Annotated in this window: 49 protein-coding genes and 3 tRNA genes (1 of these 52 only partly in view); 15 read left to right on the top strand and 37 right to left on the bottom strand. The window is 67.1% G+C overall.

Annotated elements, in window-relative coordinates; genetic code table 11:
• Window positions 1–21, bottom strand: the 5' end (the start) of a protein-coding gene (locus tag ACGTN6_RS16225; protein ID WP_394593531.1) for a 5'-nucleotidase, lipoprotein e(P4) family. Its footprint begins 756 nt before the window's first position; 21 of the gene's 777 nt are visible here — the first part of the coding sequence; it begins with the start codon at window positions 19–21; its stop codon lies beyond the left edge, outside the window.
• A 485-nt stretch (window positions 22–506) separates the two neighbouring features.
• Between ACGTN6_RS16225 and ACGTN6_RS16220 the strand changes: the two genes are divergently transcribed.
• The 3 genes from ACGTN6_RS16220 to ACGTN6_RS16210 are packed head-to-tail and all read left to right on the top strand — an operon-like array spanning window position 507 to window position 2,774.
• Window positions 507–1,256 carry a class I SAM-dependent methyltransferase gene (locus ACGTN6_RS16220; RefSeq protein ID WP_394593528.1) on the top strand — a complete coding sequence of 250 codons (750 nt, stop codon included), beginning with the start codon at window positions 507–509 and terminating at the stop codon, window positions 1,254–1,256.
• Complete coding sequence (locus ACGTN6_RS16215; protein WP_394593525.1) at window positions 1,250–2,422, top strand: peptidogalycan biosysnthesis protein; 1,173 nt, start codon at window positions 1,250–1,252, stop codon at window positions 2,420–2,422. Before ACGTN6_RS16220 ends, ACGTN6_RS16215 begins: the two co-directional genes overlap by 7 nt.
• Window positions 2,423–2,438: 16 nt before the next feature.
• Window positions 2,439–2,774, top strand: coding sequence for a hypothetical protein (locus ACGTN6_RS16210; RefSeq protein ID WP_394593523.1), 336 nt, complete (start codon window positions 2,439–2,441; stop codon window positions 2,772–2,774).
• An 899-nt stretch (window positions 2,775–3,673) separates the two neighbouring features.
• Here the strand turns inward: ACGTN6_RS16210 and ACGTN6_RS16200 are convergent.
• The gene (locus ACGTN6_RS16200; RefSeq protein WP_394593518.1) at window positions 3,674–4,297 is read right to left on the bottom strand and encodes an L-threonylcarbamoyladenylate synthase; all 624 of its coding nucleotides are present in this window, start codon (window positions 4,295–4,297) and stop codon (window positions 3,674–3,676) included.
• Window positions 4,298–4,332: 35 nt separating this feature from the next.
• A complete protein-coding gene (locus ACGTN6_RS16195; RefSeq protein WP_394593594.1) occupies window positions 4,333–5,241 on the bottom strand; it encodes a PHP domain-containing protein in 909 nt (302 codons plus the stop codon).
• 238 nt (window positions 5,242–5,479) lie between these two features.
• Here ACGTN6_RS16195 and ACGTN6_RS16190 point away from each other — a divergent pair, with 238 nt between their 5' ends.
• On the top strand, window positions 5,480–5,779 hold the full coding sequence (locus ACGTN6_RS16190; protein WP_394593515.1) for a YciI family protein: 300 nt from the start codon (window positions 5,480–5,482) through the stop codon (window positions 5,777–5,779).
• Here the strand turns inward: ACGTN6_RS16190 and ACGTN6_RS16185 are convergent.
• Window positions 5,760–6,068, bottom strand: coding sequence for a hypothetical protein (locus tag ACGTN6_RS16185; RefSeq protein WP_394593513.1), 309 nt, complete (start codon window positions 6,066–6,068; stop codon window positions 5,760–5,762). The genes ACGTN6_RS16190 and ACGTN6_RS16185 overlap by 20 nt on opposite strands.
• Before the next feature lie 32 nt (window positions 6,069–6,100).
• Between ACGTN6_RS16185 and mnmC the strand changes: the two genes are divergently transcribed.
• From mnmC to ACGTN6_RS16165, 4 genes are all read left to right on the top strand, one after another.
• Window positions 6,101–8,179 (top strand): bifunctional tRNA (5-methylaminomethyl-2-thiouridine)(34)-methyltransferase MnmD/FAD-dependent 5-carboxymethylaminomethyl-2-thiouridine(34) oxidoreductase MnmC, encoded by a 2,079-nt coding sequence (mnmC, locus tag ACGTN6_RS16180; RefSeq protein ID WP_394593511.1) that lies wholly within the window; start codon window positions 6,101–6,103, stop codon window positions 8,177–8,179.
• An 89-nt stretch (window positions 8,180–8,268) separates the two neighbouring features.
• Window positions 8,269–9,267 carry an HlyD family secretion protein gene (locus ACGTN6_RS16175; protein WP_394593509.1) on the top strand — a complete coding sequence of 333 codons (999 nt, stop codon included), beginning with the start codon at window positions 8,269–8,271 and terminating at the stop codon, window positions 9,265–9,267.
• Window positions 9,251–10,195, top strand: a complete 945-nt coding sequence (locus ACGTN6_RS16170) for an ABC transporter ATP-binding protein (RefSeq protein ID WP_221195766.1) — start codon at window positions 9,251–9,253, stop codon at window positions 10,193–10,195. The genes ACGTN6_RS16175 and ACGTN6_RS16170 overlap by 17 nt, the downstream gene beginning before the upstream one ends.
• Window positions 10,192–11,283, top strand: a complete 1,092-nt coding sequence (locus ACGTN6_RS16165) for an ABC transporter permease (RefSeq protein ID WP_394593506.1) — start codon at window positions 10,192–10,194, stop codon at window positions 11,281–11,283. The genes ACGTN6_RS16170 and ACGTN6_RS16165 overlap by 4 nt, the downstream gene beginning before the upstream one ends.
• 59 nt (window positions 11,284–11,342) lie before the next feature.
• On the opposite strand, the gene ACGTN6_RS16160 is transcribed toward ACGTN6_RS16165, so the two are convergent.
• Entirely contained in the window at window positions 11,343–12,890 is a 1,548-nt protein-coding gene (locus ACGTN6_RS16160; RefSeq protein ID WP_394593503.1) for a DHA2 family efflux MFS transporter permease subunit, read from the bottom strand.
• The gene (locus ACGTN6_RS16155; protein WP_394593500.1) at window positions 12,887–14,038 is read right to left on the bottom strand and encodes an HlyD family secretion protein; all 1,152 of its coding nucleotides are present in this window, start codon (window positions 14,036–14,038) and stop codon (window positions 12,887–12,889) included. Before ACGTN6_RS16155 ends, ACGTN6_RS16160 begins: the two co-directional genes overlap by 4 nt.
• A gap of 154 nt (window positions 14,039–14,192) precedes the next feature.
• Here ACGTN6_RS16155 and ACGTN6_RS16150 point away from each other — a divergent pair, with 154 nt between their 5' ends.
• The gene (locus ACGTN6_RS16150; protein ID WP_394593497.1) at window positions 14,193–14,825 is read left to right on the top strand and encodes a TetR/AcrR family transcriptional regulator; all 633 of its coding nucleotides are present in this window, start codon (window positions 14,193–14,195) and stop codon (window positions 14,823–14,825) included.
• Window positions 14,826–14,858: 33 nt separating this feature from the next.
• Here the strand turns inward: ACGTN6_RS16150 and ACGTN6_RS16145 are convergent, their stop codons facing one another.
• Both ACGTN6_RS16145 and dcuS read right to left on the bottom strand, forming a co-directional pair.
• Window positions 14,859–15,578 (bottom strand): response regulator, encoded by a 720-nt coding sequence (locus ACGTN6_RS16145; RefSeq protein WP_394593495.1) that lies wholly within the window; start codon window positions 15,576–15,578, stop codon window positions 14,859–14,861.
• Complete coding sequence (gene dcuS, locus ACGTN6_RS16140; RefSeq protein ID WP_394593492.1) at window positions 15,575–17,200, bottom strand: DcuS/MalK family sensor histidine kinase; 1,626 nt, start codon at window positions 17,198–17,200, stop codon at window positions 15,575–15,577. The genes ACGTN6_RS16145 and dcuS overlap by 4 nt, the downstream gene beginning before the upstream one ends.
• Window positions 17,201–17,473: 273 nt before the next feature.
• On the opposite strand from dcuS, the gene ACGTN6_RS16135 reads away from it, so the two are divergent.
• A complete protein-coding gene (locus tag ACGTN6_RS16135; protein ID WP_183387521.1) occupies window positions 17,474–18,787 on the top strand; it encodes a 2-hydroxycarboxylate transporter family protein in 1,314 nt (437 codons plus the stop codon).
• A gap of 71 nt (window positions 18,788–18,858) precedes the next feature.
• Here ACGTN6_RS16135 and ACGTN6_RS16130 read toward each other — a convergent pair whose 3' ends face one another.
• The 13 genes from ACGTN6_RS16130 to ccmA all read right to left on the bottom strand — a co-directional run bounded on the left by ACGTN6_RS16130 (window position 18,859) and on the right by ccmA (window position 33,757).
• On the bottom strand, window positions 18,859–19,131 hold the full coding sequence (locus ACGTN6_RS16130; protein WP_183387522.1) for a YheU family protein: 273 nt from the start codon (window positions 19,129–19,131) through the stop codon (window positions 18,859–18,861).
• Window positions 19,128–21,227, bottom strand: a complete 2,100-nt coding sequence (gene ligA, locus ACGTN6_RS16125) for an NAD-dependent DNA ligase LigA (protein WP_394593489.1) — start codon at window positions 21,225–21,227, stop codon at window positions 19,128–19,130. Before ligA ends, ACGTN6_RS16130 begins: the two co-directional genes overlap by 4 nt.
• A 211-nt stretch (window positions 21,228–21,438) precedes the next feature.
• A complete protein-coding gene (gene zipA / locus ACGTN6_RS16120) occupies window positions 21,439–22,989 on the bottom strand; it encodes a cell division protein ZipA (protein WP_394593487.1) in 1,551 nt (516 codons plus the stop codon).
• A gap of 226 nt (window positions 22,990–23,215) precedes the next feature.
• Window positions 23,216–26,710: a chromosome segregation protein SMC gene (smc, locus tag ACGTN6_RS16115; protein WP_394593485.1), complete on the bottom strand. Its 3,495-nt coding sequence runs from the start codon at window positions 26,708–26,710 to the stop codon at window positions 23,216–23,218.
• Window positions 26,710–27,939 carry a c-type cytochrome biogenesis protein CcmI gene (gene ccmI, locus ACGTN6_RS16110; protein ID WP_394593482.1) on the bottom strand — a complete coding sequence of 410 codons (1,230 nt, stop codon included), beginning with the start codon at window positions 27,937–27,939 and terminating at the stop codon, window positions 26,710–26,712. The genes smc and ccmI overlap by 1 nt, the downstream gene beginning before the upstream one ends.
• On the bottom strand, window positions 27,936–28,403 hold the full coding sequence (locus ACGTN6_RS16105; RefSeq protein WP_183388357.1) for a cytochrome c-type biogenesis protein: 468 nt from the start codon (window positions 28,401–28,403) through the stop codon (window positions 27,936–27,938). Before ACGTN6_RS16105 ends, ccmI begins: the two co-directional genes overlap by 4 nt.
• Window positions 28,391–28,921, bottom strand: a complete 531-nt coding sequence (locus ACGTN6_RS16100; protein WP_394593479.1) for a DsbE family thiol:disulfide interchange protein — start codon at window positions 28,919–28,921, stop codon at window positions 28,391–28,393. Before ACGTN6_RS16100 ends, ACGTN6_RS16105 begins: the two co-directional genes overlap by 13 nt.
• Window positions 28,918–30,912, bottom strand: coding sequence for a heme lyase CcmF/NrfE family subunit (locus tag ACGTN6_RS16095; protein ID WP_394593477.1), 1,995 nt, complete (start codon window positions 30,910–30,912; stop codon window positions 28,918–28,920). The genes ACGTN6_RS16100 and ACGTN6_RS16095 overlap by 4 nt, the downstream gene beginning before the upstream one ends.
• Before the next feature lie 12 nt (window positions 30,913–30,924).
• The gene (gene ccmE / locus ACGTN6_RS16090; RefSeq protein ID WP_394593475.1) at window positions 30,925–31,413 is read right to left on the bottom strand and encodes a cytochrome c maturation protein CcmE; all 489 of its coding nucleotides are present in this window, start codon (window positions 31,411–31,413) and stop codon (window positions 30,925–30,927) included.
• Window positions 31,410–31,616, bottom strand: a complete 207-nt coding sequence (ccmD, locus tag ACGTN6_RS16085; RefSeq protein WP_394593473.1) for a heme exporter protein CcmD — start codon at window positions 31,614–31,616, stop codon at window positions 31,410–31,412. The genes ccmE and ccmD overlap by 4 nt, the downstream gene beginning before the upstream one ends.
• Entirely contained in the window at window positions 31,616–32,356 is a 741-nt protein-coding gene (locus tag ACGTN6_RS16080; protein ID WP_394593471.1) for a heme ABC transporter permease, read from the bottom strand. Before ACGTN6_RS16080 ends, ccmD begins: the two co-directional genes overlap by 1 nt.
• Before the next feature lie 17 nt (window positions 32,357–32,373).
• A complete protein-coding gene (ccmB, locus tag ACGTN6_RS16075; protein ID WP_394593593.1) occupies window positions 32,374–33,042 on the bottom strand; it encodes a heme exporter protein CcmB in 669 nt (222 codons plus the stop codon).
• Between the two features lie 55 nt (window positions 33,043–33,097).
• The gene (gene ccmA / locus ACGTN6_RS16070; RefSeq protein WP_394593469.1) at window positions 33,098–33,757 is read right to left on the bottom strand and encodes a cytochrome c biogenesis heme-transporting ATPase CcmA; all 660 of its coding nucleotides are present in this window, start codon (window positions 33,755–33,757) and stop codon (window positions 33,098–33,100) included.
• Window positions 33,758–33,961: 204 nt separating this feature from the next.
• Here ccmA and lexA point away from each other — a divergent pair, with 204 nt between their 5' ends.
• Window positions 33,962–34,432, top strand: a complete 471-nt coding sequence (lexA, locus tag ACGTN6_RS16065; RefSeq protein ID WP_394593466.1) for a transcriptional repressor LexA — start codon at window positions 33,962–33,964, stop codon at window positions 34,430–34,432.
• Window positions 34,432–35,058, top strand: coding sequence for an IMPACT family protein (locus tag ACGTN6_RS16060; protein ID WP_394593463.1), 627 nt, complete (start codon window positions 34,432–34,434; stop codon window positions 35,056–35,058). Before lexA ends, ACGTN6_RS16060 begins: the two co-directional genes overlap by 1 nt.
• Here the strand turns inward: ACGTN6_RS16060 and olsF are convergent.
• The 4 genes from olsF to ACGTN6_RS16040 form a co-directional block, all read right to left on the bottom strand.
• Entirely contained in the window at window positions 34,999–36,786 is a 1,788-nt protein-coding gene (gene olsF, locus ACGTN6_RS16055) for a bifunctional ornithine lipid synthase OlsF (protein ID WP_394593461.1), read from the bottom strand. The two genes, ACGTN6_RS16060 and olsF, sit on opposite strands and share 60 nt — an antisense overlap.
• A 136-nt stretch (window positions 36,787–36,922) precedes the next feature.
• Window positions 36,923–38,245 carry a sodium ion-translocating decarboxylase subunit beta gene (locus ACGTN6_RS16050; protein WP_394593590.1) on the bottom strand — a complete coding sequence of 441 codons (1,323 nt, stop codon included), beginning with the start codon at window positions 38,243–38,245 and terminating at the stop codon, window positions 36,923–36,925.
• Window positions 38,246–38,259: 14 nt separating this feature from the next.
• On the bottom strand, window positions 38,260–40,050 hold the full coding sequence (oadA, locus tag ACGTN6_RS16045; protein ID WP_394593458.1) for a sodium-extruding oxaloacetate decarboxylase subunit alpha: 1,791 nt from the start codon (window positions 40,048–40,050) through the stop codon (window positions 38,260–38,262).
• Between the two features lie 59 nt (window positions 40,051–40,109).
• On the bottom strand, window positions 40,110–40,361 hold the full coding sequence (locus ACGTN6_RS16040; RefSeq protein ID WP_394593455.1) for an OadG family protein: 252 nt from the start codon (window positions 40,359–40,361) through the stop codon (window positions 40,110–40,112).
• Between the two features lie 165 nt (window positions 40,362–40,526).
• Here ACGTN6_RS16040 and ACGTN6_RS16035 point away from each other — a divergent pair, with 165 nt between their 5' ends.
• On the top strand, window positions 40,527–41,483 hold the full coding sequence (locus ACGTN6_RS16035; RefSeq protein ID WP_394593587.1) for a tRNA dihydrouridine synthase: 957 nt from the start codon (window positions 40,527–40,529) through the stop codon (window positions 41,481–41,483).
• A 151-nt stretch (window positions 41,484–41,634) separates the two neighbouring features.
• Here the strand turns inward: ACGTN6_RS16035 and ACGTN6_RS16030 are convergent.
• The 9 genes from ACGTN6_RS16030 to ACGTN6_RS15990 form a co-directional block, all read right to left on the bottom strand.
• Window positions 41,635–41,711, bottom strand: a tRNA-Arg gene (locus ACGTN6_RS16030).
• A gap of 69 nt (window positions 41,712–41,780) precedes the next feature.
• Window positions 41,781–41,857 (bottom strand) — tRNA-Arg (locus ACGTN6_RS16025).
• A 22-nt stretch (window positions 41,858–41,879) separates the two neighbouring features.
• Window positions 41,880–41,972 (bottom strand) — tRNA-Ser (locus ACGTN6_RS16020).
• Window positions 41,973–42,058: 86 nt separating this feature from the next.
• Complete coding sequence (gene csrA / locus ACGTN6_RS16015) at window positions 42,059–42,262, bottom strand: carbon storage regulator CsrA (protein WP_394593453.1); 204 nt, start codon at window positions 42,260–42,262, stop codon at window positions 42,059–42,061.
• Window positions 42,263–42,454: 192 nt separating this feature from the next.
• Window positions 42,455–43,705: an aspartate kinase gene (locus tag ACGTN6_RS16010; RefSeq protein ID WP_183388343.1), complete on the bottom strand. Its 1,251-nt coding sequence runs from the start codon at window positions 43,703–43,705 to the stop codon at window positions 42,455–42,457.
• Window positions 43,706–43,812: 107 nt separating this feature from the next.
• Window positions 43,813–46,419 (bottom strand): alanine--tRNA ligase, encoded by a 2,607-nt coding sequence (alaS, locus tag ACGTN6_RS16005; protein WP_394593449.1) that lies wholly within the window; start codon window positions 46,417–46,419, stop codon window positions 43,813–43,815.
• Window positions 46,420–46,549: 130 nt separating this feature from the next.
• Window positions 46,550–47,023 (bottom strand): regulatory protein RecX, encoded by a 474-nt coding sequence (locus ACGTN6_RS16000; protein ID WP_394593446.1) that lies wholly within the window; start codon window positions 47,021–47,023, stop codon window positions 46,550–46,552.
• Window positions 47,024–47,026: 3 nt separating this feature from the next.
• Window positions 47,027–48,088 carry a recombinase RecA gene (recA, locus tag ACGTN6_RS15995; RefSeq protein WP_394593443.1) on the bottom strand — a complete coding sequence of 354 codons (1,062 nt, stop codon included), beginning with the start codon at window positions 48,086–48,088 and terminating at the stop codon, window positions 47,027–47,029.
• Window positions 48,089–48,248: 160 nt separating this feature from the next.
• The gene (locus ACGTN6_RS15990; RefSeq protein ID WP_394593441.1) at window positions 48,249–48,743 is read right to left on the bottom strand and encodes a CinA family protein; all 495 of its coding nucleotides are present in this window, start codon (window positions 48,741–48,743) and stop codon (window positions 48,249–48,251) included.
• Window positions 48,744–48,890: 147 nt separating this feature from the next.
• On the opposite strand from ACGTN6_RS15990, the gene mutS reads away from it, so the two are divergent.
• Window positions 48,891–51,473, top strand: a complete 2,583-nt coding sequence (gene mutS / locus ACGTN6_RS15985) for a DNA mismatch repair protein MutS (RefSeq protein ID WP_394593439.1) — start codon at window positions 48,891–48,893, stop codon at window positions 51,471–51,473.
• Window positions 51,474–51,745: 272 nt separating this feature from the next.
• A complete protein-coding gene (fdxA, locus tag ACGTN6_RS15980) occupies window positions 51,746–52,069 on the top strand; it encodes a ferredoxin FdxA (RefSeq protein ID WP_394593437.1) in 324 nt (107 codons plus the stop codon).
• A 510-nt stretch (window positions 52,070–52,579) separates the two neighbouring features.
• On the opposite strand, the gene eno is transcribed toward fdxA, so the two are convergent.
• The 3 genes from eno to ACGTN6_RS15965 form a co-directional block, all read right to left on the bottom strand.
• Window positions 52,580–53,872, bottom strand: a complete 1,293-nt coding sequence (eno, locus tag ACGTN6_RS15975; RefSeq protein ID WP_183388336.1) for a phosphopyruvate hydratase — start codon at window positions 53,870–53,872, stop codon at window positions 52,580–52,582.
• A gap of 93 nt (window positions 53,873–53,965) precedes the next feature.
• Window positions 53,966–54,817, bottom strand: coding sequence for a 3-deoxy-8-phosphooctulonate synthase (gene kdsA, locus ACGTN6_RS15970; RefSeq protein ID WP_394593434.1), 852 nt, complete (start codon window positions 54,815–54,817; stop codon window positions 53,966–53,968).
• A 5-nt stretch (window positions 54,818–54,822) separates the two neighbouring features.
• Complete coding sequence (locus tag ACGTN6_RS15965) at window positions 54,823–56,478, bottom strand: CTP synthase (protein WP_394593431.1); 1,656 nt, start codon at window positions 56,476–56,478, stop codon at window positions 54,823–54,825.
• Window positions 56,479–56,712 lie beyond the last annotated feature (234 nt).

Here is a 56,712-nt window from a genome sequence, read left to right as displayed (position 1 = left end):
GCGGAAACCAGACATCGGCATGGGAACTCTCCTTTGTCGTGGGTGCACTCGGCGGGCAGGGACACCCTTCGATTACACCGTATTATCGAAGAAACGCATTTGTATCATATTTTATTTTCATTGATCATTCAAACAAGATACGAAGAGAGCATCCATCATCACCGACCTTGCTGACTGGCAAAAAAGTACTGTCCACGGTGCTCGGCTACATGATCAGCATGGGCAATGCCCGAAAAGTGCCTGCACTCGACGATTTTTCAAACGACGACCAGGACAACGATGCGTGCCATGGAGCGTAATCCCTGAGACGAAGCCCACCCTAGGGGGGCATGAAAGGGCATTTCCCTACCCTCTTACCTAACGTGAGCATGCGAAACACCATATCCCCCCACTCAAAAGAAACGCAAAGTTACAAAAAGACAACCAAATACACAATATAATTTAAAGCCATTGCTACATTAATAACAATAAATATAAATCTGCAAAAACAAGCAGGGAGCAATGTCATGACACAACAATTCGATGAGCTCGCAGCATTGTACGAGGAAATGGCAAGCTGGCCTTTCCGAAAATATTGTGAAATACCATCTACCATAGAAAAAGCCGGGAGACTCGAGGGGCTGTCAGTCTTGGACTTCGGCTGCGGAAGCGGGTTCTATACTCGTCTTTTAAAACAGCATGGCGCCAAAAAGGTTGTCGGATATGACATCTCATCTGGAATGGTAGATTACGCGCGTCGACGTGAAGAAAAAGAACAATACGGCATCACATACACAGACAACAAGGATAGCATTCCATCAAACCATTTCGACTTGGTGATTTCCGTATACATTCTCCCATATGCCAGGAATCACAAAGAACTCGTTGACTTGTGCCAAGCCATGATATCCCCCCTCAAGACAGGAGGGCGATTAATCACACTCCCTCTACACCCGAATTACTCCTTGACTTCCTCTTATTATCGTCCGTACGGGTTTGATCTCATCAGCAGCAATTCAACACCTAGAACTGACGAAACGCCTCTTCAGCTACATCTTTGCCACCCTCCTTACGATGATTTCGTCACTGCCTATTACTGGCGAGAAAAAACACTGACGTCCGCGCTTCAACAGCAGGGATTAAACGACATAGAGTGGGAAAACTTCCAAGTAACACATGAAGGTCGAGAAATACTCGGTGATAGCTTCTGGGAAGCTTATCAGTCCTGCCCTCACTCACTCATCATATCAGGCTACAAGGGAAGGCCAACATGTTGACACTTCCCGTCGCCACTACCCCTCTACCACCATTCGGGACTGTGTGGGCTCGCTGGTTCGGCACAATTAGCTCCTTGGATCAGCACGAGTGGGACTCTCTGGTGGAAGACAGAAATTTCTATAATAGCTACAGATGGCTGAGATCTCTTGAGTATCTTAGCCATCCACGCTCCGTTCTGGGCATTTTCGGTCCCGGAGGTCTCTTGGCAGGTTGTCCACTATGGGAAGGGCAGCCACATGACCCTTTGTTCGATCCCTCCACCTGGTTTCGAGATCTTCCTGGGCCATGGCAAGAGAGGTTTCTTTGGGTGGGAGCATACCGTTCCACGCACAACGAGTTGGTATATGGGCATGGATCCCGTCGTCATGAAGCGCTGGCCCTACTACTCCATGAACTACAATGCAAAGCTAGCCACAATGGCATGACCGGTGTATTGCTACCCTATATGCCGTTGAAAAAGGCACTTCAAGTTTCCAGCCACCACCCTGATGCACAAGTTTTGCTACATGATGCCGAATCATTCCAGCCCATTACAGAAGGCGGACTGGAAGCTAATATCTCTTCATGGAAAAAGCATTACCGAACACGTACAAGAGCAGAAATGGAAGCCTTCCACCATCATGGAAACCAAATAGATTGGTCACCCATAACGCAAGATATTGAAAGCGACCTGATTGATCTGGTTTCGATGAATAGAGCCAAGCATGGCTCGGAACAAGGCAAATCATGGATGCAAAAAGTATTCTCCAGTCAGCGAAAATCCAAGGTGCTTGATCACGCCATCGCCGCTCTGTCTCGAAAACAAGGAAAGATCAACGCCGCGACGATATTCTACCGCTTCGGAAAATCACTCCATGCGCGCTATTTTGGCTCCGACTATGGAGAGCACGAAAACGAGTACCGATACTTCGTGCTTAGTTACTATGCACCTCTAGCATGGGCGTCACAGCATGGGATAAGGACATCACATCTCTCCATATCTGCTCTGGAAGCCAAGGCAAAACGAGGAGGGCATATCGAGCCACTGGCAACAGTATCAATACTCAGCAAAGGACGGCTTTCGGACAGCCTGGTGGAAAGGCACAATTTAACGATCACCGCCAACCACCAAAAGAAATTTCGCAAACATCTGAGCAACGACTGGTTCACGCCTGATATTATCTAGAAAAGGGATCCCCCTCATGCTGCATCTAGTCTACACGCTTCAGCTTACCGAACATGCGCGCACTCACAACAAGGAATTCTGGGAATGGTTGCATAGTCGACAATCTTGGTTTTACGACGGTCTTGATATGATCCAAGCGCCTCGTTGGTTCATGCATGTAATTGGCCAAAATGTTCATTGCCTGGAGCACTCGGTAGCTTTCGATGACGAAGCCGCATGGGGAGCCTACAGAAAAGCGATTTCTCAGCGTTCCAAGGATCCCGAGTGGGAAAAAAGACGCATCGAGCAGGAAAAATGGTGGGAAATTATCGATTCCCGCTTGATGAACGATATTCAAGTGGAGAGCTCCTGATGACGGAGAGACCCATCGCCTCACCGCAAGAACGCGCCAACCGGCTCCTGGATAGCGCGTCATTCCTTACTCTGGCTACCTTTAACGACACCATGACGCCTTGGGCATCTACCGTAAACTATGTGGTACTTCGCTCTCCGCTTCGTCTAGTCTGGTATTCCATGATCCAAGCGCAGCATTCGCTCAACATAGAGCGAGCGCCCCTTGTATCGGCATCGATCTTTCGTACCGACCTCGGAGACGAATCTCCCCCCGCAGGTCTGGATGGAATACAACTGCTGGGAGATGGACGCTCGCTCTCCGATGAAGAGGCGAGGGATATGCACCCTCTCTACTATCGATTGAATTTTCCCGACCCAGCCGTAAGACAAGCCTGGGAGCTGCCACTGGGGGAGTTCATTGGGCAAGGGCCGCGAAGGTTTTACGAAATCCGCCCCCGCTGTCTCTGGCTTCTCGACCTTGAACGGTGGCGAGCCGACAAGGTGGATCAGCGACTAGCTGTCGACATTGACTCACTGAATGCCTCTTGAGCCACTTCTGAACGAAGGGGCTCATCTTAGGGCACCCACTGTGTTGGCGGCGTCCAGCTCGGAAGCCGCCAATATTGGGCCGGCCAGGATGGCTAAAGATGGCGGCTCTGTAACAAGTGCACTCTGGCCTACCATCCTCTCCATGTTCAAACCGCGGCACGGCTTGAGGAAAATTCACAACCCTGAGGTCGCTGTCCTCCGGTCCGGCTGCGAAAGGACAATGGGCAATACTCACACTGAACGCTTGGATGTTCGACTCGAGGCCTGACGACCGAAACCGCCTCCAGCGATTGGCTGCATCGGCATGCCCCAGGACACCGGCCAGACATGCGAGTCGAGCCGGTGATTACATCCTCGAGCGTCGGCGCTTCAGGCTTGAAAGGGCGCGAGATCGCCGCGGCCCTCGCGGACCACCTTGGGCGGCAGTTCGCGCAGGTCCACCACGCTGGTCGGCTCCAGGTGGCAGGCGCCGCCGTCGATGACCAGCGCCAGGTGGGCGCCGAAGCGATCGCGAATCTCCTCGGCATCGGTCATCGGCAGTTCCTCGCCGTCGGGAATCAGTGTCACGCTCATCAGCGGCTCGCCCAGGGCATCGAGCAGCGCCCGAGTGATCTGATGATCGGGCACTCGTACACCGATGGAACGCCGCTTGGGGTGCAGCAGCAGGCGCGGCACCTCGGTGGTGGCCTGGAGAATGAAGGTGTAGGGCCCGGGGGTATGGGCCTTGAGCAGACGGAACACGGCGTTGTCGACCTTGGCATAGGTGCCGATCTCGGAGAGATCGGAGCACACCAGGGTGAAGTTGTGCTTGTCGTCCAGATCCCGCAGCCACTTGATGCGTTCGACCGCCTTCTTGTCGCCCAGATGACAGCCCAGGGCATAGCCGGAATCGGTGGGATAGGCGATCACACCGCCATCGCGGATGATCTGCACCGCCTGGTCGATGAGGCGTTTCTGGGGATTGTCCGGGTGAATCTGGAAGAACTGGCTCATGGGCACTCCATGTTCTCGTAGGTCGAAGACGCGGCTCAAGCCGCCGGGGCCAAGCCGCACCACCCCGCCAGCCGCGGATGGGCCCACACCGGGGCCACCGCGGTGCGGGGCACCGGGCTCATACTGCCCGGTGCCAGGTGGCCGCCGGGAAAATGGAAGTCGCTGCCCAGCGAGGCCCGAAGCTCTCGTTCCTGGAGCTGGCGGGCCAGGTCGCGGGTGGCATCGGGGTTCTGGAATCCGCTGATCAGCTCGACGGCCTGGCCGCCGGCCTCGCGGAAGTCGTCCAGCAGCAGCCCACGCTTGCGGCGCGTCAGCTTGTGACGCATCGGGTGCGCCAGCACCGCCACGCCGCCGGCGTCGAGAATCCAACCCACCGCCTCGCGAAGGTAAGGCCAATGGGCCTTGATGTCGCCGGCCTTGCCGTTGCCCAGATGCTTGGCGAAGGCCGCGCCCATATCGGATACCAGGCCCGCCGCGACCAGCGCCTTGGCGAAATCCGGACGGCCCAGCGGGCGATCGGAGCCGGCCTGCTCGCGGGCACGGGCCAGGGCGTCGTCGAGGCCGATCTTCTCCAGGCGCGCGGCAATCGTCAGCGCGCGCCGTTCTCGCGCCTCGGCCTGGCCGACGAGCCCTTCGGCAAGAGTGCCCCGGACACCCTCGGGCAACAGACCCACCACGTGCAGGTTGATTCCGCGCCACTGGGTGGAAAGTTCCGTGGCCGGCAGCACGCGCACCCCGGCGGTCTCTCCGGCCTGACACGCCTCGGCCACTCCGTCCACGGTATCATGGTCGGTCAGGGCGATATGGGTCAGACCCCGTTCAGCGCACAGCGCCACCAGATCGGTCGGCGACAGGGCGCCGTCCGAGGCGGTGGAATGCATGTGCAGATCGATGGTGAGGGCATCGTGACCCTCGAAGCGCACGGGAAGTGCTGGCATTGGCATGACGTAGGCAGGTGACTTTGTCAGAATAGCGACCATGGTGCTCGCCCGACCCACCCCGGTCAACCGAGCCACTCGCTCCCTGGCGCAAACCGCCGTCGCCCGGCAAGCAGGGAGGTCGGGCAAGTCGCGGCATGACACCGGCAGATTCCCGCCTCTGCGCCCGTGTGGCACGGGTGACGATCCAGGAGGTCAGGACGCCCCTTTGGATTGATACGTTAATAGCCGAGGACATCCCGAGATGCTCTACGCCATCATCAGTGAAGATGTGCACGACAGCCTGGAACGGCGCCTGGCCGCCCGTCCCGACCACCTGGCCCGCCTCGAGCAGCTGCGCGACGAGGGTCGCCTGGTGCTGGCAGGCCCGCATCCGGCCATCGACAGCGAGAACCCTGGCGAGGCCGGCTTCAGCGGCAGCCTGGTGATCGCCGAGTTCGACGATCTGGACAGCGCCCAAGCCTGGGCGGACGCCGATCCCTATATCATCGCCGGCGTCTACGCCAATGTGACGGTGAAGCCTTTCAAGAAAGCGCTCCCCTAGGCTCGTCGAACGCGACTCCGATCTGCTGAAGAACCGGCTCGAGCGTTGGGCTCGAGCCGTTATGCTCCGAGGCTCGCAGCATGCCGAACCTGGCCACTGCATGATGCCGGCCGGTGAGCCACACGCCTCCGGGAATGTCGACATCGCCACCCACGGCGAGGTCGATTTGTCCCCAGGCATGACTTATCAACACGTCGTTTTCCCACAGCTTCTGTGGATAACATTGTTGAAACGCCGCGGACCCATTGCGCCAGCCCAGTGGCGAAGGCACCGCGACGAGATCGATCAATTCTTGACCAGCCGCCTCTCCCGGAGCCGACCTTGACCGCCGCCCCCGATGACCTGCCGCCGCTGGCCGGCCTGGAAAACGCCCGCCTCGACTGGCGCCAGGATGCCAACGGCGAGACCGCTCCGCACTCCAGCGCCTTTGACGACGTCTACTTTTCGCGCCATGACGGCCGCGCCGAGACCGAGCACGTGTTCCTGGCCGCCAACCAACTACCCGAACGCTTCGCCAGCTGGCGCGCCACTCGCCCCTTCGTGGTCGGCGAAACCGGCTTCGGCACCGGGCTCAACATGCTGTGCGCCTGGGCCTGCTTCGATGCCCACGCCCCGGCCGAGGCTCGACTGCACCTGGTGTCCACCGAGAAATTTCCGCTCGAGCGCGACGACCTGGCACGGGCACTCTCAGCCTGGCCGGATCTCGCCGAACGCACCGCCGCGCTGGTCGCGCAGTGGCCAGAGCCGGTGGCCGGCGTGCATCGGCTGTGGCTCGACGAGCGAGTGACCCTGGACCTTCACTTCGGCGACACCACCGAGCGCCTGGAGCTGCTCGACGGCGCCGTGGATGCCTGGTTCCTGGACGGCTTCGCCCCCTCCAGGAACCCCGAGATGTGGCAACCCGAGCTGTTCGCCGCCCTGGCCTCGCGCTCACGGCCGGGCGCCACCTTCGCCACCTTCACCTGCGCCGGGGTGGTCAAGCGCGGCCTCAAGGCCGCCGGCTTCGCCTGGCGCAAGGTGCCCGGCTTCGGCCGCAAGCGCGAGATGCTGGCCGGTGAGATCGAGACGCCGCCGGAAGACGGACGACGCCGGACCGCGCCCTGGTTCACCCCGCCCGAGCCGCATCCGGCACGCCGGGTCGCGGTGATCGGCGCCGGGCTCGCCGGCGCCAGCGTGGCCTCCGCCCTGGCCCGTCGCGGCGTGGCGGTGACGCTGATCGACCGCGAAGGCCCCGGCGCCGGCGCCTCTGGCAATGCCCAGGGCGCGCTCTACGTGAAACTTGCCGCCGACACCAACCGGCAGAGCCGCACCTACCTGGCCGGGCTGCTGCATGCCCGGCGCTGGCTCGAAGTGTTGGATCCCGAGCACACGCTGTGGTCGCCCGGCGGCGTGCTGCAGCTCGCGCCCACCGAGCGCGAGACGCGCCGCCAGGCCCGCTTTCTCGCCAACCATCCGCTGCCGGAGAGCGTGGTACGCGCGGTCGACGCCGCCGAGGCCGGCCGGCTCGCCGGGCTGGCGCTGCCCCACGGCGGCCTCGGCCTGTCCCACGGGGGGCTCTATTATCCGCAGGCCGGCTGGGTGCGCCCGGATGCCCTGTGCCGCCGTCTGGCGGCAAGCGCCGGAGTGAGCGTTTACCGGGGCGAGGTCCGCGAGCTCTCGCCCATCGCGGGTCACGACGGCGAGAACAGCGCCGGCTGGCGGCTGACGCTGGCCGGCGACGACAGCGCCGCCCTCGCGGTCGACACTCTCGAGATCGACCAAGTGGTGATCGCCGCAGCCACTGCCTCCAACGGTTTCGCCCAGACCGCCGCCCTGCCCCTGCAGCCGGTGCGCGGCCAGATCTCGCGGCTCACGCTGCCGAGCGGCGCTCCCGCGCCGGCGCGGGTCATCTGCGCCGGCGGCTACGCCATGCCGCCGCTGGACGGCACATTGACCTTCGGCGCCAGCTTCGCCCCCAACGACGCCGACGCGGCGACCCGCGAGGCGGATCATGCCGCCAACCTCGAGGAGCTCGAGCGCACCCTGCCCGGCTATCCCGCCGCGCTGGCCGATGCCGGCGTCGATCTCTCGCCGGCGGCGCTGGACGGCCGCGCCGCGGTGCGCGCCGCCAGCCCCGACAAGTCGCCCTACGCCGGCCCGGTGCCCGACGCCGAGGCCTGGCGCCGCGACTATGCCGCCATGGCCAAGGACGCCACCCGCGCGCCGGAACGGCCCGGGCGCCATCATCCGGGGCTGTGGATCAGCGCCGCCCACGGCTCACGCGGTCTTTCCAGCGCGCCGCTGTGCGCCGAGCTGATCGCCTCGCGTATCTGCGACGAGCCGCTGCCACTCGAGGCACCGCTGGCCGATCACCTGCATCCCGGGCGGCGCGTCATCCGCGATCTGATTCGTGGACATTAGACAGACCCTCGCTGACTTGATCTGGCGCCGGGCCCATATGACGGCTTGCTGATAGGCTGTCAACAAGGGAGCCGGCGGGGAGACCGGGGATGCGAGGCAGGCCATGGCGGGAAAGGCAGCGGTGCCAGCGAGCCGGCGGGCTTGCCCTGCTGCTGATGCTTCCCCTGCTCGGCGGCTGCGGCGACACGCCCGCCGGCCTGCCGGGCAGCCTGGAGTGGGACCGCCTGGCGCTGCCCGCCGAGGCCTCCGAGCCGGTGCGCCGCTGGGCCGTCGACGAAGGGCAGCGCGTAGCGGCGGATCAGGTTCTGCTGGAGCTCGACGGCCGGCGGCTCGAGGCACAGCTGGCCGCCGCCGAAAGCGAGCTCGCCGAGGCCGAGGCCGGCCTTGCCGAGCTGCGCCATGGCCCACGCGCCGAAACGCTGGCCGCGGCCAGCGCCGAACTGGCGCGGGCACGGGCCGAGGCCGGGCTGGCCGAGCTCTCCTTCCGACGCCAGCAGGCGCTGTTCGAGCGGCGCGCGGTGTCCGAGGACGCCCTGGATGCCGCGCGGGCCGAGCGCGACCGGCGCCGCGCCGAGTCGGCAGAAGCCGAGGCGCGGCTGGCGGAGCTCGAGGCCGGCACCCGCCGGGAGCGCCTCGATCAGGCCGAGGCGGCGGCGGCCAGGGCCCGTCACCGCGTCGAGTCTCTGGCCGTGGATCGCGAGCGTCTGGTGGTGCGCGCGCCGCGCCCCGGCCGGGTCGACGCCCTGCCCTTCCTGCCCGGCGATCAGCCCCCCGCCGGTGCGACCCTGGTCAGCCTGCTGGTCGGCGAGGCGCCCTACGCACGCTTCTTCGTCCCCGCCGGGCAACGCGCCAACCTGGCCGTCGGCGATGCCCTGATCGTGCACGTCGAAGGCCTCGCCGAGCCCTTCGAGGCCACCCTGGAGCACATCCGCCGCGAGCCGGCCTTCACGCCCTTCTATGCGCTGAGCGGCGAGGACGCCAGCCGCCTGGTGTATCGCGCCGAAGCACGGCTCTCGGGCGAACGGGCCGGCACCCTGCCGGCCGGGCTACCGGTGCGCGTGGAGATCGTCGATGAACGCGACCGCTGAGTCGACGGTGATCCGCACCCGAGGGCTGAGCAAGCGCTTCGGCGAGACGCTCGCGGTCGAGGCCCTCGACCTGGCCGTGGCCCGCGGTGAGGTCTACGGCTTTCTCGGCCCCAACGGCTCGGGAAAATCGACCACCCTGCGCATGCTGTGCGGCCTGCTGCGCCCAAGCGCCGGCGACATCGAAGTGCTCGGCCACCGCCTGCCCGAAGAGGCCGAAGCGCTCAAGCGGCGGCTGGGCTACATGACCCAGAGCTTCTCGCTGTATCGCGACCTGAGCGTCGCCGAGAACCTGGCCTTCCTGGCCGCGGTGCACGAGCTGCCACGGCGCGAGGCCCGCAAGCGCCGCGAGGAACTGCTGGCGCGCTACCGGCTGGAGCGATTCCGCGACCGCCTGGCGGGCACCCTGAGCGGCGGCGAGCGCCAGCGCCTGGCGCTCGCCGGGGCCGTGCTGCATCGCCCCGACCTGCTGCTGCTGGACGAGCCCACCAGCGCCGTGGACCCGCAGTCGCGGCGCGACTTCTGGGAATCGCTCTTCGAACTCGCCGATGCCGGCACCAGCGTGCTGGTCTCCACCCACTACATGGACGAGGCGGAACGCTGCACCCGGCTGGCGATCCTCGACCGCGGCCGGCTGGTCGCCGACGACACCCCAAGGGCGCTGATGGCGGCGCTGCCGGGCCGGCCGCTGCGCGTCGAGGTCGAACGTCCGCGGGCGGCCCGTCGCCTGCTGGAATCGGCCCCCGGCGTGCGCGAGGTCGCCCAGATCGGCGCCGCGCTGCGCCTGCTGGTGGACGAACGCGCCACGCCGGAGGCGATCGCCGAACGCCTGAAGGAAGCCGGCGTCGAGGCCCGGGTCACCCCGGAGACGGCGACTCTCGAGGACGTCTTCGTGGCCGCCACCCGCCGCCAGCGGGAGCCCGCATCATGAAGGCGCAACGCCTGCTGGCCATCGTGCTCAAGGAACTGCGACAGCTGCGCCGCGACCGGCTGACCTTCGCCATGATCGTCGGCATCCCGGTGATGCAGCTGGTGCTGTTCGGCTACGCCATCAACCTGGACGTGCGCCACCTGCAGGCGGTCGTCGTCGACGAGGCCGATACGGCACGCTCGCGGGAGCTGGTCGCCCAGCTCGAGGCCACCCAGGTGATCGACGTGGCCGCGCGGGCGGCCTCGCCCGGCGAGGTGGAGACGCTGCTGCGCCGCGGCGAGGTGGACGTGGGGCTGGTGCTGCCCGACGACCTCGAGACGCGGCTCGAGCGCGGCGACCGCCCGGCCGTCCAACTGATCGTCGATGGCGCCGATCCGGCCGTGCAGGCCGCGGCCCGCCAGCTGGTTCGCTTTCCGGTGCCGGACGCCGCAGGCTGGACGGCGCGGGTCGAGCCCATCGAGACGGTAAACTTCTACAACCCCGAGCGACGTGCGCCGATCAATACCGTGCCGGGGCTGATCGGCGTGATCCTGACCATGACGCTGGTGCTGTTCACCGCCATCGCCCTGGTCCGCGAGCGCGAGAACGGCAACCTGGAGATGCTGATCGCCACGCCGGTGACGCCCTGGGAGCTGACGCTCGGCAAGGTACTGCCGTTCGTCGGCATCGGCCTGGTGCAGGTGACGGTGGTGCTGGGGCTCGGCCGTGGGCTGTTCGACGTGCCGGTGCGCGGCTCGCTGCTCGACCTCTACCTGGCCTCGCTGCTGTTCATCCTTGCCAGCCTGTCGCTGGGCATCTTCCTCTCGACCCTGGCACGCAGCCAGTTCCAGGCCATGCAGATGGCGATCTTCACCTTCCTGCCGCAGATCCTGCTCTCGGGCTTCATGTTTCCCTTCGCCGGCATGCCGCTGGCGGCCCGCTGGTTCGCCGAGCTGCTGCCGCTGACCCACTTCCTGCGCCTGGTGCGCGGCATCATGCTGCGCGACGCGGCGCTGCTCGAGCTATGGCCGGCGCTGGCCGCCCTGGCGGTGTTCACCGCCATCCTGCTGGTGATGGCGGTGGGGCGCATGCACAAGCGACTGGATTAGGCGCGACAAGGGAGACGAGCGCCGAGGGCAAGTCGTAGCGAGGGTTCTTTATTCACACATCAGGCCGAGAGCCGCCGCAGCAGGAACACCAGCGGCACGCTGACCAGGTAGATCATGCCCATCCACAGGAAGATGTCGTTGAAGGCCAGCACCTGGGCCTGTTGCATGACCCGCTGCACCAGCATGCCGATCGCCGCCTGGTGGGCGTCGGGCACCGAACCGGCGAGCATCGCCTCGTACTTGGCGATCTCGGTGCCCACCACCTCGCGGCCGGCGTCGATCGCCGGGATCAGCTGATTCCAGTGGAAGTCCTCGCGCACATCGCGCACCGTGTCGAGCAGCGCCAGGCCCATGGCGCCGCCGAGGTTGCGCATCACGTTGAACAGCCCGCTGGCGTTGCCCACCTCGTTGGCCGGCAGGGTGCCGAGCGCGATTCGCGAGGCCGGGATGATGCACATGATCAGCCCCATGCCGCGTACGATCTGCGGCAGGCAGAACTGCCAGAATCCCGACTCCACGGTGAGGTTGGCGTTCATCATGGTGCCGATGCCGACCAGTAAAAGGCCGAAGAACAGCAGCACCCGCAGGTCGAGGCGGTTGGACAGCTGGCCGACCAGCGGTGCGCAGCAGAACATGGTCAGCCCGGTGACGAACATCACCTGGCCGATCTGCAGGCTCGAATAGCCGCGCACGTAGCCGAAGAACAGCGGCATCAGGTAGACCAGCCCGTAGAGGGCGATGCCGATGATGAAGCCCATGCCGGCACCGATCGCGAAGTTGCGGTTGGCGAAGGCGTGCAGGTCGACGATCGGATGGTCATGGCGCAGCGTGCGGGCGAAGAACCAGATGCCGGCCAGCACGCAGACGAGGGTGGTGATCAGGATGAGATCGCTGGCGAACCAGTCGTCGCCGGGGCCTTCCTCGAGCACGAACTCCAGCGAGCCCAGGAACACCGCGATCAGCCCCAGGCCGATCAGGTCCAGTCGCTTGGCCAGGCCGTGATCGGCCTTGTCGATGTCGAGGAAGGTCCAGGCCGCCCAGCACACCAGCACGCCGGGGATCACGTTGGCCAGGAACAGCCAGTGCCAGCTCAGCGACTCGGTGACGAAGCCGCCCACCGTGGGCCCGACCGACGGCGCCATGGTCACCACCATGCCGATCACCGCCTGCACGCTGCCCATCACCCGGCGCGGGAAGATCGAGAAGCTCACCGCCTGGGTGATCGGAATCATCGCCCCGCCGGCGAAGCCCTGGATGGCGCGCAGCACGATCAGCTGCTCAATGGAGCCGGCCAGCGCGCAGCCCAGGCTCGCCAGGGTGAAGCCGGCGCAGGAGAGCGTGAAGGCGACCCGGGTCGAGAGGATGCGCATCAGCAGGCCCGACAGCGGAATCATCACGATCTCGGCGATCAGGTACGACGTCTGCACCCAGGAGATCTGGTCCTCGCTGGCCGAGAGGCCCGACTGGATCTCGTTGAGCGAGCTGGCGACGATCTGGATGTCGAGAATCGCCATGAACATGCCGAACACCGCGGCGATGAAGCCGATCCGCTGCGGCCAGGGCGGCATGTCATCGGGCCGGGCGCCGGCAGCGGCCGCGTCGCTCACGAGCCGCTCCCGGCCTCGGCCACCTCGCCGGCATCGGCGACCCGCTGCTCGCGCTCATGCTCGGGATCGAGGTCACGGGTATCGACCTCGGGCACCGCAGAGAGCCCGGCGCGCAGGCGCCCCAGCGCCTCTTCGGGGCTGGTGACACGGATCTTCACCGGCACCCGCTGGACGATCTTGTTGAAGTTGCCCGTAGCGTTGTCCTGGGGCAGCAGGCTGAACTCGGTGCCGGTCCCCGGGGACAAGCTGTCGACCACGCCGTGGTAGGTGATGTCCGGATAGGCGTCGAGGTGCACCTCGACCGGCTGGCCCACGCGCATGCGCTCGAGCTGGGTTTCCTTGAAGTTGGCCGCCACGTAAGCCGACTCGATGGGCACCAGCTGCAGCAGCGTCAGCGACGGCTGCGCCAGGGTGCCGGCCTCCACGGTGAGGTTGCCGACCACGCCGTCGCGCGGCGCCAGCAGCCGGGTCTTGTCGAGCTGGTGGCGGGCATAGGCCAGGTCGGCGGCCGCGGCGTCGCGATTGGCCTCGGCCTGGCCGACCTCGGATTCGGCCACCGCCAGCTGACGGCGCGCCGAGACCAGCGCCGCCTGGCTCTCGGCGAGGCTGGCCTCGGCGACGCGCAGCGCGGCCTGGTCGTCCTCGCGCTGCTGGCGCGAGGCGTAGTTGCGCGCCACCAGCGAATCGGAGCGTTCGAGATGCTGCCGGGCCTGTTCGACGTCCGCCTCGGCGGCCTGAACCTGGGCCTCGGCCTGGTCGATCGCCGCCCGCTGCAGGGCCACCTGCCGCTGGGCCTGAACGATGGCGGCCGCGGCCACCGCCTGCTGGGCTGCGGCCTGGCTGACCCGATCCTGGTAGCTCTCGTCGTCCAGACGCACCAGCAGGTCACCCTCTTGCACGCGCTGGTTGTCGTCCACCGCCACCTCGACGACCCGCGCCGAGAGCTCGGCTCGCACCGCCACGCTGTCGGTGCGCACGTAGGCATTGTCGGTCTCCTCGAGGAAACGCCCGACCTGCCACCAGCCGATGGCCCACCAGGCCAATGCCGCCAGCGCGACGAGCGCGCCCAGCCCGGCGATGATCCTGCCGCGCGACCGGCGTCCGCTGCCGGCTCCCGTTTTCGCGACCTTCTTGCCGTCCGATGCCATGAACTCTCCTCGCTGGTTGGCGACCCGGCGACGCTGGCCACCGGTGGTGAACCACAAGTGTAATGAATGCTACACTACATGACCACCGTGATCGCTCGCCGGATCCGCGAGCACGATACAATGGTGTCCCCCTTCACCGATCACAGGAGCCCCGATGCGCCGCCATGCCCCTGACGACGCTCCCCTCACGCCGCGCGGGGTGGCGCGTCGCGAACGCCTGCTCGACGCCGCCCGCGACGTTTTCCTCGAGCAGGGCTATGCCGCGGCCAGCGTCAACGAGGTAGTGGCCCGGGCCGGCGGCTCGCTGGCCACCCTGTACAAGCAATTCGGTAACAAGGAGGGGCTGTTCACGGCGGCCATGGAGCGCCATGTGGCCACCGCCTGGGAGGTCCTTGAAGCCGGGCAACGCGAGCATCAGGCCCCTGAGGAGGTGCTGTACGAGCTGGGCCGACGCATGCTGTCGCTGGTGTTCGAGCCGGGCGTGATCCGCCTGGTGCGCGGACTCGCCTTCGAAGCCGAGCGGGTGCCCGAGCTCGGCGAACTGTTCCTGTCCCGCGGCCCTGACCGCACCCGCCAGGCGCTGGCCGACTACCTGGCCGACCAGGTCGCCCGGGGCCGGCTGTCCCTGGAGGACCCGCGCGAGGCGGCAGGCATGTTCATGGGCATGCTGCTCGGCGAGTGGCACATCGACGCCCTGCTGGGACGCTGCCTGGATCTCGGCCCGGTGCAGTGCGAGGCTCGGGCGCGCCACTGCACGGCGGTGTTCCTGTCCGGCGCATCGGCCTGAGCCCTCGCCGTCGCCTTTGCCTTAGTCCTGGCGTCAGCCTTCGGCGGCCAGGGCCTCGAGCGCTTCAAGGTCGAGGCAACGGTAGGTGAAGGAGGGGCGACCCACCTGGCCATAATGGAAGGATTCGTCGAGCAGTGCGATCTCGGCCAGGTACTTGAGATACTTGCGCACCGAGACCCGCGACATGCCGGTGGCGGAGAGCAGCGCCTCGGTGGTGAAGGTCGCCTCGTCGAGGGCCAGAATGGCCTGCGCCACGCGAGCCAGGGTCGGCACGGTCAAGCCCTTGGGCAGGTCGCCGGCACGGCGCGGTACGCTCGGTGCGGCGGGCTGGAACAGCCGGTCGATATCGCGCTGGGCGATGCGTCCCGGCAGTTCGGCCAATGCCTCGCGTGCCTGGCGACAGGCCAGCACGGCGTCGCGGAAACGCTCGAAGGTGAACGGCTTGACCAGGTAATCGCTGACGCCCAGCCGCCGCGCAGTGCGCACCGTGGCCAGCTCCGATGCAGCGGTGATCAGCACCGTCTCGATGTCGCGGCCGCTGCGCTGCAGGTGACGGAGCACTTCCAGGCCACTGCGGCTGCCCAAGTAGACGTCGAGCAGCACCAGGTCGACCGCCTCGCGCTCGAGCACCTCGATGGCCGTCGGCACGCTCTCGCACTGGGCGACCAGCCGCAGATCGTCCAGCCGGTTGAGATACTCGACGTTGAGGCGCATGACCATGGGGTCGTCCTCGACGATCAGCACGCGCATCATCCTTCTCCCTCGTCGCTCACGGGGCCCTGGGGCCAGGGCAGCTCGACCTCGAACAGGGTGCCGCGCCCGGCCTCGCTGTAGACTGCCAGACGGCCGCCGCCGGCCTCGACCCGCTCGCGCACCGCGGCGAGCCCGAGACCGCGCCGCTGGCCCTTGGTCGACACGCCCGGCTCGAACAGTCGCGCGCGCACCGCCTCGTCGATGCCATCGCCGGTGTCCTGCACGTGCAAGGATACCAGTTCCTCGTCGACGTCCAGCGTCAGGGTCACCCGCCGCTCGTCGCGTCCCTCGACGGCCTCGAAGGCATTCTCCAGCAGGTTGCCGAGCACGCTGACCAGGGTATGCGCCAGCGTCGCCTCGTGCAGCTCGGGCAGCGGAGCATCGAGCAGCACTTCGAGTTCGATGCCGCGCTCGCGAGCCTCGCTGCGCTTGCCAAGCAGGAAGCCCGCCAGCACCGGGTCCTTGACGCCTTCCACCAGCGCCATGCCGGGCATGACCCGATGATCGGCCAGTTCGCCCAGATAGCCGCGCAGACGGGCGAGCTCGCCCATCTGCGCCAGTCCCAGCATGACATGACGCTGGTTCTTGAACTCGTGGGTGGCGGCGCGCAGCGCCTCGGCGTAGCGGCTGACCCCGGTGAGCTGCTCGGCCAGGGCATTGACCTCGCTCTTGTCACGGAAGGTGGCGATCGCGCCGATGACCCGGCCCCGATGGCGGATCGGCAGGCGATTGGCGAGCACCAGTTGGCCGTTGAGATCGAGTTCGCGATCCAGCACTTGTTCGTCGCCGGCGCCGCCATCGGCCAGCACCTCGGGCAGGCCGCTGTTTGGCAGGTAGTCGGCCACCGCCGCGCCCGGCGTCGGCGCCTCCAGCCCGGCCTCGGCCAGCAGCCGGCGGGCGGCCGGATTGACCAGGGTGATTCGCGCCTCGCGGTCGACCGCCAGGAGGCCCTCGTGTACCGAGGCCAGCATCGCCTGGCGCTCCTCGACCAGCCGTGCGATCTGGTGCGGCTCCAAGCCCAGCAGCACGCGCTTGATCGTGCGCGACAGGGCGCGCGCGCCCAGCCCGCCGACGACCATCAGCGCCAACACGCCGAGGATCACGTCGCGCCGGTTGTCAGCCAGCAGCGGCGCCAGCGACGTCAGGGTCACGCCCACCGACACCGCGCCGACCACCTCGCCGTCCGCTGCGCGTACCGGGGCGAAGCCACGGATGCTGGTGCCCAGGGTGCCCTGGGCCCGCGAGTGATAGGCCTCGCCGGCCAGCGCACGGCCCTCGTCGCCGCCCTGGAAGTGACGGCCGATACGCTCGCGATCCGGGTGCGTCAGGCGGATCGAGCCGCTATCCATCACCACGATGAAATCGACGCCAAGCGCCTGGCGCAGGCCGTCGATGCGCGCCTGCAGGTCACTGTCGGCGCCAGGCAGTTCCTCGATCAGCGCCGCCTGGACCTCCGGCTCCGCGGCCAGCGTCCGCGCCAGATCGGTGACGCGGGTGGCCTGGGCTTCCTCCAGGGTGTCGCGCAGCTGAGCGGTGAACAGCCACAGCGCCAGTCCCAGCGAGAGCACCACCATCACCGCGATCAGCAACGAGATCCAGGTGTTCAGGCGAAGACGAGGCATGGCGAGGGCTCCAGCGGAATCGAGCGAAAAGGATTGATGGCCGGAATTCGACCTTGGTGGCATTCCCTACACGGCGGCGGTGTGCCGTCAAGCGAGCCGCCGTTTTCATTAGTTTCGGAACGCTTTAATAAATTGCGCAATCTTGGCGCCAAGGATGGCGCGCCTATGCTCGATGCCAGCCCTTCGCCCGTGGCGATCAAGCCGCCAGGGCAAAGTTTCGAACAACGATGTCCCGCGCCCCCGCGCGGGATCGAATCCCCAAGGAGAGCTCCCGTGAGTCAATCTCTGACGGACACCGTCGCGACACCGTCCGCGACATCGAGCGGCTGGCTCGCCCAGCGCATCTTCGGCATGCCGCTGCCGTTCTTCGCCCTCGCCCTGACGGTGATGGTGGCGGCGATCGCCACCGACAGCCTGCCCACCGGCATGATCGGCGCCCTGCTGGTGATGATGCTGCTCGGCGAACTGCTGGGCTTCATCGGCGACCGCCTGCCGGTCGTCAAGACCTACCTCGGGGGCGGCGCCATCCTGGCGATCTTCGGCGCGGCCGCCTTCGTCTACCTCGGCTGGCTGCCGGCTCCGGTGGTCGACAACGTCACCACCTTCATGAAGGGCGGCGGTTTCCTCAACTTCTACATCGCCGCGCTGATCACCGGCAGCATCCTGGGCATGGATTCCAGGGTTCTGGTCAAGGTCGGCTCCCGCTATGCGCTGCCGCTGTGCTGCGCGGTGCTCGGCGCCTCGCTGTTCGCCGTGGCCATGGGAGCCCTGCTGGGCTTCTCGGCCCAGGACGCGGTGGTGGTGATCGCCATGCCGATCCTCGGCGGCGGCATGGGCGCCGGCGCGGTGCCGATGAGCCAGATCTACGAGCAGCTGCTGGGCCAGCCGGCCAGCTACTACATCTCGATCCTGGTGCCGGCCCTGGCGCTGGGCAATGTCTTCGCGATCATCATCGCCGGCCTGCTCAACGGCCTGGGCCAGCGTTTCCCGGGGCTGACCGGCAACGGCCAGATGATGCCCGGCGTCGACGTCGAGGAACCCGAGCACAGGCTCGACCTGGGCAAGCTGGGCGTGGGCGTGGTCGCCGCCCTGACGCTGTTCACCGCCGGCCAGATCCTCGGCACCTTCATTCCCCTGCATCCCTATGCGCTGATGATCGTGCTGGTCGCGGTCCTCAAGGTGTGCGACGTGCTGCCGGCATCGGTCACCGAGTCCGCCGCCCAGTGGTTCCAGTTCGTCGCCCGCAACTGGACCTTCGCCCTGCTATTCGGCATCGGCATCGCCTACACCGACCTCGGCCAGGTGATCGATGCCATCTCGCTGACTTACGTGATGATCGTCTTCGCCGTGGTCGCCGGCGCGGCCTTCGGCGCCGGCCTGGTCGGCAAGCTGGTGGGCTTCTACCCCATCGAGTCGGCGATCACCGCCGGGCTGTGCATGGCCAACATGGGCGGCACCGGTGACGTGGCGGTACTCTCCGCGGCGCGCCGCATGTCGCTGATGCCCTTCGCACAGATCTCCTCGCGCCTCGGCGGCGCCCTGATCCTGCTGATCTCCAGCGTGGTGGTACCGCTGCTGTTCGCCTGAGGCGAACCTCACGCCAACGACAACGGCGCCCCTCGGGGCGCCGTTTGCGTTCGAGCACTCGACTCGCGGGATCAACCTTCCTCTTCGTCGTCGGCCAGATCCCGTCCGAAGGCCCGCCACTGGGCCAGGGTCATCACCTCGGTGGTCTCGGTCTCGAGATCGTGAGCGATGAGCAGCTCGCCGCGCTCCAGCTGGCGCTTGAGCTCGCCGACCCAGCCGTCCATGCCCTCGCCAGTATCGGTGGTGTCGTAACCCTGACGGGTGACGAAGGCTTCCAGCAGGCCATCCAGGGTCTCTCCCGGCAGCATGCGGTAGGGCACCTCGATAAAGCGATCGCCAATCATGCGTTTTCCTCCTGCGTGTCCTGATCGGAACGGCCACTTTCCCATCCCGCCAGGCGCTCGATGAAGGTCGCCTCGTCGATCACCTCGACGCCGAGCTGCTCGGCCTTGGTCAGCTTGCTGCCGGCGGCCTCGCCGGCCACCAGGCAGGCGGTCTTCTTCGACACGCTGCCGGAGACCTTGGCGCCCAGCGCCTGGAGCCGCGCCTTGCCCTGGTCACGGGTCATGCTCTCCATGGTGCCGGTGAGCACCCAGGTCTGACCCTCGAGCGGCGTAGGCCCGACCTCTACCTCGGTTTCCTCCCAGCGCAGCCCAGCGTCGATCAGCGCCTGGATCGTCTCGCGGTTGTGCGGCTGCTGGAAGAAGGTATGTACGTGGGCAGCGACGATGGGCCCGACGTCATCCACCGCTTCCAGCGCCTCGCGGTCGGCCGCCATCAGCGCCTCGAGGGTGCCGAAGTGGCGCGCCAGGTTGGCGGCGGTGGCCTCGCCCACTTCACGGATGCCGAGCGCGTAGATGAAGCGCGAGAGCGTGGTCGCCTTGGCCTTCTCCAGCGCCGCCACCAGGTTCTCGGAGGATTTCTCGCCCATGCGCGGCAGCGTGGCCAGGCGCTCGGCCTCGAGGGCAAACAGGTCCGCCGGGGTCTTCACCCAGTCGCGCTCGACGAGCCCGTCGATCAGCTTCTCGCCCAGCCCCTCGATGTCCAACGCCCGGCGCGAGGCGAAGTGCTTGAGCGCCTCCTTGCGCTGGGCGGCGCAATAGAGCCCGCCCGAGCAGCGCGCCACGGCCTCGTCCTCGAGACGTTCGATCTGCGAGTCGCAGACCGGGCAGCGCTGGGGGAAGACGATCTCCCGGGCATCTTCCGGGCGCTCGTCGAGCTGGACGCGTACCACCTGGGGGATGACGTCGCCGGCCCGGCGCACGGCCACGGTGTCGCCGATCATCACCCCGAGCCGCGCGATCTCGTCGGCGTTGTGCAGGGTCGCGTTGGAGACCGTGACGCCGGCCACCGAGACCGGTTCGAGGCGCGCCACCGGGGTGATGGCGCCGGTGCGGCCGACCTGAAACTCGACGTCATTGAGCCGCGTGACCTGTTCCTGGGCGGGAAACTTGAAGGCGATCGCCCAGCGCGGCGCCCGGGCCACGAAGCCCAGCTCGCGCTGCAGGCGCAGGTCGTCGACCTTGATCACCGCGCCGTCGATGTCGTAACCGAGCCCGTCGCGCTTTTCGCCGAGCCGGCGGCAGTAGTCGATGATGCCTTCGGCACCGTGGACGACCTCGAACTCGGCATTGACCCGGAATCCCCACTCGCGAAGCAGCGCCATCTGCTCGCTGTGGGTCGAGGTATCGATATTGGCGAGACTCGCCATATCCTGGCTAACCAGCTGATAGGCGGTAAATTCCAGCGGTCGGGTGGCGGTGACTCGCGGGTCGAGCTGACGCAGGCTGCCGGCCGCGGCGTTGCGCGGATTGGCGAAGACCTTGGTGTCTTCCGCACGTGCCCGTTCGTTCATGGCCTCGAACTCGGCATGGCGCATGGTGACCTCGCCGCGAACCTCCAGCCGCTCGGGCCACTCCTTATCTTTCAACTTCTTTGGCAAGCCGCGCAGCTTCAGCGGTATCGACTTCAGGGTCCGCAGGTTGGAGGTGATGCCCTCGCCGGTGCGTCCATCGCCCCGGGTCACGCCGACGGCCAGCTCGCCGCGCTCGTAGACCAGCGACACGGCGGCGCCATCGAGCTTGGGCTCGCAGCAGAAGACCAACTCGTCGGCATTGGTCTCCAGCCGATCGGCGACCCGTTTGGCGAAAGCCGAAAGCTCCTCCTCGTCGAAGGCGTTGTTCAGCGACAGCATCGGCTCTGCGTGCTGGATCTCGGGAAAGCCTTCCGCGGGGGCTGCGCCGACCCGCTGGGTGGGCGAGTCGGGCGTCTCCAGCTCGGGATGCTCGGCCTCGATCTCCTGCAGCCGACGCAGCCGACGGTCATAGTCGGCGTCGGTCATGCGCGGCTCGTCGAGCACGTAGTAACGGTAGTTGGCGTCCTCGAGCTCGGCGCGCAGGCGCGCCGCCTCGTCCTCAATCGTGGGGTCGGGGTGGGTCATGTCATCCGTGTCTCGATCAATAGCGAAAGCTCGAAGCTCGAAGCTCGAAGCTCGAAGCTCGAAGCTCGAAGCTCGAAGCTCGAAGCTCGAAGCTCGAAGCTCGAAGCTCGAAGCTCGAAGCTCGAAGCCAGCATAATCCCCTAGCTTACCAAAGCAGCAACCCCCGTGGGGTGACCTCACGGGGGTTGCTCTTCTCTTCCAGCTTACGGCTTTAGTTGACCTGATAGCGATGCAGACGATGGCGCCGCTCGAACTCCTGCACGCGCTGGCGAGCAAACTCGACGGTCTGCGCGGTCATCACGCTCATGTTCTCGTCTTTCAGCTCGCCGCCCAGGTGACGGACGATGACCATCGCGGTCTCGACCATGGCCTCGAAGGCCGCCGACGTGTCGGAGGCCCCCGGCAGCGGCATCAGCAGGGTGATGCCCGGGGTGAGGAAATCGTCCATGGCCTCGATGGGGAAGGTCCCCGGCTTGACCACGTTGACCATCGAGAACTGCAGGGCACTGCCCGGATCCTCGGTCTCGAAGCGATGGAAGATACCCATGTCGCGACTGTAACGCAGGCCACAGGCCAGCATCAGGTCGAGCAGTGCGGTGCCGGAGAACCCCTCCTCACCGCGCGCCATGACGCTGATCACGATCAGCTCCTCGGCCTCGCCCAGGGTGTCACGGGCATGATCGGCGTCGACGTCGTGACGCAGCGCCTTCTCGAGCACCGGGTGAGCACGCACCACGTCGTCTTCTTGGGGCGGAGGGCTCGACGATTCGGCGGAGGCCTCGCGGCGGGGAGCGAACAGCGGATCGTTCTCCTCGAGCTCGGCCGCCTGGCGACGCTCGACCTCGTGCGCGCGGGCCTCGGCCTCACGCTGCTGACGAGCCACTTCCTCGGCTTGCTGCGCCTCGCGGGCGGCCTGTTCGCGCTTCACTTTCTCGGCCTGCCGCGCCTCGCGGGCAGCCTGTTCACGCTTCGCCTTCTCGGCTTTCTCCTGCTCACGGCGGGCACGCTTCTGATCGCGTCGTTCCGCGAGATTCTTCTGCAGGGAGGCCCCGAAGCGCTGCACCGAGGAGCCGACCCGCCGGGAGCCGCTCTTCAGGGAGTCGCCCATGCCTTCCAGGTCGACCAGCCGATAATGCTCCTCATCGTAGCCATCGTGATCGGCGGGGTCGGCTACCAGCGGTTCAGGCGCGTCTGCCTCGGGCCGTTCGGCGTCATCGCCGAGGGCGGGCTCGCGACGCGCCGCGTCGTTCGGGGGAGCCTCCGCCGGCGCAGGCCGGCCGGCATCGGCGGACGGGCGCGCCTCTGCCGCGTCCGCGACGCGCGCATGAGCGGACGCCACGTCCTGCTCTTCCCGGTGCCGGGCCGCGAACGGGCGCTCGCTCTCACGCAACGGCCTGTCTTCCGCCTGTCGCTGGACCTTGGGAGGCAGCGACTCGGCCGACTCCTGATCGCCCTGCTGCCGGCGGAATTCCGACAGTATGCGAGACGGGCCAGGGTGATCCTGGCGCTGGAGCTTGGGCTTGGGCTGTACGCCTCGCTCGTCCGCCGGCCTGACGACTCGCGCCCCTCCGTTGGGCAGCTCCCAGTTGATTTCGGCCTCGCGGGCCACTGCTTCGGGGTCCTCATCGGGGCCCTGGGCATCGTGTCCGGCCTGGTCGAGGCGCGGGACAAGACGCTGGCGCTGCAGGCGACGCACGCCGTCGATGACGATCAACGTCACCAGCGCCAGCCCCAGAATGATCAGCCACTCTCTTAGTTCCATGGGTCGTCATGCCTTTTTGCTAAGGCGCCATGCCTGATGGTTGTCCGTCAACAGCATAGCGCGATTGCCCGAAAAAGGACCAATTATTTTGGTTGTCAAGTCCGCTCTTTTTTAACGGAACTCGCACCGGTCCTCTGCAATCGCCCTGCGAAAATCCCTTCATATACGTGCAATGCAACATCGCTTTCTTCCTTGTTAACCCTTTTGCCGTTGGCGTTCAAGCCCATCAGGCCTCGGCCAGGGCCGCCGCCTCATCGACGCCCACCGCCACCAGACGCGACACCCCCGGCTCCTGCATGGTCACACCCATCAATCGTTCCGAGGCTTCCATCGCAATCTTGTTGTGGGTGATATAGATGAACTGTACCGAGTCCGACATCTCCTTCACCAGCTTCGCATAGCGTCCCACGTTGGCATCATCGAGCGGGGCATCCACCTCGTCGAGCATGCAGAAGGGAGCCGGATTGAGCTGGAAGATGGCGAATACCATGGACAACGCGGTGAGGGCCTTTTCTCCCCCCGAGAGCAAATGAATGGTGCTGTTCTTCTTGCCGGGGGGGCGAGCCATGATAGCCACCCCGGTCTCCAGCAAATCCTCGCCGGTCAGGGTCAACCATGCGGTCCCGCCACCGAAGACCTTGGGGAAAAGCGTCTGCAGACCGCTATTGACTCGCTCGAAGGTGTCGCGGAAGCGCGTGCGGGTTTCCTGGTCGATACGCCGAATCGCCCGGTCCAGGGTCTCCAGCGCCTCGCTGAGCTCGCGATGCTGCGCCTCCAGGTAGTCGCGCCGCTCGGCCTGCTGGTCGTACTCCTCGATGGCCGCCAGGTTGATGGCCCCCAGCCGGCGAATGCGTTCGCCGACCTCCTCCAGACGGGTCTGCCAGGCCGACTCGGTGGCATTGGGATCGAGGCCTTCGGTCAGGGCCGTCGCGTCGTGACCCAGCTCGCGCAGCTGCTCGTCCTGGGTCTCGGCCTTGAGCGCCAGCGCCTGGACCTGCATGCGCGACTCCTGCAGCCGCTCGCGAATGCCCTCGAGCTGGCGTTCGTGCCCCTGGCGAGCCTGCTCGTCCTCGCGCAGCCGCTCCACCAGACCGGCGGCCCGGGAGCGCGCCGCGTTGAGCTCGCGCTCCTCCCGCTCGCGCCGGTGCAGTAGCTCCTCGAGGCGCTCGCGGCGCTCCTCGTCGGGTTCGAAGAGCCCCTCTCGGGCCTCTTCGAGCTCGGCACAGCGCTGTTCGAGACGCTCGCGCGCCTCCCCGGAACGCCCCTGCTGCTCGGCCAGGCCGGCCCGTTCGGTGGTCAGCCGCTGGTGTTCCAGCGCCAGCCGCTGGGCCTGCTCGGCCAGCGGACGCTGCTGGGAGCGCAGCTGGGCCAGCCGCTCGCGGGCCTGCTGACGAGACCGCTCCAGGCGCTCGCGGGTCTCGGCGCCTTCCTCCAGACGGGCCATGGCCGCCTGCCAGTGCTCGCGGGTCTCCCCGATGGCCAGGCGCGTTTCCTCGGCGGACTCGGCCAGCCCCTCGAGCTCTTCGCCGAGTTCATCGGCGCGGCCCTGAAGATGCTCGAGCCGACTGGCCAGGCCGCTGTCCTGTACCGCCAGCTGCTGACGCTGCTGCTCGAGGTCACGCTCCTCGAGGCGCAGTGTCTCAAGCCCTTCCTCGGCCCGCTCGACGCGTTCGGCGGCCTCGGCGAGGCGCTCTTCCTGGGTTTCGAGACGCGCCTCCACCTCGGCGAGCTCCTCGCGGACCTCCGCCTCGCGGCGGCGGCTGACCAGCAGCGCATCGGGGCCCTCGTCCTGGCCGCGGTGGCGCGCCCAGCCGTCGCCCAGCCACAGCCCGCAGGCGGTGATCAGGCTCTCGCCGGGCGCCAGGCCGTCGCGCTCGGCCCAGGCCTGCTCGCGGCTCGGCGCGCAGCGCACCCCGGCCAGCCACTGGGCCGCCGCCCCGGCGCCTCGAACCCGGGCCGCCAGGCTGCCGGCCGGAGCCTCACGCTCCGCGGCCTCGAGCAGCCCCAGTTCGGGCGCCAGCGACGGCGTCAACAGGCTCGCGCCGTCGGCAAGCGGCGCGAGCCGGGCACGCAGCCAGGGCGCCAGCACCCAGGACACGACGTCCTCCCAGCCGGCCTCCACTTCGAGGCATTCGCCGAGCCGCGGCGCCTGAGCGAGCCCCTGGGCGGCCAGGTGGTCGTCTAGGGTCTCGTCGTGATCGGCCAGGGCCGCCTGGATCAGTGCTTCGAGCGAGGCCAGCTCGCCCTGCAGGGTGCTGCGCCGCTGGCGATCGGCCTCACGCCCCGCCTCGGCCTCGCGCACCGCCTCTCGAGCGGCATCGCGGTCGGCCTGGCCCTGCTCGCGGCGCGCTTCACGATCGGCCAGGCGCTCCTCGAGCTCGGCCAGGCGCTCGGCCACCTCGTCGCGCTGAGCTTCCAGCCCGGCGATGTCGGGAAGTTCCTCGCGCTGCTGGCGACGCTTGCGGACATCGGCGTCGATGCGTTCGAGACGCGACTCCTGCTCGCGAAGTCGATCCTGGGCGCGTTCGGCCTCGCGGCTGTCGGCCTGCCAGGTCTCGCCGAAGGTTTCCCAGTCGGCGTCCGCCTCTTCGGCCTGCGGCTCAGCGTCTTCCAGGGCCGCCTCCAGCTCGGCGAGCCGTTCGGCGACCTCCTCCTGCTCGGGCCCCAGCGTCTCGAGGCGCTCGTCGAGGCGCGCCAGGCGCTCGCCGTCGTCCTCGCCGAGCCGCATGAGATCCGACAGCTCCTGGCGGGCGGCTTCAAGGTCGCGAGCCAGCTGCTGGTCCCGGGCACGAGTGTGCTCGAGGTCCTGCTCGAGGCGGGCGATGGCGGTGGTGGTCTCGTGAAAGCGGGTCTGGTAGCCCTCGAGCTCGGTCGCCAACTGGTCGTGCTCGGCGCGGGCCTCCTCCAGGCGGGTCTCGCACTGGCGCAGTCCCAGCACCTCGCGCTCCACCGCGGTCTCGAGGTCGCGGACCCGGCTCTCCTCCTCGTCCTGGCTGGCGCGCAGGGCACGCCCCCGCAGCAGCGCCAGTTCGCCCTTGAGCCGATACTCTTCCTGCTTGAGGGTCTGATAGCGGCGCGCCGCGTCGGCCTGGCGCTTGAGCCGCTCGAGCTGCTTGTCGAGCTCTTCGCGGATGTCCTCCAGGCGCTCCAGGTTCTCCTGGGTACGGCGCATGCGGTTCTCGGTCTCGCGGCGTCGCTCCTTGTACTTGGAGATGCCGGCGGCTTCCTCGAGGGTGGAGCGCAGTTCCTCGGGGCGTGACTCGATCAATCGCGAGATCATGCCCTGGCCGATGATGGCGTAGGAGCGTGGCCCCAGGCCGGTGCCCAGAAACAGGTCCGAGATATCGCGGCGGCGACATTTCTGGCCGTTGAAGAAGTAGCTGGACTGTGCCTCGCGGGTGACCTGGCGCTTGACCGAGATCTCGGCGTACTGGGCATAGGGGCCGCCCATGGTGCCGTCGCGGTTGTCGAACAGCAGCTCGATGGAGGCCTGGCCCACCGGCTTGCGCCCGGTGGAGCCGTTGAAGATGACGTCGGTCATCGACTCGCCGCGCAGGGTCTTGGCGGACGACTCGCCCATGACCCAGCGCACCGCGTCGATGATGTTGGACTTGCCGCAGCCGTTGGGCCCGACGATGGCGGTCATGTTGCCGTCGAAGGGCACGGTGATAGGGTCGACGAAGGACTTGAAGCCCACCAGGCGAATCGACTTCAGGCGCATTATTCCACGACCCTGTCGATGACCAGCGGTTCGGGCTCGCCGTCGGCCTCGCCGACCGCCACCCCCTCGAGCCGTCCCATCAGGTCGCCGGGATGGGGCTCGGCCTGGCCGCTGGCCGAGGCCCGCACCACCAGGCGCACGTCCTCGACAGCGGACAGCCGGGCTCCGGGGGCCATGGCGTCGCCGTCATCGAGGGTCAGGGTGGTCGGCAACTCGCCCAGGGTGGTGCGCACCACCGCCAGGGGCGGCAGCTCGCCGGCCATGTCCCGGGCCACCACGAACACGGCGGTGTCGGCGTCCAGGCGTCCGACCAGCTCGGGGGCCAGGCTGACGCGCACGCGGACGCCCGGCGCCCCGCTCGCGTCCGGCGTCTGGCCCATACGTCGCTGGGCGGCACGGATGCCCTGACGCAGAGCCTCGGCGGCCTCGGGATTGTCCATGCCGGCGATGGCGCGACGCCAGCGGTCGATGGCCGTCTCGTAGTCGGCGCTCTCGAAGGCCTCGATGCCCAGCATGCCAAGCACGGTGGGCTGGCCCGGATCGGCCGCCAGGGCCTCGTCGACCAGCGCCTGAACGTCTGGCGTGAGCTCGCGGCCGGCAGCGAAATAGCGCAGCTGGGCCAGTTCGGCGAGCAGCCAGGGAGTGCGCCCCTCGAGGTCCAACAGCCGAGTCAGCGCGCGATCGGCCTCGCTGACGCGTCCGCTGTCGCGATAGAGCGGGAACAGCGAGCGCCAGACGTTGGGATTGTCGGGCTGGCGAGCGGCCTGGGTCTCCAGGCGGCCGATCAGTTCGGGCAAGCTGGCCTCGGGGTCGGCCATCACCTGCTGCTGGATGCGGTAGAGCGCCAGGTCACCCTCGGCGCCCTCCCAGCGATACCAGAGCACGCTGACCACCACCAGGGCGACCATCGCCAGCGGCACCAGCAGCTTGCCAGCACCGGCCGGCTTGAGCGGTGAACGGGTCGACGCCGAGGCATCGTCGAGCAGGCTGCGCTCGAGCTCGAGGCGATCCTCGTCGAAGCGCGCCGCATCGATCTCGCCGCGCTCGCGAGCGGCCTCCAGAGAGGCCAGCCGGCGACGGTAGACGGCGACGTTCTGCCGGGTAGTGCGATCGTCGGCCTCGTAGTCGGCCTGGGCCCGGGCCACGGCGCCGGCGCGCCGCAGCGGCAGCACCAGCAGCCACAGCGCCGGCACCAGCAGCAGAGCAAAAGCGAGCCACAGTGCGATCATCGCTGCTCCTCCCGGCCGATCAATGCGTCCAGCCGCGCCCGCTCATCGGCGGAGAGCCGCCGGGACGAGGCCCGGCGCCGTGCCCGCACCACCAGCACCACCAGCAGGGCGCCGCCCAGCAGCAGGGCGGCGGGCAGCCCCCACAGCAGCAGGGTGCGCCCTTCCAGGCGCGGGTTGTAGAGCACGTAGTCGCCGAAGCGGCGCACCATGAAGTCGAGGATCTCCTTGTCCGAGCGGCCGTCTTCGAGCAGCTGGTAGACCCGCTGGCGCATGTCGCCGGCGATCGGCGAATCCGAATCGCCGATGGACTGGTTCTGGCACTTGGGGCAACGCAAGGTCGCGGTCAGCGATGCGAAGCGCTCGCGCATCACCGGGTCGTCGAAGTCGCGCACCTCGATGGCGGCCTGGGCCAGCGCCGGCCCCAGCAGCGCCAGCATCAGCAACACGCGGATCAGTCGCGCCATTTTTCCACCTCCGGCAGGATCACTTCGGTCACGTCCTCCGGCGAGATATAGCCGGTGTGGTGATAGCGAATCACCCCGTCGGCATCGACCAGGAAGCTCTCCGGGGCGCCGTAGACGCCGAGGTCGAAGCCGAGGCTGCCCTCGGGATCGAACAGGTTGACCTCGAAGGGATTACCGAACTCGGCCAGGAACTGGCGGCCCTTCTCGCGGCTGTCCTTGTAGTCGACGCCGACCAGGCGCACGCCGCGATCGGCGAGTTCCAGCAGCTGCGGCATCTCCTGCTTGCAGGTCGGACACCACTCGCCCCAGACGTTGACCAGGGTGACCTCCCCCTGCAACAGCGAGGCGTCGACGGTCCGGCCGGGATCGTCCAGGGCGCTCAGCGCAAAGGCCGGGAAGGGCTTGGCGACCAGCGCCGAGTCGCGCTCGGCGGGATTGATCGAGAGTCCCTGGTAGAGGAAGCCGCCCAGCACCAGGAAGCCGACCAGCGGCAGCAGCAACAGCAGGCGACGCTTCATGCGGCCACCTCCCGCGGGACGCGTTCGGGATCCGGGGCGGTGGCCGCCCGCCGGTAGCGGCGATCGATTACCGCCAGGATGCCGCCGACGGCCATCAGCAGCGCGCCCAGCCACAGCCAGCGCACGAAGGGCTTGTACTGCAGGCGCAGCGCCCAGCTGCCATCGCCCAGGTCCTCGCCCATGGCCACGTAGAGGTCACGGAACAACCCCGGGCGCAGCGCCACGTCGGTCATCGGCATGCCACGGGCGATGTAGAGGCGCTTCTCCGGGGTCATCACGAAGCCGCGAGCATCGTCGCCGCGGCGCACCTGGATGCGCGCCGCGTCGGCGACGTAGTTGGGTCCGCGGCGGCTGCCAAGCTCGGTCATGGTGAAGGTGTAGCCGGCCACCTCGACGCTGTCGCCCACCGCCATGCGCACGTTGCGCTCCACGGCGTAGTTCGACACCACGGTGACGCCGACGATGGTCACCGCCAGGCCCAGGTGACCGAGCACCATGCCCCAGTGAGCCAGCGACAGGCGGCGCAGGCCGGCCAGGCGCCGCCCTTTGCTGTCGCGGCTCTTCTCCCACAGGTCGCGAACCAGCGGCAGCACCACCCACAGCGCCGCCACCAGCCCCAGGGTGACCTTGAGATTCCACTCACCGCCGTAGACCAGCGGCGCCAGCAGGCCGATGCCCAGCGCCGCGGCGCCGGCCAGCCAGACCCGCCGGATCAGGCTGCCGCCGGCGGTGCGCTTCCAGTGCGCCAGGGGGCCGAGCCCCATGAACACGCACAGGATCACCGTCAGCGGCACGAACAAGACATTGAAGTAGGGCGGGCCGACGCTGATCTTGCCCAGGTTCAGGGCATCGAGCAGCAGCGGGTAGACGGTGCCCAGCAGCACGGTGACCGTCATGATCACCAGCAGGATGTTGTTGACCAGCAACAGCGCATCCCGCGACAGCCAGGTGAAGCCGACCCGGTGGCTGACCCGGGGCGCACGCAGGGCGAACAGCAGCAGCGAGGCACCCACGGTGATGCCCAGCAGCACCAGGATGAACAGCCCCCGGGAGGGATCGTTGGCGAAAGCGTGCACCGATGTCAGCACCCCGGAGCGCACCAGGAAGGTGCCCATCAGTGACAGCGAGAAAGTGGAGATCGCCAGCAGCACCGTCCAGCTCTTGAAGGCGCCACGCTTCTCGGTCACCGCCAGCGAGTGGATCAGCGCGGTGCCGGCCAGCCAGGGCAGCAGCGAGGCGTTCTCGACCGGATCCCAGAACCACCAGCCGCCCCAGCCCAGTTCGTAGTAGGCCCACCAGCTGCCCAGCGCGATGCCCACCGAGAGGAAGGCCCAGGCGACGTTGGTCCAGGGCCGCGCCCAACGGGTCCAGGCGGCATCCAGGCGACCGCCGAGCAGCGCGGCGATGGCGAAGGCGAAGACCACCGAGAAGCCGACGTAGCCCATGTAGAGCATCGGCGGGTGAATGATCAGGCCGACATCCTGAAGCAGCGGGTTGAGGTCGGCGCCGTCGGCGGGCGGGTTGGGCAGCAGCCGCGCAAAGGGATTCGAGGTGATCAGCACGAAGGCCAGGAAGCCGGCCGAGACCAGGCCCATCACCCCCAGCACACGCGCCAGCATGTCGCGCGGCAGCTCGCGTGAGAAGCAGCTGACGGCGAAGGTCCAGGCGCCGAGGATCAGGCTCCACAGCAGCATCGAGCCCTCGTGATTGCCCCACACGGCGCTGGCCTTGTAGTACCAGGGCAGCAGCGAGTTGGAGTTGTTGGCCACGGTCGCCACGCTGAAGTCGTCGAGCAGGTAGCTGGCGGTCAGGCAGGCATAGGCGACGATCAGGAACAGGAACTGTCCGGCGGCCATGGGGCGCGCATAGGCCATCCACAGCGGCCGCCGGGTCGCCGCCCCGGCCAGCGGTACCACCGCCTGCAGCGCCGCCATCAGCAGCGCGATGATCAGCGCGAAGTGACCGATTTCGGGAATCAGCGGGGTCAACATGGCGTCTCCGGATCAGTCCTCGGCCTCGAGCCGCTTGGCCACGTCGGTGGCCTTGTCCTGGTAGTCCTCCGGCGAGTAGCCGGCGTCCTCCAGGGCCTGGGCCACCTCGGGGGGCATGTAGTTCTCGTCGTGCTTGGCCAGCACCTGGTCGGCCCGCAGCCAGCCATCGGGCTGCAGCCGACCCACTACCACCACGCCCTGCCCCTCGCGGAACAGATCGGGCAGGATGCCGCTGTAGCGGACCTCCAGGTCCTCGACGTAGTCGGTGACCGTGAAGGCGACGTCGAGGCTGTCCGGGTCGCGGGCCACCGAGTCCTCCTTGACCATGCCGCCGGCCCGGATCTGGCGCTCGAACGGGGCCTGACCCTCGGCGATCTGCACCGGGCTGAAGAACAGGTTGATGTTGCTGCGCAGGGCGTAGAGCGTCAGCCCGACGGCGATGGCCGCCAGGGTCACCAGCCCCAGGATCACGTAGAGTCGCTGCTTGCGCTTGGCTCTCATCGGTTCTGTCCCTCTCCGGTGGTGCCGGCCTGGCGCCGCTCGCGGCGCACCCGGCGGCGGAGGTCACGCAGCACTCGCCGACGCTCGGCTCGGGCATGCCAGGCCACGCCCAGCAGCAGCGCGGCGGTGGCGCCGTAGGCGGTCCAGACATAGGGCGCGTGGCCACCCATGGCGAAGAATTCGGACAGCGACGCGAAAGCCATCAGCTACCCTCCCCGACCAGCTCGCGCACCCAGCGCTTGGCCGACTCGCGGCGCAGGATCTCGCTGCGCGTGCGCATCAGGGTCACGGCGATGAAGAAGCAGTAGAAGCCGAGCACCATCAGCAGCAGCGGCCACCACATCGACGCGGGCATGGCCGGCTTCTCGATGATCGAGAAGCTCGCCGGCTGATGAAGGGTGTACCACCACTCCACCGAGTACTTGATGATCGGGATGTTGATCACGCCCACCATGGCCAGCACCGAGGCCGCCCGGGCGCCGCCGTCGCGGCTGGCGAAGGCACCGCGCAGGGCGATCACCCCGAGGTAGAGGAACAGCAGGATCAGCATCGAGGTCAGGCGCGCATCCCACTGCCACCAGGTGCCCCAGGTGGGCACCCCCCACACGGCACCGGAGAGCAGCGCCACGAAGGTCATGCCGGCGCCCAGCGGGGCCATCATCGCCGCCGCCATGTCGGCGAGCTTGATCTTCCAGACCATGAACACCAGGGCGGCCGCGGCCATGGCAACGAAGATCGACTGGGCCAGGAAGGCCGCCGGTACGTGGACGTAGATGATGCGGAAGCTGTTGCCCTGCTGGTAGTCGGCCGGGGCGAAGGCCAGCCCCCAGACGCCGCCGCCCAGGATCAGCGCCACCGCCGCCACCCAGAACGGCGGCAGCCAGCGTGCGCTGATGGCGTAGAACCCCTTGGGGGAACCGAGCTTGTGAATGAAGGCCCACATGATGCCGTGTCGTTACCTCAACCGTTGAGACTGATGCGCAGCGCCGCCGCGATCGCGAAGGGCGCGAAGATCAGCGCCGCGGCCAGCAAGGCGCCGAGAATCGCCAGATGGGCCGCCACACCACCGCCCTGGATCGCCGCCTGGACGGCCCCGGCGCCAAAGATCAGCACCGGAATATAGAGCGGCAGCACCAGCAGCGACAACAGCACGCCCCCACGGGACAGCCCCACGGTGAGCGCGGCGCCGATGGCGCCGATCAGGCTGAGGCTGGCGCTGCCCAGCGCCAGCGACAGCGCCAGCACCGCGTAGCTGCCCATCGGCAGCGACAGCATGATGCCCAGCACCGGCGCCATCAGCGCCAGCGGCAGGCCGGTGAGCAGCCAGTGCACCGCCACCTTGGCCAGCGCCAGCGCCGGCAGCGGCTGGGGCGAAAGCAGCAGCTGTTCCAGGCTGCCGTCCTCGAAATCGCCGCGGAACACCCCGTCCAGGGACAGCAGCGCCGCCAGCAGCGCCGCCACCCACAGCAGACCCGGCGCGATGGTCGCCAGCAGCGTCGGATCCGGCGAGATGCCGATCGGGAACAGGGTGATCACCAGGGCGAAGAACACCAGCGGGTTCCACACCTCACCGCGCCCGCGCAGCCGCAGCACCAGATCGCGGCGCAGGGTCGCCCGAACTGCGACCATCAGGCCGCCTTCCGGTTCCCCGGCCAGGGGCAGCGGCGGTGCTGCGGGCCGCGGATCAGCGCTCGACACCACGACCTCCCTCGCCCAACCGCAGACGGCGCAGGTTACCGGAAGCCTGCAGCTCGTGATGAGTGGTCACCAGCACGCTGCCGCCACGCTCGGCGTGCGCCGCCAGGCGCGCCTCCAGGGCGACGACGCCGTCCCGGTCGATGGCCGTGAAAGGCTCGTCGAGCACCCACAGCGGGCGCGGCGTCAGCTCCAGCCGGGCCAGGGCCACGCGGCGCTGCTGCCCCGCGGAGAGCTGGGCAACAGGCAGGTCCTCGAAGCCGGCCAGGCCTACCGCCTCGAGCGCTGCCAGCCGCGCGGCTTCGCCGCCGCCCTCTCCGTCACCCTCCTGGCCGGCCAGCGCCTGATACCAGGCGAGATTCTCCAGCGGCGTCAGCGCCGCCTTCACCCCCGGGGCATGTCCCAGATACAGCAGGTTGGCGAGGAAATCGCGGCGCACCCGACGCAGCGAAGCGCCGTTCCACAGCACCTCGCCCTCGTAGTCCGCCAGCTGGCCGGAAAGGATCTTGAGCAGGGTCGTCTTGCCGCTGCCGTTGGGGCCCTCGACGCGCAGGATCTCGCCGGCCCGGATCTCCAGATCGAGATCGTGGAACAGCCAGCGGTCGTCTCGCTCACAGGCCAGCCGTCGGGCTTGCAGGCGCAGGCTCAAGGCGCTCTCCGGGCATGGGAAATATGGCTCGGCACTGTACACGGAAAAGGTTTTCATCGCCAGTCGAGGGAGGCCGCAGAGCACGCGGCGCTTGCCCTGCGGCATGTTCGCCGGCAACGCGCCCCTTGCCAGATGCCCGTTGCCTGCTATGCTGGCCATGTACTGTATGTATCAACAGTCATTGCCGACGAGGGACACCGCGCCATGTCACGCCTTGAACCGCAGTACCTGTTCCGCCAGCCCAACCTGCCCATCGCCGAGGCCTGGGCACCGCTCGACGCCGACGACCTGGTCGAAGTTCCCCTGCTCGGCAGCGTCGCCGCGGGCATGCCCATCGATGCCTGCATCGACGCCGGTAGCGTCGAGGTGCCAAGCCGTATGGTCAAGCGCAACACCTACGCGCTGAGGGTCTGCGGCGACTCGATGATCGATTGCAACATCTTCGACGGAGATGTGATCATCATCGAACGTCGCGAGAGCGCCGAGAACGGCGAAACCGCGGTGGTGATGATCAATGACCAGGAGGTCACCCTGAAGAAGCTCTACATCGAGAAGTCCGGCGTGCGCCTGCAGCCGGCCAACGAGGCCATGCCGCCCATCTGCCTGAAGAACAGCGACATCCAGGTGCTCGGCCTGGTGATGGGCGTGGTGCGCCAACCGGACCTGGCCGCCTGATGCGCTACCCCATCCCCGACCTGCCTGCCGGGACATGGCACGAGAGCGAAATCGAAGTCGAGAAGAGCCGCTTCATCGCCTGGGTCTGTCACGCCCCGGACGTGGCCGCCTTCGAGGCCCTGCTGGCGGCCGCGCGTCACGCCCATCCGAACGCCAGTCACCACTGCAGCGCCTTCATCGCCGGCCCGCCCGGCGAACAGCGGGCCATCGGCTTCTCCGACGATGGCGAACCCGGCGGCACCGCCGGTCGACCCATGTATCAGGTACTGGAAGGCGCCGGCATCGGCCAGATCGGCTGCGTGGTGATCCGCTACTTCGGCGGCACCAAGCTCGGCACCGGCGGCCTGGCCCGCGCCTACGGCCAGGCCGTCAGCGAGGCGCTGGAAATCCTGCCAAGGAGCGAGGTCACCGAGCGTGATCCGCTGCGCCTGAAGGTCGACTTCGCCGGCGAGGCCCAGGCCCGTGCCTGGTGCGCCGAACACGACATTCCCGTGGACGCCGCCGACTATGGCGCCGACGGCGTGGTGCTGACCCTGGGCTGGCCGCGGGATCTCGACCGCGACCTGTCAGCGCTCACCAGCCGGCTCAAGGGGCGGCTCGAGCGCCTCGACTCCGACGCCGCCTGACCCGGCCGCCGCCGACGACGCACCTAGATAGCGAGCCCGCTTCTCGGGCTTCAGCCTAGCCAGGTCTACCGCCACCAGGCCATCGGTGCAGTAGCCGAAGGCGGTGTCCACGCCGAAAGCCAGGAAGCGCGTGCCACCGGGTTCGGTGACTTCCACGTACTGCTTGTACAGGGCCGGCACGCTAGCGCCCAGCGCCTGCAGGCCGTGTCGCAGGCGCTGGAAATCCTCCCGCGCATCGTCACCATGGAACAACCGCTCCGCCTCCAACTGCCCCGCCCGGGAGATCCGCCAGGGCGTGCGCGGCCGCACTTGGCTCTCGGCGTCCCCGTGGTAGTGGCGGTAGTAGCTGACCAGCAGCTCCTTGGCCAGCGGCGGCAGGTGATTGGGCAGCGTAACCGGCCCGAACAGCCAGCGCACCTCGGGATGGCGGCGCAGGTAGGCGCCCAGCCCGACCCACAGGTAATCCAGACTACGCCGCCCCCAGTAGCGCGGCTGGACGAAGCTGCGTCCCAGTTCGAGCCCGTGCCGCCAGTCCTCCCAGGGCGCCTGCTCGAGGTGAAAGATCGTGGCGCCGTAGAGCCCGGTCACGCCGTGCCGATCGAGGATCCGCCCCACCTCGCCGAGGCGATAGGCGCCGGCGATTTCCAGGTCGCGGTCGTCCCACAGCACAAGGTGGCGATAATAGTCGTCGAACGCGTCCAGATCGCGCTTGCCCCCGCTACCCTCGCCGACACGGCGGAAGGCGACTTCACGCAGCCGGCCGATCTCACGCATCACCGCCGAGTCCGGACGGCTGTCGAACAGCAGGATACGCTTACCGTCGGCGGTTTCGCCCAGAGACTCCGCCTCGCGTAGCTCCTCACGCAGGCGTTGGCGCGGCTCTGGCCGCGCGATGCCGGTCTCGCCGACGAACACGCCGCGACGCCCGCGTCCCAGCCGGTAGACGTGCTTGCGCAGCAGCTTGAGCTTGACCGAATTGGCCAGGTCTCCGCGGTCGAAGCGCGCCAGCGGGATCGGCCCGCCGACCCGCAAGGCGATGTGCCGACCACGCTGGCGAAACATCTCGCTGGGCAACAGCAGCGGCCCCAATTCACTGCGCAGCGAGGTCAGGGCATAGAAGCGCGGGGAGTTGCGCCCGCGGACGTGGACCGGCAGCAAGGGCGCATTGGTGCGCCGCGCGGCATGCAGGAAGCCGGAGTGCCACTTGCCGTCGCGCACCCCGGCCGGGCTAGCACGGGACACCTCTCCGGCAGGAAAGACGATCACCGCCCGCTCCGCCTCAAGGGCCTCGACCATCTGCGAGAGGCTGCGGCGCAGCCCGCGCCGTGACAGGTTATCCACCGGCAGCAGCACCTCCGACAGCGGCGCCAGCTGGAGCAGCAGGTCGTTGGCCAGGATACTCACGTCCGGGCGCACCTCGGCCACCATGCGCAGCAGCGCCAGGCCGTCCAGCGCCCCAAGCGGGTGGTTGGCGACCACGACCACACGTCCGGTATCGGGAATCTGCTCGCGATCCCTCGACGACAGGGTATAGCCGACATCGAGATGCTCGAACACCCGATCGATGAACTCGCACCAGCCGAGTTCGCCGTGGCGTTCCAGGAAATCATTGATCTCGCGCTCGTGCACCAGGTGGCGCAGCCCCGCCACCAGCGGCCCGAACAGCCACGGCGGCCGAGCCGCCAACCTTGGGGCCTTGTCACAAAGGGCCCGCTCGATATCGATCATGCCGCCTTCTCCTCGCCAGACGCCCCGGGGGCGCCGATGCGCTCAGGCTAGGGACGGCAGGTGACAGGAAGATGGCGGCCACAAAGACGAACGGCGCCCCGAAGGGCGCCGTTGCGCGTGACAGGGCGAGGCCGGCTCAGCCCAGGTACTTGATCATCACCCCGGCGGCCACCGCCGAGCCGATCACCCCGGCCACGTTGGGCCCCATGGCATGCATCAAGAGGAAGTTATGGGGATTGGACTCCAGCCCCACCTTGTTCGACACCCGTGCCGCCATGGGCACCGCCGAGACCCCGGCGGAGCCGATCAGCGGGTTGATCGGCATCTTGCTCACGGCGTTGAGCAGCTTGGCCATCAGGATCCCGCAGGCGGTGCCGATGGCGAAGGCCACCATGCCCAGCGCCAGGATCCCCAGGGTTTCCACGGCCAGGAAGCGATCGGCCATCAGCTTGGAGCCCACCGAGAGCCCGAGGAAGATGGTCACGGTATTGATCAGCGCATGCTGGGCGGTGTCGGAGAGCCGTTCCACCACGCCGCACTCGCGCATCAGATTGCCGAAGCAGAACATCCCCAGCAGCGGCGCGGCGTCCGGCAGGAACAGCACCACCAGGATCAGCAGGCTGATCGGGAAGACGATCTTCTCGCGCTTGGACACCGGGCGCAGCTGGGTCATGGCGATCCCGCGCTCGCGCTGCGTGGTCAGGGCGCGCATGATCGGCGGCTGGATAAGCGGTACCAGCGCCATGTAGGAGTAGGACGCCACGGCAATGGCCCCCAGCAGCTCCGGCGCCAGGATGCTCGACACGTAGATCGAGGTGGGGCCATCGGCCCCGCCGATGATGCCGATGGCGGCGGCCTGGTTGAGCGAGAAGTCCATCCAGCCAAGCGTGGTCATGCCCACCGCCCCGAGCAGGGTGGCGAAGATGCCGAACTGGGCGGCGGCGCCCAGGAACAGGGTCCGCGGGTTAGCCAGCAGCGGGCCGAAGTCGGTCATCGCCCCCACGCCCATGAAGATCACCAGCGGCGCGATGCCCGAGGCGATGGCCACGCTGTAGAACTGGTACAGCATGCCGTGAGCGAAGCCGGCGCCCAGCGCGACGTCATTGGCGGCGCGGATCAGTTCCGGGGCGGTGTCACCGTGCAGCGCCTCGCCGACGGCATGGCGCCAGGCCTCGACCCCGGCGCCGGGCGCCAGGTCCAGTTGCAGGGCGGCCGCCAGCGACCGAAGCATCTCCGCGCCGGCCAGGTGAGCGGCCTGCTCGGCAGCCGACAGCGCCAGCCCGGCCTCGGGAATGTTGGCCAGGATGCCGCCGAAGCCGATCGGCACCAGCAGCAGCGGCTCGAACTTCTTGGCAATGGCCAGCCACAGCAGCAGCAGGCCCACCGCCAGCATCACCGCCTGGCCGGGGCTCAGGTTGTAGAGTCCCGAGCCGGTCCACAGGGTCAGAATCTTGTCGATCATGGGCAACGTCCTCAGAGCACGATCAGGGCGTCGCCTACGGCCACGCTGTCACCTTCGCCGACCTTGACCGACGAGACGGTGCCGGAGCTCGCCGCGCGCACCTCGGTCTCCATCTTCATGGCCTCGAGGATGATCACCACGTCGCCCTCGACCACCCGGTCACCGGGCTTGACGCAGACTTTGAAGATGTTGCCGGCGAGCGGCGCGCTAATGGTATCGCCCGAGGATTCGGCCGGCGCCGCAGGCGCCGCTGAAGCGGCGGCACTGCCCTGCTCCTGGACACGCTCGATCTCGCCACCCTCGGCGACCTCGACCACGTAGGCCTTGCCGTTGACGGTGACGGTATAGGTCTCCGGGCCGCCGGCTGGCGCTACCGGGGCGGGGGCCTGGGCGTCCGGGGCCTGGGGCGCCGGCTCGAAGGCTTCAGGGTCGTCGCGATGCTTGAGGAACTTCAGACCGATCTGCGGGAACAGCGCATAGGTCAGGACATCGTCGATCTCGCGCTCGCCCTCGGCCAGGCGAATGCCCTCGGCCCGGGCCTTCTCGCGGAGCTCGGCGGACAACCGGTCCATCTCCGGGGCGAGATTGTCGGCGGGCCGGCAGGTGATCGGCTCGCCGCCCTCCAGCACGCGGGCCTGGAGTTCGGTGTTGTAGGCCGTCGGCGCGGCGCCGTACTCGCCCTTGAGCAGCGCCTGGACCTCCTTGGAGATCGACTGGTAGCGTTCGCCCATCATCACGTTCATCACCGCCTGGGTGCCGACGATCTGCGAGGTCGGCGTGACCAGCGGGATGTAGCCGAGGTCCTCGCGCACCCGCGGGATCTCCACCAGCACTTCGTCGAGGCGGTCGCCGGCGCCCTGCTCCTTGAGCTGGTTCTCCATGTTGGTGAGCATGCCGCCCGGCACCTGGGCCACCAGGATGCGCGAGTCGATGCCCTTGAGCGAGCCCTCGAAGGCGGCGTATTTCTTGCGCACCTCGCGGAAGTAGGCGGCGATGTCCTCCAGCGCCTCGAGGTCGAGCCCAGTGTCGCGTTCGGTGCCTTGAAGGATGGCCACCAAAGATTCGGTGGGGCTGTGGCCGTAGGTCATCGACATCGAGGAGATGGCGGTGTCGACGTTGTCGATGCCGGCCTCGGCGGCCTTGAGCGCGGTGGCGGTGGACATGCCGGTGGTGGCATGGCTCTGCATGTGGATGGGAATGTCCAGCGTGTCCTTCAGCCGGCTGACCAGCTCAAAGGCCGTGTAAGGCGTGAGCAGGCCAGCCATGTCCTTGATCGCCAGGGAGTCGGCGCCCATGTCGGCGATCTGGCGGCCAAGCTCGACCCAGCCGTCCAGGGTATGCACCGGGCTCACCGTGTAGGAGAGCGTGCCCTGGGCATGGCCCTCGACCCGGCGCACGGCCTGCAGGGCGCGCTCCAGGTTACGCGGATCGTTCATGGCGTCGAACACGCGGAAGACGTCGACGCCGTTGGTCCGGGCGCGCTCGACGAAGCGGTCGACCACGTCGTCGGCATAGTGGCGATAGCCGAGCAGGTTCTGGGCACGCAGCAGCATCTGCTGGCGGGTATTGGGCATGGCCGCCTTCAACGCCCGTATCCGCTCCCAGGGGTCCTCGCCCAAGTAGCGGATACAGGCGTCGAAGGTGGCCCCGCCCCAGGATTCCAGCGACCAGAAGCCGATCCGATCGAGCTTCTCGGCGATCGGCAGCATGTCGTCCAGGCGCAGCCGGGTGGCGAACAGGGACTGGTGAGCGTCGCGCAACACCACGTCGGTGATGCCGAGCGGGCGGGCAGTATCGTTCATGGTGAGTCCTTTATCGTTATTCAGGGATCAGGGGGAAAGCAGGCGTGCCGGTGACTGGCTCAGCGGCGGTGCTCGCGGCGATAGCGATGGATCGCCGCCCCGAGCACGGCCATCAGCTCATCGTCGCGGACCGCGTGGGCCGGCGCAGACGCCGCCGGAGCGGGATCGGCCGAGGGCTCGGGGAAGACCCGACCGATGAGCTTCGACATCAGAGTGGTGACGATGACCAGCACGGTCAGAAAGACGAATACGAACCCCATGCCGAGGCCCATCAGGGCGAAGCCCTCATTGAAAAGCTGCGTATCCTGCATGTGGTATCTCCTCGCTGGCATCCTGGCGACTCGTCCGCCTGGAGGACGAGTTGCGTCGCGATGACGATGATATAAGCTGCCACACTTCCCAAGAATCGCGATGATGCCATGGTGGAAGTCGACGTTGTTAATTTACTACATCCGGGGCGAATCGGCCTAGCCCCCATGGAAGGGGTGATCGACGCCATTACCCGCGACCTGCTGACCCGCACGCCAGGCTTCGACTGGACGGTCACCGAGTTCGTGCGGGTCGTCGACACCCGGCTGCCGCCGCGGGTCTTCCATCGGCACTGCCCCGAACTCACCGAGGCGCGCCCCGTCACGCCTGCCGGGGCGCCGGTGCACCTGCAGCTGCTGGGCTCGGATCCCGCGGCGCTGGCGGCCAATGCCCGTCAGGCCCTGCGCCTGGGCGCCACCAGCCTGGACCTCAACTTCGGCTGCCCGGCCAAGCTGGTCAATCGCCACGATGGAGGCGCCTCCATGCTGCGCGATCCCCGGCGAGTGCGCGCCGCCGTGGCCGCCGTGCACGACGCCGTGGGCGACACCATCCCGGTGACCGCCAAGGTCCGACTGGGCTTCGACGACAGGCGCCTGGCGCTGGCCTGCGCCCAGGCCGCCGAAGACGGCGGCGCCCGCCAGCTGGTGGTCCACGGTCGCACCCGCCGTGAAGGCTATCGCCCTCCGGCCCACTGGGAGTGGATCGGACGCATCCGCGCCCGGCTGTCGATCCCAGTGATCGCCAACGGCGACATCTGGTCGCTCGAGGACTACTGGAAGGCACGCACGCTCTCGGGCTGCTGCGACGTGATGCTGGGCCGCGGCGCCCTGGCGGATCCCGCCCTGGCGCCCCGGATCCGCCACTGGCAGGCCACCGGAGAGCACCTTCCGCCCACCACCTGGGACACGAGATCCCGTGTGCTGGCCGATTATGCTGCATTGCAGCGTAACATACTTCCAGACAAGATCGTGGTCTCGCTCCTTAAACAATGGTTGAACCATATGCGCAGCCGAGACGCCGAGGCGGCGCGGCGCTTCCAGGCCCTGCGCCGACTCACCGAGCTGGACGCCTTTCTCGACGGCCTGTGCGCCGACACCCGCCGAGACGTCGCCCTGCTCGCCTGAGACGACACAAAAAAAGGGCGCACGTCGCGATGCGACGGCGCCCGAACGATCGCGGAGTCGGGGCCCTCTATGGGCTTGACCGCTCCGGCTAGCGAGTAAAGAGGATAACAAAACAGAAGACCCGCTCTCACGAGGAGAGCGGGTCGATATCTGGCGCGCCCGGGAGGATTCGAACCTCCGACCACCTGATTCGTAGTCAGGTACTCTATCCAGCTGAGCTACGGGCGCTAGAAGACGGCGACAGTTCACCGTACGGGGATGATACGTACACGACGTGCAGTCATCACCCAAAGAAGATGGCGCGCCCGGGAGGATTCGAACCTCCGACCACCTGATTCGTAGTCAGGTACTCTATCCAGCTGAGCTACGGGCGCAGACCTTCTACTTCATTGACGATGGCGGAGAGGGAGGGATTCGAACCCTCGAAGAGGCTATAAACCCCTTACTCCCTTAGCAGGGGAGCGCCTTCAGCCACTCGGCCACCTCTCCCGCATCGACAGGTGCGTATCCTACCGATTTGGCAGGGCAATGTCCAGCGCCTTCGGGATTTTTTCTCGGGCGACGGACATTGCGATTCAGGCTCCGCTTTCGCCGTCGTCGGCATCCGCGTCGGTCTTCTCGCGCTGGATGCGCTGATAGATTTCTTCGCGGTGCACGGCAACGTCCTTGGGAGCGTTGACGCCGATACGGACCTGATTGCCCTTGACGCCCAGAACGGTAACGGTGATGTCATCACCGATCATCAGGGTTTCGCCGACTCGGCGGGTCAGAATGAGCATGACTGATCTCCTTCTCAGACTTCTGACTGCGGGATGCTCGTCTACGCCAAGGCCGGCGCCCGGGAATGGGCACCGGCCCCGACGACTGGCGTCGACCATGACACTCCATGGGCTCGTTGAAAGGAAGCCCGCCACACGGCGCAGCCATGGACCTCCCTACAAGCGTAGAAGCTGACGACGGGATACGACGCTTTATTCGCTTTCGATGTCGTCCTTGTCCAGCCCGAAGGCCTGATGCAAGGCACGCACGGCCAGCTCCATGTGCTTCTCGTCGACGACCACCGAGATCTTGATCTCGGAGGTGGAGACCATACGGATATTGATGTTCTCTTCAGACAGCACGCGGAACATCTTGGAGGCCACGCCAGCGTGAGAGCGCATGCCGACACCCACCAGGGAGACCTTGGCGATCTTGTCGTCGCCCTTGACCTCACCCTCACCCAGGGCGGGCAGCACTTGCTCCTCGAGGATGCGCAGGGTCTGCTTGTAGTCGCCCTTGGCAACGGTGAAGGTGAAGTCGGTGTAGTCGCCGGCCGGGGCCACGTTCTGCACGATCATGTCGATCTCGATGTTGGCATCGGCGATCGGGCCCAGAATCTTCGAGGCCACGCCCGGCACGTCCGGGGTGTTGAGCAGGGTCAGCTTGGCCTCGTTGGCGGTGAAGGCAATACCGGAGATCAGCGGTTCTTCCATGGAGTCCTCGTCTTTGTCGGAATCTGCAACGATCAGGGTGCCGGGGCCGTCCTGGAAACTGGACAGCACGCGCAGCGGGACGTTGTACTTGCCGGCGAATTCGACGGCGCGAATCTGCAGCACCTTGGAGCCGAGGCTGGCCAGTTCCAGCATCTCCTCCACGGTGATGGTGTCCAGGCGCTGGGCCCGAGAGCAGACGCGCGGGTCGGTGGTATAGACGCCATCGACGTCGGTGTAGATCTGACACTCGTCGGCATTGAGGGCCGCGGCCAGGGCCACCCCGGTGGTGTCGGAGCCGCCGCGACCGAGGGTAGTGATATTGCCCTCTTCGTCGACGCCCTGGAAACCGGCGACCACGGCCACCTGGCCTTCGTCCAGGTCCTGGCGCATGTCGTCGGTCTCGATACGCTGGATGCGCGCCTTGGTATGAGCGCTGTCGGTCATGATGCCGACCTGGGAGCCGGTATAGGAGGTGGCCGGCACACCCAGCTTGTGCAGGGCCATGGTCAGCAGTGAGATGGTCACCTGCTCGCCGGTGGAGACCAGCATGTCCATTTCGCGCGGCGTGGGTTCGTCGTTGATGTCGTTGGCCAGGCCGATCAGGCGGTTGGTTTCGCCGCTCATGGCCGAAACCACGACCACGACCTGATGGCCGGCGTCACGGAAGCCCTTGACCTTCTCGGCCACGGCCTTGATGCGCTCCACGGAGCCCACAGAGGTGCCGCCGAACTTCTGTACGTATAGTGCCATGCGTCGTTGTCCCTCGTGTCGGTTAGCGTTGGAAATGAGAAAAGCGTGATGGAAGCCGGATGGACCAGGGGCCGAAGGCATCGCTGCCTTCGGCCCCTGATCGTGAACTAGAGCGCCTCTTCGACCCAGGCCGGAACGCTCTCCAGCGCCGATGGCAAGGCCGCGACATCACTGCCGCCGGCCTGGGCCATATCGGGTCGACCACCGCCCTTGCCACCGACCTGGGCGGCGACGTGATTGACCAGTGCGCCGGCCTTGACCCGGTCGGTGAGATCGTCGGTCACGCCGGCGATCAGGCTGACCTTGCCGCCCGACTCGTCGGCCACGCCGAGCACCACGATCCCCGAGCCCAGTTTGTTCTTGAGCTGGTCGAGCATGCCGCGCAGCTCCTTGCCCGAGACGCCTTCCAGGCGCTTGGCCAGGACCTTGACGCCCTTGACGTCGCAGGCCTCTCCCAGCAGATCATTGCCGGCGGCGCTGGCCAGCTTGGCCTTGAGACGCTCAAGCTCCTTCTCCAGGCCGCGATTACGCTCGACCAGCGTCTCGACGCGCTCCTCGACCTGCTCGGGCTTGGCCTTGAGGCGCTCGCCGATCCGCGCCACCCGGGCTTCCTGCTCACGGAAGTAGGCGAGCGCACCCTCGCCGGTGATCGCCTCGATGCGACGCACGCCCGAGGCCACACCGGCCTCGCTGACGATATGGAAGCAGCCGATGTCGCCGCTGCGAGCGACGTGGGTGCCGCCGCACAGCTCGACCGAGAAGTCGTCGGCGCCGATGGTCAGCACCCGCACGCTGTCGGCGTACTTGGCCTCGAACAGCGCCGCGGCGCCCTTCTCCTTGGCCTGCTCCAGGGTCATTTGCTCGATGCGTGTCGCGGCGTTGGCCAGCACCTGCTCGTTGACCAGCCGCTCTACCTCGGCCAGCTGCTCGGCGGTCATCGGCTCGAAATGGCTGAAGTCAAAGCGCAGCCGCTCCGGCGTCACCAGCGAGCCCTTCTGCTCGACGTGCTCGCCGAGCACCATGCGTAGCGCCTGGTGCAACAGGTGAGTGGCCGAGTGATTGCGCACGGTGGCCGCGCGCAGGGCCGGATCGACGCCCGGACTCACCTCGGCGCCGACCGCCAGTTCGCCCTCGAGCAGCACCCCGTGGTGCAGGTGGTGACCGCCCTGCTTCTGGGTATCGGTGACCAGGAAGCGGCCGCCGTCGAACGCCAGGTAACCGGTATCCCCCACCTGACCGCCGGACTCGGCATAGAAGGGCGTGCGGTCGAGCACCACCAGGCCGCGCTGCTCCGGCACCAGCTTGGCCAGCGCGTTGCCCTCGCGGTCGACGATGGCGGTAACGGTGGCACGATCCTCTAGGCGCTCATAGCCGGTGAAGTCGGTCTCGCCCTCCAGCTCCAGGGCGGCGCCGTAGTCGGCACCGAACTGGCTGGCCGCCCGGGCCCGCTCGCGCTGGGCCTCCAGCTCGCGCTCGAAGCCGGCCTCGTCCAGCGACACGTTGCGCTCGCGGCAGACGTCGGCGGTCAGGTCATAGGGGAAGCCGTAAGTGTCGTAGAGCTTGAACACCGTCTCACCGGACAGGGTATCGCCCTCGAGGCCGGCCAGCGCCTCCTCCAGCAGCCCCATACCGTGATCGAGGGTGCGGGCGAACTGCTCCTCTTCCTTGAGCAGAACGCGCTCGATCTGGTGGCGCGCCTCGCGCAGCTCCGGATAGGCCTCGCCCATCTCGACGTCGAGTGCCCCCACCAGCTTGTGGAAGAAACTACCCTTGGCGCCCAGCTTGTGGCCGTGACGCACCGCGCGGCGAATGATCCGGCGCAGCACATAGCCACGACCTTCGTTGGAGGGCAGCACGCCGTCGGCGATCAGGAAGGCGCAGGAGCGAATGTGGTCGGCGATCACCCGCAGCGAAGGCGTGGCAGTGTCACCGTGGCCAGTGGCCCGGGCCGCCGCCTCGAGCAGGTTCTGGAACAGGTCGATCTCATAGTTGGAATGCACGCCCTGCATCACCGCGGCGATGCGTTCCAGGCCCATGCCGGTATCAATGGACGGCTTGGGCAGCGGATGCATCTCGCCGGCCGCGTCGCGATCGAACTGCATGAACACCAGATTCCAGATCTCGATGTAGCGGTCGCCGTCCTCTTCGGGGCTGCCGGGAGGACCGCCCCAGACTTCGGGACCGTGGTCGAAGAAGATCTCGGAGCTCGGCCCGCAGGGGCCGGTGTCGCCCATCTGCCAGAAGTTGTCCTCGTCGAGCTTGGAGAAGCGCTCGGGGTCGACGCCTATCTCTTCCTTCCAGATGCGCTCGGCCTCGTCATCGCTGACGTGCACCGTGACCCACAGCTTCTCTTTGGGCAGCCCCAGCGTCTCGGTGAGGAAGGTCCAGGCGAAGCGAATGGCATCGCGCTTGAAGTAGTCGCCGAAGCTGAAGTTGCCCAGCATCTCGAAGAAGGTGTGGTGGCGGGCGGTATAGCCGACGTTGTCCAGGTCGTTGTGCTTGCCGCCGGCACGCACGCAGCGCTGGGCAGAGGTGGCGCGAACGTAGGGACGCGGGTCACGGCCCAGGAAGACGTCCTTGAACGGCACCATCCCGGCGTTGGTGAACAGCAGGGTCGGGTCGTTGCCCGGCACCAGGGAGCTGGTCGGCACGATGGTATGCCCCTGCTCCTCGAAGTAACTCAGAAAGGCCTGTCTGATGTCTGCGCTTTTCATGGGGTATCCGTGGCGATAGGCGTGGCGGCCCGCAGGACGGTCGTTGCAGCCGTCGTCGGACTGCCACCCGGGGCGTTCGCAAAGGGACCCATTATAGCGCAGTCGTCAAGCGACTAAAGGGTGAGAGGAATCAGGCGTCGTCCCAGGCATGTGCCAGGGCGTGTTTGAGCTGGTCGAAATCGAAGCCGCGACCGGCCAGGAAGCGCTCGCGGCGGGCCCGCTCGCGGGGCCCCTCACCGGGGCCGGAGAAGCGCCGCGACAGGACCTCGGCGGCGAGATCGAACCAGTCGACCTCGCCGCCGGCCTCGATGAAGGCCGCCTTGGCGGTGGCGTCATCGATGCCGCGCCGCGAGAGCTCGGCGCGGATGCGCACCGGCCCTTGGCCGCGAGCCACGCGGGAGCGCAGGAAGCTTTCGGCGAAGCGCTCGTCGGACTGCAGGCCCTGCTCGGCGAGCTCCGCCAGGCAAGCCTCGACGGCCTCGGCGTCATGGCCTTTGGCGGCGAGCCGCTCGCGAAGCTCGGCCCGGGCATACTCGCGCCGGGCCAGCAGGCGAATGGCATCGTCGCGGGGCGTCGCGTCGGTCTCACGCGCAAAACCGGGCATGGCTTAGAGCAGGTCGTCGCCGCGCTCGCCCTGGTCCGCCTCGGCCGCGACCTCTTCCTCCTTGGGCTCCGACGAGGCCAGCAGCTGTGCGCGAATCCCGCTCTCGATCTCTTCCATGATCGCCGGGTTGTCCTCGAGGAACTGGGCGGCATTGGCCTTGCCCTGGCCGATCTTGTTGCCCTGGTAGCTGTACCAGGCGCCGGCCTTGTCGACCAGCTTGCACTGAACGCCCAGATCGATCACCTCGCCGGCATGGTAGATGCCCTTGCCATAGAGAATCTGGAACTCGGCCTGGCGGAACGGCGGCGATACCTTGTTCTTGACCACCTTGACCCGAGTCTCGTTGCCGGTGACCTCATCACCCTGCTTGACCGAGCCGGTGCGGCGGATGTCGAGGCGCACGCTGGAGTAGAACTTGAGCGCGTTGCCGCCGGTAGTGGTCTCAGGGCTGCCGAACATCACGCCGATCTTCATGCGGATCTGGTTGATGAACACCACCATGCAGTTGGCGTTCTTGATGTTGCCGGTGATCTTGCGCAGCGCCTGAGACATCAAGCGAGCCTGCAGGCCGACGTGGGAATCACCCATCTCGCCCTCGATCTCGGCGCGCGGCGTCAGTGCTGCCACCGAGTCGATGATGATCACGTCGACGCCACCAGAGCGCACCAGCATGTCGCAGATCTCGAGCGCCTGCTCGCCGGTATCCGGCTGGGAGACCAGCAGATCATCGAGGTCGACGCCAAGCTTCTCGGCATAGCTCGGGTCGAGGGCGTGCTCGGCGTCGATGAAGGCGCAGGTCTTGCCCTGCTTCTGGGCCTGGGCGATCACCGACAGGGTCAGGGTGGTCTTGCCCGAGGACTCCGGGCCGAAGATCTCCACCACGCGACCATAGGGCAGGCCGCCGATGCCGAGCGCGATGTCCAGCCCCAGGGAGCCGGTGGATACCGACGGCATCACCACGCGCGGGGTGTCGCCCAGGCGCATCACGGTGCCCTTGCCGAACTGGCGCTCGATCTGGGAAAGCGCGGCGTTGAGCGCCTTGGAACGATTGTCGTCCTGAGCCATGAGGGTCTCCTAAGCGGTCGCCGTGGGGCACGGCGGTGACGAAACGTGGGTCGTGTGAGCAGGCCGCCCGGCCCGCCGAAAGCACTGTATGACTGCACAGTAGTATGACGAAAAACGGCACGCTCGGCCAGCCCGAATACACTGGACGAGCGACGCCGGCCTAGCCTTGCTCCAGCCAGGCGATCAGGCCCGCCAGGGCGGCTTCCACCGCCTGCTCGCGCACCGCCGAGCGGTCGCCGGGGAAGCTCCGTCGCTCGGCGTTAATCCGCCCCGGTGCACCCCAGGCGAGCCACACCGTGCCCACCGGTTTCTCGGCGCTGCCGCCGCCGGGCCCGGCGACGCCGCTGACGGCCACTCCCAGGCCTGCCCCACTCGCGGCGCAGGCACCGGCCACCATGGCCTCGACCACCTCACGGCTGACCGCGCCTTGCTGAGCCAGCAGCGCCTCGGGCACGCCCAGCAAGCGCGTCTTGGCACCGTTGGCGTAGGTCACGTAGCCGGTTTCGAAGTAGTCCGAACTGCCGGCGATCTCGGTGATGGCACTGGCCACCCCTCCGCCGGTGCAGGACTCGGCCGTGACGACGTTCACGCCCTGCTCCCGGCACAGCGCGCCAAGGCGTTCGGCGAGACGGCGTGTCTCGAGCGATACGGACATCGACTTCCCTCCCTGGCGATCTCGATGGCCCTGACGACGGCCATCCTTGGGCGTAGAATACTGGCTTTGTCCGCGAGATGCATGGCGCCCTGACGCCATCTCGATGTCCAAGTTCTTCGCCGTCTCCACAGCCAGTCAAGGAAGCCCATGTCACAGGCCAGCGCCAAGCAGCACACGCCGATGATGGCCCAGTATCTGAAGATCAAGCGCGAACACCCCGAGGTATTGCTCTTCTATCGCATGGGGGACTTCTACGAACTGTTCTTCGACGATGCCAAGCGCGCCGCCGCCCTGCTCGACATCACCCTGACCCAGCGCGGCCAGTCGGCCGGCCAGCCGATCCCCATGGCCGGGGTGCCCTACCACAGCGCCGAAGGCTACCTGGCGCGCCTGGTCGCCGCCGGCGAGTCGGTGGCCATCTGCGAGCAGATGGGTGACCCGGCCGCCGCCAAGGGCCCGGTGGAGCGCAAGGTGGTACGCATCGTCACCCCCGGCACCCTCTACGACGAGGCTCTGCTCGACGCCCGGCGCGACAACCTGCTGGTGGCGATCCATCCGGCTGGGGAGCGCTGGGGTCTGGCCTGGCTGGAGCTTTCCAGCGGACGCTTCAGCGTGCTCGAGGTGGAAGGCGAGACCGAAATGCTGGCCGAGCTGACGCGCCTTGACCCGGCCGAGCTGCTGGTGCCGGACAGCTTCGCTCTGCCGCCCACCCTGGAAGGGCGCCGCGGACTGCGCCGGCAGAGCGACTGGCTGTTCGACCTCGAGTCGGCCACCCGCACCCTGTGCGACCAGTTCGCCGTGCAGGACCTCCGCGGCTTCGGCTGCGCCCACCTGGAAGCGGCCCTCACCGCCGCTGGCGTGCTGATCGACTATGCCCGCGACACCCAGCGCTCACAGCTGCCCCACGTCACCGCCATCGGCGTGGAAAGCCGCGACGACGCCGTGGTGATCGATGCCGCCAGCCGCCGCAATCTGGAGATCGACGTCAACCTGGGCGGTGGCAGCGACAACACCCTGGCCAGCGTGCTCGATACCACCGCCACGGCCATGGGCTCGCGACTGCTCAAGCGCTGGCTCAATCGTCCGCTGCGCGATCGCGACCAGGTAAGCGCCCGCCAGGCCGCCGTAGCCACCCTGCTCGATCGCGACGGTTTCATGCCACTAGAGGAGACCCTCAAGGCGATCGGCGACGTGGAACGCATCCTTGCCCGGGTGGCGCTTTACAGCGCCCGCCCTCGTGATCTGGCCCGGCTTCGCGATGCGCTGGCCGCGCTGCCCGAACTGCAAGCCGAGCTCGCCGACTACGAGGATGGCACCGCCCTGGACGAGCTCAAGCACCACATTCGCCCCTATCCGACGCTTGCCGACACCCTGAGCCGGGCGCTGGTGGAGAATCCGCCGGTGGTGATCCGCGATGGCGGAGTGATCGCCGAGGGTTTCGACGCCGAGCTCGACGAGCACCGCGGCCTGGCCGAGCACGCCGGCGACTACCTGGTGCAGTTGGAAGCCCGCGAACGTGAGCGCACCGGCCTGCCCGGCCTGAAGGTCGGCTACAACCGGGTCCACGGCTACTACATCGAGATCCCCCGTGCCCAGGCCCGAGAAGCCCCGGTGGACTATATTCGCCGCCAGACGCTGAAGAACGCCGAACGCTTCATCATTCCCGAGCTCAAGGAGTTCGAAGACAAGGCACTGTCGGCCAAGTCCCGCGCCCTGGCCCGCGAGAAGCTGCTCTACGAGAGCCTGCTCGACGACCTCAACGCCGAGCTCGCTCCGCTGCAGGCGACCGGGCGCGCGCTGGCCTCCCTGGATGTGCTGGCGACGCTGGCCGAGCGCGCCCGCGCCCTGGACCTGGTACGACCGACCCTGCCCTCGACCCCGGGCCTCGACATTCGCGGCGGCCGTCATCCGGTGGTCGAACGGGTCAGCGAGGCACCCTTCGTGCCCAACGACCTGATCATGGACGACGAGCGTCGCATGCTGGTGATCACCGGCCCCAACATGGGCGGCAAGTCCACCTACATGCGCCAGGCGGCCCTGATCACCCTGCTCGCCCACACCGGCAGTTTCGTGCCCGCCGACAGCGCGAGCATCGGTCCGGTGGACCGCATCTTCACCCGCATCGGCTCCTCCGACGACCTGGCCGGTGGGCGCTCCACCTTCATGGTCGAGATGACCGAGACCGCCAACATCCTGCACAACGCCACCGACCACAGCCTGGTGCTGATGGACGAGATCGGCCGCGGCACCAGCACCTTCGACGGCCTGTCGCTGGCCTGGGCCAGCGCCGAGCACCTGACGCGAACACGCGCCTTCACGCTGTTCGCCACCCACTACTTCGAGATGACCGCGCTCGCCGAGCAGGCCGCCGGCGTGGCCAACGTGCATCTCACCGCCGCCGAGCATCGCGATGGGATCGTCTTCATGCACCGAGTGGAGGATGGACCGGCCAGCCAGAGCTACGGGCTGCAGGTCGCCCAGCTCGCCGGCGTACCTCAAGGCGTGATCGCGAGGGCCCGGGAGAAGCTCGCGACGCTGGAACAGCAGGAGATCGACCAGGGCCAGCGTGCCGCACCCGCGCCACTCGACGGCACCACCACGCCGCAGCAGGCCGACCTGTTCGCCAGCGCACCGCACCCGGTCGTGGAAAGCCTGTCGGGACTGTCGCTGGACGAGCTGACGCCACGCCAGGCACTGGAGTGGCTGTACCAATGGCAGCAGAACCTATGATCAAGTCCTTACGAGAGTCCGCGAAGCCGGGCCACCCCTTGCGCGAGACGTCGCGACGGGCACCGAGCATACACGTGGAGAAGCGCTTGCACGGGCGACGGCGCCCCGAGCCTAGCTGCGATTGGCCTCATGGCTTGCGGGACACGGGACGGGCCGACTAGAATGGTTCGATCAAGTTCTACTTATTATAAAAGCTAAAGTTTTTATAACCCAATTCAACATTCAAGACCGATCGGCCGCGGCACACCCCGGCCCGAGGAAGGGAGACTGGCATGACATTCGTCGTCACCGAAAACTGCATCAAGTGCAAGTACACCGACTGTGTCGAGGTCTGCCCGGTGGACTGCTTCTATGAAGGCCCCAACTTCCTGGTCATCCACCCCGACGAGTGCATCGATTGCGCGCTTTGCGAGCCGGAGTGCCCGGCCGAGGCGATCTATTCCGAGGACGAGTTGCCCGAGGGCCAGGAACAGTTCATCGACATCAACGCCGAGCTGTCGGAGGTGTGGCCGAACATCACCGAGAAGAAGGATCCGCCGGCTGACGCCGAGGACTGGGACGGCAAGTCCGGCAAGCTGGAGCAACTCGAGCGCTGAGCCCCGCCGCCACACCCGGACACCATGCCTCGCCTGAGCACTATCCTTCGCCTAAAAACAACAATGCCGAATGTCTCACGACATTCGGCATTGTTATTTCACGCTACGATGAAGGAGAACACCGAGGCAAAGAAGGCGGCCCTCAGGCCGCCCGCTCCTAGCCGTCCTTGAGCGGCTCCCTCCGCTCGACCTCCCTGAGCTTTCCCTGCCCGGAAACGGCATCCTGCCGTACCGGGCTCGCTCGAGACTGCATCCCGTGGCTTCCTGCCGGGAGAGCTCCTCTCTCCCTTGTCCCGCTACCCATTCTGGCAGCCTTCCATAACTTCTCAACCGCCCCCTAAGCCACTTGCGACGTCTTCAATGTCTCACGGATTCAAAAAAATTCTTTAATTTCATATGGATAAAAAAATACCGACGCCAGAATGGCGTCGGTATCGGCCTCAAATAGTCAGGGATCTCGTCGCCCCCTTGTAGGCGATTTCCTACGATGAATCATCGTTTCCGGCGAGATTACTGACCCTTGATGGCGGACCGCCCCGGGTAGTCCACACGATCACCGAGCTCCTGCTCGATCACCAGCAGGCGGTTGTACTTGGCCACCCGGTCGCTGCGGCACAGCGAGCCGGTCTTGATCTGTCCGGCGGCGGTGCCCACGGCCAGGTCGGCGATGGTGGTGTCCTCGGTCTCGCCGCTGCGGTGGGAGATCACCGCGGTGAAACCGGCGTCCTGGGCCATGCGAATGGCGTCCAGGGTTTCGGACAGCGAGCCGATCTGGTTGAACTTGATCAGGATGGAGTTGCCGATCTGCTCGTCGATGCCACGCTTGAGGATGCGAGTATTGGTGACGAAGAGGTCGTCGCCGACCAGCTGCACCTTGTCGCCGATCTTGTCGGTCAGCGCCTTCCAGCCGTCCCAGTCGGACTCGTCCATACCGTCCTCGATGGAGACGATCGGGTACTGGTCGCAGAGATCGGCCAGATAGTCGGCGAAGCCAGCGGCGTCGTACTGCTTGCCCTCGCCGGAAAGATCGTATACGCCGTCCTTGTAGAACTCGGAGGAGGCGCAGTCCAGGGCCAGGGTGATGTCGCGACCCAGCTCGTAGCCGGCGTCAGACACCGCCTGCTTGATCACCGCCAGCGCCTCGGCGTTGGAGGCCAGGTTGGGCGCGAAGCCGCCCTCGTCGCCCACGGAGGTGGACAGGCCGCGGCCGGCCAGCACTTTCTTCAAGGCGTGGAAGATCTCGGCGCCCATGCGCAGCGCCTCACGGAAGTTGGGCGCGCCCACCGGCTGGATCATGAACTCCTGGATGTCGACGTTGTTGTCGGCATGCTCACCACCGTTGAGGATGTTCATCATCGGCACCGGCATGCGGAACTGGCTCGGCTGGCCGTAGAGCTCGGCGATATGCGCGTAGAGCGGCATGCCCTTGGCATTGGCGGCGGCCTTGGCGGCGGCCAGCGACACGGCAAGAATGGCGTTGGCGCCAAGCTTGGCCTTGTTGTCGGTACCGTCGAGCTCGAGCATGACCTCATCCAGGGCACGCTGGTCGCGAGCATCAAGGCCGACCAGGCGCTCACGGATGGCGCCGTTGATGGCCTCCACGGCTTTCAGCACGCCCTTGCCCAGATAGCGAGCCTTGTCGCCGTCACGCAGCTCGAGGGCCTCGCGTGAACCGGTGGAGGCACCGCTCGGGGCGCAGGCCGTCCCCACGGCACCGCTCTCCAGGCGCACTTCCGCCTGAACAGTAGGGTTACCGCGGGAATCGAGCACCTCGAGGGCGCGAATATCGACAATCTTGGTCATCTGAGTCGTCCTTTCAGTCAGTCAGCGTTGATTGAGTCAATAGGGAAACCGCATTTCTCTCTCGACTTGCAGGAGCTGTCCGGGTAAGCGGCCTTATTCTATTGTCAGTGCTGGCAGGCCCTTCACCAGATCATCCAGGGCCTTGAGCTGGGCCAGGAAAGGCTCGAGCCTATCGAGCGGCAGGGCACAGGGGCCATCGCACTTGGCGTTGTCCGGGTCCGGATGGGACTCCAGGAACACTCCGGCGAGCCCCACGGCCACGCCGGCGCGGGCCAGCTCGGCCACCTGGGCGCGACGCCCGTCGGCGCTGTCCGAGCGTCCACCGGGGCGCTGCAGGGCGTGGGTGACGTCGAACAGCAGCGGGTAGCCGGTCTCTTTCATCTCGCCGAAGCCGAGCATGTCGACCACCAGGTTGTTATAGCCGAAGCTGGTGCCGCGCTCGCAGAGGATCAGCCGGTCGTTGCCGGCCTCTTCGCACTTGCGCAGGATGTGGCGCATCTCGTGGGGCGCCAGGAACTGCGGCTTCTTGATGTTGATCACCGCGCCGGTCTCGGCCATGGCCACCACCAGATCGGTCTGACGAGCCAGGAAGGCCGGCAGCTGGATGACATCGGCCACCTCGGCGGCGGGCGACGCCTGCCAGGGCTCGTGAACGTCGGTGATCACCGGCACGCCGAAACGCTCCTTCACCTCGGCGAGGATCGCCAGGCCGCGATCGAGACCGGGGCCGCGGAAGGAATGGATCGAGCTGCGGTTGGCCTTATCGAAGCTGGCCTTGAACACGTAAGGCATGCCGAGTCGGCCGGTGACCTCGACATAGGCCTCGGCCACCTCGAGGGCCAGCTCACGGGATTCCAGCACGTTCATGCCGCCGAACAGCGTCAGCGGCCGGTCATTGCCGACCCGGAGGCCGGCGACATCGATCAGGCGTTCCGAGACGGACATGAGGCTCACTCCTGCGGGGCGCTCTGGGCACGCGTGCGGGCGGCCTTGTGTTCCAGCGCCGCGTTGACGAAGCCGGTGAACAGCGGGTGGCCATCACGCGGCGTTGAGGTGAACTCGGGGTGGAACTGGCAGGCCACGAACCAGGGATGATCGGGCAGCTCGACCATCTCCACCAGGGAGTTGTCGACGCTTCTGCCTGACACCACCAGGCCAGCCTTCTCCAGGTCGGCAACGAACTGGTCGTTGACCTCGTAGCGGTGGCGATGGCGCTCGACGATCTCCTCATTGCCATAGGCCTCGCGCGCCCTGGAGCCATCCGCCAGGCGGCAGACCTGGCCGCCCAGGCGCATGGTGCCGCCCAGGTCGGACGCCTCGTCGCGCAGCTCGATCTTGCCCTCGGGGCTCAGCCATTCGGTGATCAGGCCCACCACCGGATGCTGGGTGTCGTGGGTGAACTCGGTAGAGTTGGCGTCGTCCCAGCCGGCTTTGTTCCGGGCGAACTCGATCACCGCCACCTGCATGCCGAGGCAGATGCCGAGATACGGAATGCCGTTTTCGCGGGCGAAGCGGGCGGTGGCGATCTTGCCTTCCACGCCGCGCTCGCCGAAGCCGCCGGGCACCAGGATGGCATCCTTGCCGGCCAGGCGTTCCGGGCCGTGACGCTCGATGTCCTCGGAGTCGATGTAGTCGATATTGACCTTGATCCGCGTCTGGATGCCGGCGTGAATCAGCGCCTCGTTGAGCGACTTGTAGGCGTCGAGCAGCTCCATGTACTTGCCGACCATGGCGATGTTGATCGACTTGAGCGGATTGAGCTTGGCGTCGAGCACGCGGATCCACTCGGCCAGGTCGGCCTCGCTGGCCTCCAGGCGCAGCTTGTCGCAGACGAACTCGTCGAGGCCGTGCTCGTGCAGCATCAGCGGAATACGATAGATGGTGTCGGCGTCCTGCAGCGGGATCACCGCACGCTCTTCGACGTTGGTGAACAGCGCGATCTTGCGCCGCTCGCTCTCCTCCAGCTCGACCTCGCTGCGGCAGATCAGGATATCGGGCTGGATGCCGATGGAGCGCAGCTCCTTGACGCTGTGCTGGGTCGGCTTGGTCTTGGTCTCACCGGCGGTCTTGATGTAGGGCACCAGGGTCAGATGCATGAAGATCGCACGGCTTGCGCCCAGCTCACTTCTGATCTGGCGGATCGATTCGAGGAACGGCAGCGACTCGATGTCACCCACGGTGCCGCCGATCTCGACCAGCGCCACATCGGCGTCCTTGCCACCCTCATACACCCGACGCTTGATCTCGTCGGTGATGTGAGGAATCACCTGCACGGTGCCACCCAGGTAGTCGCCGCGGCGCTCCTTGCGCAGCACGTGTTCGTAGACACGACCGGTGGTGAAATTGTTGGCCTGGCTCATCTTCGTGCGGATGAAACGCTCGTAGTGGCCGAGATCCAGGTCGGTCTCGGCCCCATCCTCGGTGACGAACACCTCGCCGTGCTGGAAGGGACTCATGGTGCCCGGATCCACGTTGATGTAGGGATCGAGCTTGAGCATGGTGACCTTGAGGCCCCGTGCCTCGAGAATCGCCGCCAGCGAGGCCGACGCGATGCCCTTGCCGAGAGAGGACACAACGCCGCCGGTCACGAAGATATATCGTGTCATGGAGAACCTGTCGAAACGTGATCGGTAGGCCCGGCAGGAAGCCGCGCCAGGATGGGACGACAGCGTAGCAGAATACGACCAATGGCTCAATTTGAGCGACAAGCGCCGCTGCGGGCTGCGGGCTGCGGGCTGCGGGCTGCGGGCTGCGGGCTGCGGGCTGCGGGCTGCGGGCTGCGGGCTGCGGGCTGCGGGCTGCGGGCTGCGGGCTGCGGGCTGCGGGCTGCGGGCTGCGGG

Source organism: Halomonas sp. B23F22_20 (genome assembly GCF_043496985.1).
Taxonomy (GTDB): Bacteria; Pseudomonadota; Gammaproteobacteria; order Pseudomonadales; family Halomonadaceae; genus Halomonas.
The sequence above is the reverse complement of the archived record's forward strand: the minus strand, read 5'-3'. Positions and strand labels throughout refer to the sequence as shown.

Bases quoted from the DNA above. Each gene is read 5' to 3' on its own strand.
- ACGTN6_RS16220 (WP_394593528.1), top strand. From the start codon at position 507: ATGACACAACAATTCGATGAGCTCGCAGCATTGTACGAGGAAATGGCA.
- ACGTN6_RS16215 (WP_394593525.1), top strand. From the start codon at position 1,250: ATGTTGACACTTCCCGTCGCCACTACCCCTCTACCACCATTCGGGACT.
- ACGTN6_RS16210 (WP_394593523.1), top strand. From the start codon at position 2,439: ATGCTGCATCTAGTCTACACGCTTCAGCTTACCGAACATGCGCGCACT.
- ACGTN6_RS16200 (WP_394593518.1), bottom strand. From the start codon at position 4,297: ATGAGCCAGTTCTTCCAGATTCACCCGGACAATCCCCAGAAACGCCTC.
- ACGTN6_RS16195 (WP_394593594.1), bottom strand. From the start codon at position 5,241: ATGCCAATGCCAGCACTTCCCGTGCGCTTCGAGGGTCACGATGCCCTC.
- ACGTN6_RS16190 (WP_394593515.1), top strand. From the start codon at position 5,480: ATGCTCTACGCCATCATCAGTGAAGATGTGCACGACAGCCTGGAACGG.
- ACGTN6_RS16175 (WP_394593509.1), top strand. From the start codon at position 8,269: ATGCGAGGCAGGCCATGGCGGGAAAGGCAGCGGTGCCAGCGAGCCGGC.
- ACGTN6_RS16170 (WP_221195766.1), top strand. From the start codon at position 9,251: ATGAACGCGACCGCTGAGTCGACGGTGATCCGCACCCGAGGGCTGAGC.
- ACGTN6_RS16165 (WP_394593506.1), top strand. From the start codon at position 10,192: ATGAAGGCGCAACGCCTGCTGGCCATCGTGCTCAAGGAACTGCGACAG.
- ACGTN6_RS16155 (WP_394593500.1), bottom strand. From the start codon at position 14,038: ATGGCATCGGACGGCAAGAAGGTCGCGAAAACGGGAGCCGGCAGCGGA.
- ACGTN6_RS16150 (WP_394593497.1), top strand. From the start codon at position 14,193: ATGCGCCGCCATGCCCCTGACGACGCTCCCCTCACGCCGCGCGGGGTG.
- ACGTN6_RS16145 (WP_394593495.1), bottom strand. From the start codon at position 15,578: ATGATGCGCGTGCTGATCGTCGAGGACGACCCCATGGTCATGCGCCTC.
- dcuS (WP_394593492.1), bottom strand. From the start codon at position 17,200: ATGCCTCGTCTTCGCCTGAACACCTGGATCTCGTTGCTGATCGCGGTG.
- ACGTN6_RS16130 (WP_183387522.1), bottom strand. From the start codon at position 19,131: ATGATTGGCGATCGCTTTATCGAGGTGCCCTACCGCATGCTGCCGGGA.
- ligA (WP_394593489.1), bottom strand. From the start codon at position 21,227: ATGACCCACCCCGACCCCACGATTGAGGACGAGGCGGCGCGCCTGCGC.
- zipA (WP_394593487.1), bottom strand. From the start codon at position 22,989: ATGGAACTAAGAGAGTGGCTGATCATTCTGGGGCTGGCGCTGGTGACG.
- smc (WP_394593485.1), bottom strand. From the start codon at position 26,710: ATGCGCCTGAAGTCGATTCGCCTGGTGGGCTTCAAGTCCTTCGTCGAC.
- ccmI (WP_394593482.1), bottom strand. From the start codon at position 27,939: ATGATCGCACTGTGGCTCGCTTTTGCTCTGCTGCTGGTGCCGGCGCTG.
- ACGTN6_RS16105 (WP_183388357.1), bottom strand. From the start codon at position 28,403: ATGGCGCGACTGATCCGCGTGTTGCTGATGCTGGCGCTGCTGGGGCCG.
- ACGTN6_RS16100 (WP_394593479.1), bottom strand. From the start codon at position 28,921: ATGAAGCGTCGCCTGCTGTTGCTGCTGCCGCTGGTCGGCTTCCTGGTG.
- ACGTN6_RS16095 (WP_394593477.1), bottom strand. From the start codon at position 30,912: ATGTTGACCCCGCTGATTCCCGAAATCGGTCACTTCGCGCTGATCATC.
- ccmE (WP_394593475.1), bottom strand. From the start codon at position 31,413: ATGAGAGCCAAGCGCAAGCAGCGACTCTACGTGATCCTGGGGCTGGTG.
- ccmD (WP_394593473.1), bottom strand. From the start codon at position 31,616: ATGGCTTTCGCGTCGCTGTCCGAATTCTTCGCCATGGGTGGCCACGCG.
- ACGTN6_RS16080 (WP_394593471.1), bottom strand. From the start codon at position 32,356: ATGTGGGCCTTCATTCACAAGCTCGGTTCCCCCAAGGGGTTCTACGCC.
- ccmB (WP_394593593.1), bottom strand. From the start codon at position 33,042: ATGGTCGCAGTTCGGGCGACCCTGCGCCGCGATCTGGTGCTGCGGCTG.
- lexA (WP_394593466.1), top strand. From the start codon at position 33,962: ATGTCACGCCTTGAACCGCAGTACCTGTTCCGCCAGCCCAACCTGCCC.
- ACGTN6_RS16060 (WP_394593463.1), top strand. From the start codon at position 34,432: ATGCGCTACCCCATCCCCGACCTGCCTGCCGGGACATGGCACGAGAGC.
- olsF (WP_394593461.1), bottom strand. From the start codon at position 36,786: ATGATCGATATCGAGCGGGCCCTTTGTGACAAGGCCCCAAGGTTGGCG.
- oadA (WP_394593458.1), bottom strand. From the start codon at position 40,050: ATGAACGATACTGCCCGCCCGCTCGGCATCACCGACGTGGTGTTGCGC.
- ACGTN6_RS16040 (WP_394593455.1), bottom strand. From the start codon at position 40,361: ATGCAGGATACGCAGCTTTTCAATGAGGGCTTCGCCCTGATGGGCCTC.
- ACGTN6_RS16035 (WP_394593587.1), top strand. From the start codon at position 40,527: ATGGAAGGGGTGATCGACGCCATTACCCGCGACCTGCTGACCCGCACG.
- csrA (WP_394593453.1), bottom strand. From the start codon at position 42,262: ATGCTCATTCTGACCCGCCGAGTCGGCGAAACCCTGATGATCGGTGAT.
- ACGTN6_RS16010 (WP_183388343.1), bottom strand. From the start codon at position 43,705: ATGGCACTATACGTACAGAAGTTCGGCGGCACCTCTGTGGGCTCCGTG.
- alaS (WP_394593449.1), bottom strand. From the start codon at position 46,419: ATGAAAAGCGCAGACATCAGACAGGCCTTTCTGAGTTACTTCGAGGAG.
- ACGTN6_RS16000 (WP_394593446.1), bottom strand. From the start codon at position 47,023: ATGCCCGGTTTTGCGCGTGAGACCGACGCGACGCCCCGCGACGATGCC.
- recA (WP_394593443.1), bottom strand. From the start codon at position 48,088: ATGGCTCAGGACGACAATCGTTCCAAGGCGCTCAACGCCGCGCTTTCC.
- ACGTN6_RS15990 (WP_394593441.1), bottom strand. From the start codon at position 48,743: ATGTCCGTATCGCTCGAGACACGCCGTCTCGCCGAACGCCTTGGCGCG.
- mutS (WP_394593439.1), top strand. From the start codon at position 48,891: ATGTCACAGGCCAGCGCCAAGCAGCACACGCCGATGATGGCCCAGTAT.
- fdxA (WP_394593437.1), top strand. From the start codon at position 51,746: ATGACATTCGTCGTCACCGAAAACTGCATCAAGTGCAAGTACACCGAC.
- eno (WP_183388336.1), bottom strand. From the start codon at position 53,872: ATGACCAAGATTGTCGATATTCGCGCCCTCGAGGTGCTCGATTCCCGC.
- kdsA (WP_394593434.1), bottom strand. From the start codon at position 54,817: ATGTCCGTCTCGGAACGCCTGATCGATGTCGCCGGCCTCCGGGTCGGC.
- ACGTN6_RS15965 (WP_394593431.1), bottom strand. From the start codon at position 56,478: ATGACACGATATATCTTCGTGACCGGCGGCGTTGTGTCCTCTCTCGGC.